The organism is Janthinobacterium sp. PSPC3-1, assembly GCF_049896105.1.
GTDB lineage: Bacteria > Pseudomonadota > Gammaproteobacteria > Burkholderiales > Burkholderiaceae_D > Janthinobacterium.
The window spans coordinates 55,208-112,878 of the sequence record NZ_JAFCTQ010000021.1 but is presented as its reverse complement, the minus strand read 5'-3'; the positions used below and the strand labels follow the sequence as shown (position 1 = coordinate 112,878).

General features: G+C 63.2%; 39 protein-coding genes and 2 tRNA genes (2 of these 41 running past the window's edge). 12 read left to right on the top strand and 29 right to left on the bottom strand.

The window, feature by feature from the left end; all coding sequences use genetic code 11:
- Nucleotides 1-1,509, top strand: partial view of a prolyl oligopeptidase family serine peptidase gene (locus ACP7B7_RS20580; RefSeq protein WP_426077900.1) — the 3' portion only. Its footprint begins 576 nt before the window's first position; the window shows 1,509 of its 2,085 coding nt (coding positions 577-2,085); its start codon lies beyond the left edge, outside the window; it ends in the stop codon at nucleotides 1,507-1,509.
- Nucleotides 1,510-1,611: 102 nt separating this feature from the next.
- Here ACP7B7_RS20580 and ACP7B7_RS20575 read toward each other — a convergent pair whose 3' ends face one another.
- The 8 genes from ACP7B7_RS20575 to ACP7B7_RS20540 all read right to left on the bottom strand — a co-directional run bounded on the left by ACP7B7_RS20575 (nucleotide 1,612) and on the right by ACP7B7_RS20540 (nucleotide 11,348).
- Entirely contained in the window at nucleotides 1,612-3,666 is a 2,055-nt protein-coding gene (locus ACP7B7_RS20575; RefSeq protein WP_426077899.1) for an esterase-like activity of phytase family protein, read from the bottom strand.
- 74 nt (nucleotides 3,667-3,740) lie between these two features.
- A complete protein-coding gene (locus ACP7B7_RS20570) occupies nucleotides 3,741-4,691 on the bottom strand; it encodes a helix-turn-helix domain-containing protein (RefSeq protein ID WP_426077898.1) in 951 nt (316 codons plus the stop codon).
- 67 nt (nucleotides 4,692-4,758) lie between these two features.
- Complete coding sequence (locus ACP7B7_RS20565; RefSeq protein WP_426077906.1) at nucleotides 4,759-5,649, bottom strand: helix-turn-helix domain-containing protein; 891 nt, start codon at nucleotides 5,647-5,649, stop codon at nucleotides 4,759-4,761.
- Between the two features lie 54 nt (nucleotides 5,650-5,703).
- On the bottom strand, nucleotides 5,704-7,179 hold the full coding sequence (locus tag ACP7B7_RS20560; protein WP_426077897.1) for a mannitol dehydrogenase family protein: 1,476 nt from the start codon (nucleotides 7,177-7,179) through the stop codon (nucleotides 5,704-5,706).
- Nucleotides 7,180-7,181: 2 nt separating this feature from the next.
- Nucleotides 7,182-8,228, bottom strand: coding sequence for an ABC transporter ATP-binding protein (locus ACP7B7_RS20555; RefSeq protein WP_308922170.1), 1,047 nt, complete (start codon nucleotides 8,226-8,228; stop codon nucleotides 7,182-7,184).
- Nucleotides 8,229-8,250: 22 nt separating this feature from the next.
- Nucleotides 8,251-9,069 (bottom strand): carbohydrate ABC transporter permease, encoded by an 819-nt coding sequence (locus tag ACP7B7_RS20550; RefSeq protein WP_308922171.1) that lies wholly within the window; start codon nucleotides 9,067-9,069, stop codon nucleotides 8,251-8,253.
- Nucleotides 9,070-9,079: 10 nt separating this feature from the next.
- A complete protein-coding gene (locus ACP7B7_RS20545) occupies nucleotides 9,080-9,940 on the bottom strand; it encodes a carbohydrate ABC transporter permease (protein ID WP_308922172.1) in 861 nt (286 codons plus the stop codon).
- 97 nt (nucleotides 9,941-10,037) lie between these two features.
- Nucleotides 10,038-11,348 (bottom strand): ABC transporter substrate-binding protein, encoded by a 1,311-nt coding sequence (locus tag ACP7B7_RS20540; protein WP_426077896.1) that lies wholly within the window; start codon nucleotides 11,346-11,348, stop codon nucleotides 10,038-10,040.
- Between the two features lie 313 nt (nucleotides 11,349-11,661).
- Between ACP7B7_RS20540 and ACP7B7_RS20535 the strand changes: the two genes are divergently transcribed.
- On the top strand, nucleotides 11,662-12,951 hold the full coding sequence (locus ACP7B7_RS20535) for a maltoporin (protein WP_426077895.1): 1,290 nt from the start codon (nucleotides 11,662-11,664) through the stop codon (nucleotides 12,949-12,951).
- 55 nt (nucleotides 12,952-13,006) lie between these two features.
- Here the strand turns inward: ACP7B7_RS20535 and ACP7B7_RS20530 are convergent, their stop codons facing one another.
- The 12 genes from ACP7B7_RS20530 to ACP7B7_RS20475 all read right to left on the bottom strand — a co-directional run bounded on the left by ACP7B7_RS20530 (nucleotide 13,007) and on the right by ACP7B7_RS20475 (nucleotide 37,514).
- Nucleotides 13,007-13,837: a sulfotransferase family protein gene (locus tag ACP7B7_RS20530; RefSeq protein WP_308922175.1), complete on the bottom strand. Its 831-nt coding sequence runs from the start codon at nucleotides 13,835-13,837 to the stop codon at nucleotides 13,007-13,009.
- A gap of 133 nt (nucleotides 13,838-13,970) precedes the next feature.
- Nucleotides 13,971-26,645 (bottom strand): YDG domain-containing protein, encoded by a 12,675-nt coding sequence (locus ACP7B7_RS20525; RefSeq protein WP_426077894.1) that lies wholly within the window; start codon nucleotides 26,643-26,645, stop codon nucleotides 13,971-13,973.
- 35 nt (nucleotides 26,646-26,680) lie between these two features.
- On the bottom strand, nucleotides 26,681-28,336 hold the full coding sequence (locus tag ACP7B7_RS20520; protein ID WP_426077893.1) for a ShlB/FhaC/HecB family hemolysin secretion/activation protein: 1,656 nt from the start codon (nucleotides 28,334-28,336) through the stop codon (nucleotides 26,681-26,683).
- Nucleotides 28,337-28,942: 606 nt separating this feature from the next.
- Nucleotides 28,943-30,082: an AAA family ATPase gene (locus tag ACP7B7_RS20515; protein ID WP_426077892.1), complete on the bottom strand. Its 1,140-nt coding sequence runs from the start codon at nucleotides 30,080-30,082 to the stop codon at nucleotides 28,943-28,945.
- A complete protein-coding gene (locus ACP7B7_RS20510; protein WP_426077905.1) occupies nucleotides 30,079-30,966 on the bottom strand; it encodes an RNA ligase family protein in 888 nt (295 codons plus the stop codon). The genes ACP7B7_RS20515 and ACP7B7_RS20510 overlap by 4 nt, the downstream gene beginning before the upstream one ends.
- Nucleotides 30,967-31,256: 290 nt before the next feature.
- Nucleotides 31,257-32,126: an NAD(P)-dependent oxidoreductase gene (locus ACP7B7_RS20505; RefSeq protein WP_426077891.1), complete on the bottom strand. Its 870-nt coding sequence runs from the start codon at nucleotides 32,124-32,126 to the stop codon at nucleotides 31,257-31,259.
- Nucleotides 32,127-32,204: 78 nt separating this feature from the next.
- Entirely contained in the window at nucleotides 32,205-33,260 is a 1,056-nt protein-coding gene (gene hisC / locus ACP7B7_RS20500) for a histidinol-phosphate transaminase (RefSeq protein WP_426077890.1), read from the bottom strand.
- A gap of 287 nt (nucleotides 33,261-33,547) precedes the next feature.
- Nucleotides 33,548-33,637, bottom strand: a tRNA-Ser gene (locus ACP7B7_RS20495).
- Nucleotides 33,638-34,177: 540 nt separating this feature from the next.
- Nucleotides 34,178-34,267, bottom strand: a tRNA-Ser gene (locus ACP7B7_RS20490).
- An 87-nt stretch (nucleotides 34,268-34,354) separates the two neighbouring features.
- A complete protein-coding gene (serS, locus tag ACP7B7_RS20485) occupies nucleotides 34,355-35,644 on the bottom strand; it encodes a serine--tRNA ligase (RefSeq protein WP_426077889.1) in 1,290 nt (429 codons plus the stop codon).
- Between the two features lie 99 nt (nucleotides 35,645-35,743).
- A complete protein-coding gene (locus tag ACP7B7_RS20480) occupies nucleotides 35,744-35,947 on the bottom strand; it encodes a hypothetical protein (RefSeq protein WP_426077888.1) in 204 nt (67 codons plus the stop codon).
- Nucleotides 35,948-36,098: 151 nt separating this feature from the next.
- Entirely contained in the window at nucleotides 36,099-37,514 is a 1,416-nt protein-coding gene (locus ACP7B7_RS20475) for a PLP-dependent aminotransferase family protein (protein ID WP_426077887.1), read from the bottom strand.
- A gap of 197 nt (nucleotides 37,515-37,711) precedes the next feature.
- Between ACP7B7_RS20475 and ACP7B7_RS20470 the strand changes: the two genes are divergently transcribed.
- Together ACP7B7_RS20470 and ACP7B7_RS20465 are read left to right on the top strand one after the other, a co-directional pair.
- Complete coding sequence (locus ACP7B7_RS20470) at nucleotides 37,712-37,990, top strand: DUF2917 domain-containing protein (RefSeq protein ID WP_308922186.1); 279 nt, start codon at nucleotides 37,712-37,714, stop codon at nucleotides 37,988-37,990.
- Complete coding sequence (locus tag ACP7B7_RS20465) at nucleotides 37,987-38,724, top strand: NAD-dependent epimerase/dehydratase family protein (RefSeq protein ID WP_308922187.1); 738 nt, start codon at nucleotides 37,987-37,989, stop codon at nucleotides 38,722-38,724. Before ACP7B7_RS20470 ends, ACP7B7_RS20465 begins: the two co-directional genes overlap by 4 nt.
- Nucleotides 38,725-38,727: 3 nt before the next feature.
- Here ACP7B7_RS20465 and ACP7B7_RS20460 read toward each other — a convergent pair whose 3' ends face one another.
- The 3 genes from ACP7B7_RS20460 to ACP7B7_RS20450 form a co-directional block, all read right to left on the bottom strand.
- Nucleotides 38,728-40,035, bottom strand: coding sequence for a replication-associated recombination protein A (locus ACP7B7_RS20460; RefSeq protein ID WP_308922188.1), 1,308 nt, complete (start codon nucleotides 40,033-40,035; stop codon nucleotides 38,728-38,730).
- Nucleotides 40,036-40,115: 80 nt separating this feature from the next.
- Nucleotides 40,116-40,772 carry an outer membrane lipoprotein chaperone LolA gene (gene lolA / locus ACP7B7_RS20455; protein ID WP_308922189.1) on the bottom strand — a complete coding sequence of 219 codons (657 nt, stop codon included), beginning with the start codon at nucleotides 40,770-40,772 and terminating at the stop codon, nucleotides 40,116-40,118.
- Nucleotides 40,773-40,777: 5 nt separating this feature from the next.
- Nucleotides 40,778-43,144, bottom strand: a complete 2,367-nt coding sequence (locus ACP7B7_RS20450) for a DNA translocase FtsK (protein ID WP_426077886.1) — start codon at nucleotides 43,142-43,144, stop codon at nucleotides 40,778-40,780.
- A 216-nt stretch (nucleotides 43,145-43,360) separates the two neighbouring features.
- Between ACP7B7_RS20450 and trxB the strand changes: the two genes are divergently transcribed.
- From trxB to ACP7B7_RS20435, 3 genes are all read left to right on the top strand, one after another.
- Nucleotides 43,361-44,314: a thioredoxin-disulfide reductase gene (trxB, locus tag ACP7B7_RS20445; protein ID WP_426077885.1), complete on the top strand. Its 954-nt coding sequence runs from the start codon at nucleotides 43,361-43,363 to the stop codon at nucleotides 44,312-44,314.
- 14 nt (nucleotides 44,315-44,328) lie between these two features.
- A complete protein-coding gene (locus ACP7B7_RS20440) occupies nucleotides 44,329-44,994 on the top strand; it encodes a Smr/MutS family protein (RefSeq protein WP_426077884.1) in 666 nt (221 codons plus the stop codon).
- 123 nt (nucleotides 44,995-45,117) lie between these two features.
- A complete protein-coding gene (locus ACP7B7_RS20435) occupies nucleotides 45,118-45,747 on the top strand; it encodes a trimeric intracellular cation channel family protein (protein WP_065307164.1) in 630 nt (209 codons plus the stop codon).
- 74 nt (nucleotides 45,748-45,821) lie between these two features.
- Here ACP7B7_RS20435 and ACP7B7_RS20430 read toward each other — a convergent pair whose 3' ends face one another.
- Both ACP7B7_RS20430 and ACP7B7_RS20425 read right to left on the bottom strand, forming a co-directional pair.
- Nucleotides 45,822-46,160: a P-II family nitrogen regulator gene (locus ACP7B7_RS20430; protein ID WP_308922192.1), complete on the bottom strand. Its 339-nt coding sequence runs from the start codon at nucleotides 46,158-46,160 to the stop codon at nucleotides 45,822-45,824.
- 43 nt (nucleotides 46,161-46,203) lie between these two features.
- Entirely contained in the window at nucleotides 46,204-47,823 is a 1,620-nt protein-coding gene (locus ACP7B7_RS20425) for an NAD+ synthase (protein ID WP_426077883.1), read from the bottom strand.
- Between the two features lie 99 nt (nucleotides 47,824-47,922).
- Between ACP7B7_RS20425 and ACP7B7_RS20420 the strand changes: the two genes are divergently transcribed.
- Nucleotides 47,923-49,056, top strand: coding sequence for a GNAT family N-acetyltransferase (locus tag ACP7B7_RS20420; protein WP_426077904.1), 1,134 nt, complete (start codon nucleotides 47,923-47,925; stop codon nucleotides 49,054-49,056).
- A gap of 181 nt (nucleotides 49,057-49,237) precedes the next feature.
- Nucleotides 49,238-50,089: an undecaprenyl-diphosphate phosphatase gene (locus tag ACP7B7_RS20415; RefSeq protein ID WP_426077882.1), complete on the top strand. Its 852-nt coding sequence runs from the start codon at nucleotides 49,238-49,240 to the stop codon at nucleotides 50,087-50,089.
- A 70-nt stretch (nucleotides 50,090-50,159) separates the two neighbouring features.
- Here the strand turns inward: ACP7B7_RS20415 and ppa are convergent, their stop codons facing one another.
- Complete coding sequence (gene ppa / locus ACP7B7_RS20410; protein ID WP_308922195.1) at nucleotides 50,160-50,708, bottom strand: inorganic diphosphatase; 549 nt, start codon at nucleotides 50,706-50,708, stop codon at nucleotides 50,160-50,162.
- Between the two features lie 179 nt (nucleotides 50,709-50,887).
- On the opposite strand from ppa, the gene ACP7B7_RS20405 reads away from it, so the two are divergent.
- From ACP7B7_RS20405 to ACP7B7_RS20395, 3 genes are all read left to right on the top strand, one after another.
- Nucleotides 50,888-51,406: a sigma-70 family RNA polymerase sigma factor gene (locus ACP7B7_RS20405; RefSeq protein ID WP_426077881.1), complete on the top strand. Its 519-nt coding sequence runs from the start codon at nucleotides 50,888-50,890 to the stop codon at nucleotides 51,404-51,406.
- Complete coding sequence (locus ACP7B7_RS20400; protein WP_426077880.1) at nucleotides 51,403-52,422, top strand: FecR domain-containing protein; 1,020 nt, start codon at nucleotides 51,403-51,405, stop codon at nucleotides 52,420-52,422. The genes ACP7B7_RS20405 and ACP7B7_RS20400 overlap by 4 nt, the downstream gene beginning before the upstream one ends.
- A gap of 151 nt (nucleotides 52,423-52,573) precedes the next feature.
- Nucleotides 52,574-54,955: a TonB-dependent siderophore receptor gene (locus tag ACP7B7_RS20395; protein WP_426077879.1), complete on the top strand. Its 2,382-nt coding sequence runs from the start codon at nucleotides 52,574-52,576 to the stop codon at nucleotides 54,953-54,955.
- 59 nt (nucleotides 54,956-55,014) lie between these two features.
- On the opposite strand, the gene ACP7B7_RS20390 is transcribed toward ACP7B7_RS20395, so the two are convergent.
- The 3 genes in view from ACP7B7_RS20390 to ACP7B7_RS20380 are tightly spaced (at most 4 nt apart) and all read right to left on the bottom strand, a layout consistent with a single transcriptional unit that may run on beyond the window.
- Entirely contained in the window at nucleotides 55,015-56,211 is a 1,197-nt protein-coding gene (locus ACP7B7_RS20390) for a heme biosynthesis protein HemY (protein ID WP_426077878.1), read from the bottom strand.
- A gap of 4 nt (nucleotides 56,212-56,215) precedes the next feature.
- Entirely contained in the window at nucleotides 56,216-57,376 is a 1,161-nt protein-coding gene (locus ACP7B7_RS20385; RefSeq protein ID WP_426077877.1) for a uroporphyrinogen-III C-methyltransferase, read from the bottom strand.
- Nucleotides 57,373-57,671 carry the 3' end of a uroporphyrinogen-III synthase gene (locus tag ACP7B7_RS20380; protein ID WP_426077876.1) on the bottom strand. The gene runs 511 nt beyond the window's last position, so 299 of the gene's 810 nt are visible here — the last part of the coding sequence; its start codon lies off the right edge, out of view — the gene reads right to left on this strand; it ends in the stop codon at nucleotides 57,373-57,375. The genes ACP7B7_RS20385 and ACP7B7_RS20380 overlap by 4 nt, the downstream gene beginning before the upstream one ends.

Here is a 57,671-nt window from a genome sequence, read left to right as displayed (position 1 = left end):
TGGGCCGATGGCCGCCGCAACGCGCTGTACTCGGCGCCGATCGACGCCACCGGCAAGGTCAGCGCCACGCCGGTCAGCCTGAGCGGCACGCTCGACGGCGACGCGCCATCGAAACCGTTCGGCGACAACGGCGAATACCACTTCAGCCCGGACGGCAAGACGGTGGCCTTCTCGGTACGCGTGGCAGGCCGCACCGAATCGTGGTCGACCAACTTCGACGTCTACACGATACCCGCCATCGGCGGCGAAGCGCCGCGCAACCTGACTGCCGACAATCCGGCCTGGGACGCGAAAGCCACGTACTCGCCGGACGGCCGCACGCTGGCCTATGTCGCCATGACCAAGCCCGGCTTCGAAGCGGACCGCTTCCACCTGGTGCTGATGGATGTCGCCACCGGCAAGAAGCGCACCGTGGCCGACGACTGGGACCGCTCGGTCGCCGATTTCCGCTGGACGCCGGACGGCAAGGCCTTCCTGGTCTCGGCCGATGACGTGGGCCAGCACCGCCTGTTCCATATCGACGCCGCCAGCGGCAAGGTGTCGGCCCTGACCGGCAAGGGCGCCGTCGGCGAGTTCGACGTGCGCGGCAATACCATCGTGCTGACGCAGGCCAACCTGGCCTCGGGCGCGCAGCTGTACCAGCGCAAGCTCGACGCCAAGTCCGAATCGGCACCGATGGTGCAGCTGACGAAGCAGAATGCTGCCGCGCTGGCCGACGTGCGTTTCGGCGAATACGAGCAGTTTTCGTTTGCCGGCGCGAATGGCGAAACTGTCTACGGTCACGTGATGAAGCCGTGGAACGCCAAGGCCGGCGAAAAGTATCCGATCGCCTTCCTCGTGCACGGCGGTCCGCAAGGCAGCTTCGGCAACAGCTGGAGCTACCGCTGGAATCCGCAGGTGTATGCGGGCGCCGGCTACGCCACCGTCTTTATCGACTTCCACGGTTCGACCGGCTACGGCCAACAGTTCACCGACTCGATCAGCGGCGACTGGGGCGGCAAGCCACTGGTCGACCTGCAAAAAGGGCTGGAAGCGGCCACGCAGAAGTTCGCATGGCTGGACCGCGAACGCAGCTGCGCGCTGGGCGCGTCGTATGGCGGCTACATGATGAACTGGATCGCCGGCAACTGGCCGGACGGTTTCAAATGCCTGGTCAACCACGACGGCGTGTTCGATAACCGCGCCATGTACTACTCGACCGAAGAACTGTGGTTCAACGAGTGGGAAAACGGCGGCACTTATTATGACGCGGCGGCCAGGCACGAGCAGTTCAACCCGGTCAACTACGTGAAGAACTGGAAAACGCCGATGCTGGTGGTCCAGGGCGACCTGGACTTCCGCATCCCGACCACGCAAGGCCTGGGCACCTTTACCGCGCTGCAGCGCCAGAACGTGCCAAGCAAGCTGCTGGTGTTCCCGGACGAGAATCACTGGGTACTGAAACCGGCGAACTCGCTGCTGTGGCATCACACCGTGTTGGACTGGTTGAATACCTATACCAGGAAGTAAGCGGTGATTGTCGGATTACGGCCTTTGGCCTAATCCGACCTACCATACGTCGTAGGTCGGATGAGCGCACAGCGCGTAATCCGACACCACCACCGCCAACGCTCAATACGTATTGAGCGCCTTGGCAAACTTCACGATCCACAACCGGGCTGGCCGTTCGCGGTCTTCGCCGCGCGCCACGCGGATGGTGTTGGCGGCGTTGCAGCCCACTGCGGTGCTGGTGACGATCACGCCATTCGCATCCACCACGCATTTGGTCACATCGGCGCCCGCCACTTCCACGCCGGCCGCGTCAAACACCTTGGTCTTCATGCCGAAGTCGTTGTCGTTGGCCAGCGCAATGGTCGAACCGTCGACCAGGGTCAGGCCTTCGGCTTTTTCCGCCGCCCAGCCGATCGCGTTCAGGTCCAGCAGCAGGGTTTTCTTCATCGGCTTGACCTGCGCCCAGTCGGCGCCGTTGACGGCGGCACCGGCCATGCTGCTCTTTTCCAGATCCGAGCTGGCGGCATTGTAGGCGGCGGCCGAAATATCGGTGGCCGCGTTCAGGTCGACCAGCATCAGTTTGTTGAACACCTTGCCCGAAGGCGCGGCGCCCTGCTCGATCACGAGGAACTTGCCGCCGCCCAGCGCCACCACGTCACCCAGCTTGGCGTTGCCGGTGCGTCCGTCCTGGTAGTCGGCCGCGTCGAGCGGATAGGCGAAACTCCTGCCGCTGGTCCCAAGCGCCGGGTCGAATTCGATCCAGCGCGTGAAGCGCGCATAACGCTCGATCAGTTCGGCTTTTTTAGTCACCGCATAGGTGGCGCTGCCGTCCGTCAGCGGGCTTTGCAAAAAGGCGTACAGCTTGTCGTTGGACGTGTCGAGGGTCATGCCTTCCATGCCGCGGTTGGCGCGGCGCTTTGCGAACAATGCCGGCAGGCCCTTGCCCGGTTCATACTTGGCCTGGATCACGCCGGTGGCCGCATCGAGCTTGATGATGAAGGGACCGTATTCGTCGGAGACCCACAGCGCGTTGCGCTTCTTGTCGACCACGATGGCTTCCGAATCGAGGCCGCCCGCATTGAACACGGCCTTGCCGCTGGCGTCATACTTCATCACGTCCATCACGGGAATTTCGGCCGAATTGCCGACCGCGCCCACCGGCACCGGCAGGCCCGAGGTGTTGATGCTGGCGCTGACCTTGATCGGCGTGGAAGACGCCAGCACGGCGCCGTTCTTGCCCACCGTGATCACGCCGAACGCGGGCGCAAAGCTGGGCGACGGGAAGATCTTGCTGCCGATGGTGGCGCCCTTGACGTTCGGGTCCGGCACCAGCGGGCCGTCGCCGTTCGGGCCGCGGTCGGTCAGGCCATAGAACTCCAGGTCGCCATTGGCCGCCGTGCCCTTGAAGGCCAGGCCGGAGCCGTACGATGGCAAAAAGCCGTTCGGGAACTCGCTTTTCACTTTCGCGTTGGCGCCCTCGTACGGCACATAGAAACTGTTGGCCGCCTGGATCTGGTAGCGCGTGACGGTGACCTTGACTTCACCCAGTGGCGTGGTCTGCATCAAGGCTTCGTTGAGGGGGGTGCCCACTTTCGACGCCAGCGTGTCTTCGAAATGCTCGCGCACCAGGGCCCGCCGTTCGGTGTCGACCGTGCGCGCGGCGAATGTGGCGCCCAGGGTGGCCAGCTGCGCGGACAGCGCCGTATTGAAGGCGGCGGGGGCGGCGGCAAAGTCCAGCGTCTTGCCGGCCAGCGCCTTCCTGACCTCGCTGGTGATCCTGATGCCGTTCGACGGATCGCTGTCGTCGTCCAGCAGCTGCAGCGCCAGCAGGCGGTTGACGACCTTGTCGTCGGCCACGCTGGTGCTGGCGGCCAGCGTCAGCGGCGTGACGACGGGGTTGCACAGGGTGGAGCCCAGCACCACGCCGCCGGCGCTGAAGGTGACGGTGTCGCCCGCATTGCAAACGAATTCGCCCTTGGCATTGGTGCTGGCCTTGGCGGCGCTGCCGGCCACATACTCCAGGCCCTCGACGGCGCCGTCGAGGAACACCCCGGTCATGGCAACCGGCTTGGCAGCTTCGTCATGACTGTCGCTGCCGCCGCAGGCGGCCAGGCACAGGCCGGCGGCAAGCGCCAGCAGGCTCAGTTTCGGGAGGGTGTTCAGGGGATGGTTCATCGGCTTCCTCAAGGTGGTTTGGATCAGAACCGGGAAGCCTACCGTGTCGAAATGACAAGCGTATGACAGCATTGTCACGAGAGATGCGCCGATGCGACAGATTGATCGGGTGGCCCGCCGATACCGCCAAAACGGCCATCGGCCTGGCGCCGGAACTCCTTCGGCGTGACGCCCTTGACCTGCAAAAAGCGGCGGTTGAAATTGGCCACGTTCTGGAAACCCACGTCATAGCAGACGTTGGAGACATATTGGTCGGTGTCCATCAGCAGCTGGCAGGCCTTGTTGATGCGCAGCCGGCTGATAAAGTCGGTAAAGCTGTTGCCGGTCGCCTTGCGGAAGAATCGCGAGAATTTACTGAGCGACATGCCCACCTGTTCGGCCAGCATTTCCGCCGAAATCGGCTCGCGGTAGTTTTCCGTGATGTAGTTGAGCACCGCGTTGACCTTGGCCAGGGTGGCGTCGTCGTCGTAGGAACGCAGCGAGGCGGTCGACAGCAGCCGGTAATTGGCGGTGCGCGCCAGCGCCACCATCAATTGCACGAAGTGGCCGAAGCGCTCGGCGCCGTGGGTGGCGCGGATGCAGGCCAGGTGCCGCTCGGCCTCGCTTCCCATGTCGAAGAATTCCACGCCATAGCTCGAGCGCTCCAGCAGCGGCAGCAGTTCGCGCAGCTCGGGAATCACGCGCGCGGCGCCGGCCAGCGGCGCATGCGAAAACTGCACGATCATGTCGCGCAGCGGCACCCCGCCTTCGGGCACCACGGTCGATATCCAGTTGTGCGGCAGGCGCGGCCCCGTCAGCACCAGGTGGCCGGGCGAGAATTCGCCGATATAGTCGCCGACGAACAGGCGCCCGCTGGTGGCGACGATCAGGTGCAGCTCGTATTCTTCATGGCAGTGCCAGCGCACGCGCGAGCTGGGATAGCCGTGTTCCAGGTAATTGATGATGCCGTCGTAGCTTTCGCGCTCCAGCTCGGGCGGCTTGCGCTCGATCTCGCGCTGCGCGTCCTTCAGCCATGTCTGTTCCATGCTCGTCTCGTTTTTTTATGGTCAGCTGCCAGTGCATGCAATGTACCGCAAAACGGTGGCAAAGTCGCTACCCCTGTTCACCGAAGCGGCCCAGTGCCTGCTGGCGGAATTCCTTCGGCGTCATGCCTTTCAGTTCCAGGAAGCGGCGGTTGAAATTGGCCACGTTGTTGAAGCCGGCCTCGTAGCAGATATTGCTGACGTAATGCTCGGTCTCCATCAGCAGCTGGCAGGCCTTGTTGATGCGCAGGCGGTTGACGAAATCGGTAAAGCTGTTGCCGGTGGCGCTGCGGAAGAAGCGCGAAAAGGTCCGCTCCGGCATATCGACCTGTTCGGCCAGCTGCTTGAGCGAAAACTGGCTGCTGTAATTGTGGACGATGAAGTTGATGGCCGAACTGATGCGCGCCAGCGCGGCATCGTCGTCGCTCGACTGCATCGGAACGGTCGACAGCAGCTGGTAGTCGCTGGTCTGCGCCAGTTCGCCCAGCAGGGTCAGGAATTCGATCAGGCGCGGCAGGCCGCTGCTGTCGCGGATGCGCTGGAAACGCCGCAGCGACAGCTCGCTGACATTGAAGAACTCGACACCGTGCAAGGCCCGCTGCAGCAGCGGAAACAGGTCCTTCAGCTCGGGCATCACGGACGCCATGGCGGCCAGCGGCGGATGGGCGAACTGGATCACCATGTCGCGTAGCCGCACCCCTTCGGGCGGCGTGTCGAGCGAGACCCAGTTGTGCGGCACGCGCGGGCCCGTCAGCACCAGGTGGCCAGGCGTGAACTGGCCGATATAATCGCCGACGAAGACCTTGCCCGAGCTTTCCACGATCAGGTGCAGCTCGTACTCGTCGTGGTAATGCCAGCGCACCAGCGAGTTCGGAAAGCCGTGCTCCAGGTAGCGGATGAAGCCATAGCTGCCCTTGGGTTCGAAGCCCGGCGTGGCATCGCGCTGCTGCTCGTGCTCCATCTGCGGCAGCGGATACTCGGCCTTTTTAGGCGTGGCGCGCACCGTGCGGCTGCCTCAGGCGACGGCCTGGTCGAGCGCCAGGCGCGCGCCGAGGTCGTACAGGCTGGCCAGCGACAGCCCGACCGCCTGGGTAAACGCCGGCGTGTCGGACAGGTCGCCGAACAGCTCGCGCATCGACAGCAGCGCGGTGGCGTCCGCGCCGCCATGCAGGGCCAGCTCGCGCAGGCGCACGCCATGCGGATCGTTGAGCGGCATGGCGAGACCATTGTCGTCATGGCCTTCCAGGTAGCGGAACCAGCAAGCCACCGTGAACGCCAGCAGCTTGATGCCGCCGCCCTGCGCCAGCGCTTCGCGCACGGAAGGCAGCACGAATTTCGGGATGCGCGCCGAGCCTTCGGTGCCGATGCGCGCCAGCTGGTCGCGCACGGCCGGATTCGAAAAGCGCTCGATCAGGGTGTCCTTGTAGCTGGCCAGGTCGATGCCCTCGACTTCTTCCAGCAGCGGCGTGACTTCACGATCCATCATGCGCCGCACCAGTTGACGGATGCCGGCGTCCGCCATCGCTTCATGCGCGTAGGTGTAGCCGAGCAGCATGCCGATATAGCACAGCGCCTGGTGGCTGGCGTTCAGCAGGCGCAGCTTCATTTTTTCATACGGCAGCACATCGTGCGTCATCTGCGCGCCGACCAGTTCCCAGGTCGGACGGCCGTGCGGAAATTCGTCCTCGATCACCCACTGGCGGAATGGTTCGCACACCACCGGCCAGGCGTCGATAATGCCGAACGATTCCCGCACCAGCGCGCGGTGCTCGTCGGTGGTGGCCGGCGTGATACGGTCGACCATGCTGTTCGGGAAAGCGCAGCCGGCCTCGATCCAGCTGGCCAGGCCGGCGTCGACCAGGCGCGCAAACGCCAGCAGCATGGTGCGCGTGACGTCGCCATTGTTTTGCAGGTTATCGCAGGACATGATGGTAAACGGCGCCAGGCCGCGCGCGCGGCGCAGGCCGAGTGCGGCCAGCAGGTAGCCGAACGAGCAGCGCGGCGCTTGCGGGTTGGCCAGCTCGTAGACGATATCGGGGTGGCCGGCGTCGAATTCGCCCGTGCCCTGGTTGACGTAGTAGCCGCCTTCGGTAATCGTCAGCGAGACGATGCGGGTGGCCGGGTCGGCCAGCTTTTCCAGCACCGCCTGCGGGTTTTCCGGCGCGTACAGATACTCGCCGATGCAGCCGATCACGCGCGCCGTGTCGCCCTGCGCGCTGCGTTCGACCACCGTGTACAGACAGTCCTGCGACTGCATGGCGTCGCGCATGGCGGCGTCGTGCGGCAGCAAGCCCACGCCGCAATAGCCCCACTGCTCATGGCCCGGCAGGGCCAGCAGGTCATCGAGGTAGACGGCCTGGTGGGCACGGTAAAAGCCGCCCACGCCGATATGCACGATGCTGGGGGTGAGCGTGCCGCGCGCGTAGGCCGGCACCTGGATGTCTGCCGGCAGCTGGGCCAGCGTCTCTTGTTTCAATGCGATGGCATTCATGGTCAAGCTCCCTTCGCGCCGGCATAGGTCTTGCCGTCGCGGTCAAAATAATGGACAAATCCCGGTTCGAACGTCAGCTGCGTCTGCTGGCCCGGATGCAGGCTGCTGCGCTCGGCGCCGCGCGACACCACCTGCACGTTGTTGGCCAGGCGTACATAAGTCAGGGTTTCCACGCCCAGCGACTCGACCAGCTCGACGGTGACGGGCACGCTGCCCGGCTGGGCCGCGCCCAGGTGCACGTGCTCGGGGCGGATGCCGACAAAGCCGTCGGCCTTGGCCGCGCTGCCCGCCTGCGCCAGCAATTGCGGCGCGGCGTCGGCCGGCACCACGTTCATGCTCGGCGTGCCGATAAACTGGGCCACGAAGCGGTTCGCCGGCCGGTCGTACAGCTCCAGGGGCGAGCCATGCTGTTCGATCTGGCCGTCGCGCAGCACCACCACGCGGTCGGCCAGGGTCATCGCCTCGACCTGGTCGTGCGTGACATAGATGGTGGTGGCGCCCAGTTCGCGGTGCAGCTTGGCGATCTCGATGCGGGTCTGCACGCGCAGCGCCGCGTCGAGGTTCGACAGCGGTTCGTCGAACAGGAACACTTTCGGATCGCGCACGATGGCGCGGCCGATCGCCACGCGCTGGCGCTGGCCGCCGGACAGCTCTTTCGGCGTGCGTTCCAGGTAGCGCCCCAGGTCGAGGATGGCGGCCGCCTTGTCGACTTTTTCGCGGATGATCTTCGGATCGACGCCGGCCAGTTTCAGCGCGAACGACATGTTCTGGAACACCGTCATGTGCGGGTACAGCGCATAAGACTGGAACACCATCGCCAGGTCGCGCTTCGATGATGGCAGGCCCGTGATGTCGCGCCCGTCGAGCGACAGCTTGCCGCCGTCGATCGGTTCCAGGCCGGCGATCAGGCGCAGCAGGGTCGACTTGCCACAGCCCGACGGGCCGACAAACACGACGAACTCGCCCTGCTTGATTTCCAGGTCGATGCCCTTGATGGCGCGGTGCTCGCCGAAGAATTTTTCGATATTGCTCAGTTGAAGATAAGCCATGATATGTGTCTCTATTCTGTAGTTATTTGACTGCGCCGAAGGTCATGCCTTGTACTAACTGCTTCTGGCAGAACCAGCCCAGCGCCATGATGGGCGCGATCGCCATCAGGGACGCGGCCGACAATTTGGCCCAGAACAGGCCTTCGGGGCTGGAGTACGAGGCGATCAGCCAGGCCAGGGTGCCGGCGTTCGAGGCGCCCAGGTTCAGCGACCAGAACGATTCATTCCACGACCACACCATGCACACCAGCGCGGTCGAGGCGATGCCGCCCACCGACAGCGGCAGCACCACATGGCGGAACTCGTCCCAGACGGTGGCGCCGTCCATGCGCGACGCTTCCAGGATTTCGCGCGGCAGTTCCTTCATGCTGGTGTACAGCAGCCAGATCATGATGGGCAGGTTCATCAGCATGAACATGATGGTGAGACCGACGCGGGTATCGAGCAGGCCGAAGTACTGGTAGCAGATATAGATCGGCATCAGCGCGCCCACGCCGGGCATGTAGCGCGAGCTGAGCATGAACTTCAGCAGGCCGATGGTGCCGCCGGTCGGGAAAAACGCCATCGAGTAGGCGGCGGGAATCGCGATCAGCAGGCCGATGGCGGTCGAGACGACGCTGGTAAACAGCGAGTTCCAGGCGTAGCCAAAGTAATTGTCGCGCGCCAGCACTTCGCGGAAGCTGTCCAGCGTGGGCCCGAAGAACAGCAGCGGCGGCGTGGAAATGGCCTGCCCTTCCGTCTTGAAGGCCATCAGTCCCAGCCAGAAGATGGGAAAGAACAGCAGCAGCGCGAACAGCCAGGCGGCCACCGTGCGGCCATACAAAGCAAATTTATTGTGCATGGTGGTCTCCTTATTTCGACAGATTCTTGCCGATGACGCGCATCAGGAAGAAGGCGGCAATGTTAGCGATCAGCACGGCGAACAGCGCGCCGGCGGAAGCCGCTCCGATGTCGTAGGACAGCAGCGCTTGCTGGTAGATCATGAAGGTGATGGTGGTCGTGTCGAAGCCCGGCCCGCCGCCCGTCGTGGTAAAGATTTCGGCAAACACCGACAACAGGAAGATCATTTCGATCATCAGCACCACCGACACCGCGCGTCCCAGGTGCGGGATGTACAGGTAGCGCAGCTGCTGCAGGTAGTTGGCGCCGTCCATGCGCGCCGCTTCCAGCTGTTCGCGGTCCATCGATTGCAGCGCCGTCATGAAGATCAGGCAGGCAAACGGCAGCCATTGCCACGACACCATCATGATGATCGACACCAGCGGATGGGCCGACAGCCAGTCGACCGGCGCGGCGCCGAAGAAGATGCTGATCTGCGCGAACAGGCCGTAGATCGGGTTGAGCAGCATGTTCTTCCACATCAGGGCATTGACCGCCGGCATTACCAGGAACGGCGAAATCAGCAGCACGCGCACGATGGCGCGGCCCGGGAACGCTTCATTGATCAGCAGGCCCAGCGCGGCGCCCAGCAGCACCGTGATCAGCATCACGGAAAACAGCAGGGTAAACGTATTCTGCAATGCCGGCAGGAAGGCGGCATCGGTAAAGAAGAAGTGGAAATTGTCCAGGCCATGGAAAGGATGGCCGCTCGGATCGAGCATGGAATAACGCACGAAGGCGTAATACAGCGTGATCAGCAGGGGAATGACGGAAATGACGGAGACGGCAACGACTGCCGGCGTCAGCAAGGTCCGGGGGATAATGCGTTTCATAGGAGTTCTCTTGGGGCGTGGGAGGTGATAGCACCGGCTTGCGCCAGAGCTATCACCTCGCCTGTTTTACAAAGCAAACTACAAGACCAGGACGGTCTTATTTGTAGTAGCCGCCCTTGCGCATCTCACGCTCGGCTGTCTGCTGCGACAGTTCCAGCGCCTGGTCCACCGTGACCTTGCCCAGCAGGGCGGCAGCCATCTGCTGGCCGGCCGCCACGCCGATCACCTGGAATTCGGGGATCGAGGCGAATTGCACGCCCACGTAAGGCGATGGCAGCAAGGTGCTTTGCACGTTGCGGGTGGTGGTCAGGGCCTTGCCTTCGGCGGCGGCAAATTTCGCCACTTTCTGGAACTCCGGATTGGCATAGGTGGATTTGCGCGTGCCGGTCGGCACGTTGGCCCAGCTGGTTTCCTTGGCGACCAGCTTGATGTAGTCAGGCGAGGTGGCCCAGTTGATGAAGCGCTGCGCTTCATTCACATGCTTGGTGCTTGCCGGAATTGCCAGCGACCAGATCCACAGCCAGTTGGCGCCGCGTTCGGTAGTGCCGACCGGCGACTGGGCAAACGCCACCTTGTCGGCGACCTTGCTCTGTTTCGGGTCGGTAATGAACGACGCGGCGATGGTGGCGTCGATCCAGATGCCGCACTTGCCCTGGTTGAACAGCGCCAGGTTTTCATTGAAGCTGTTGGCGGCGGCGCCCGGCGGACCGTATTTTTTCATCAGGTCGACATACATGGTGACCGCGTCTTTCCATGGCTTGCTGGTAAATTGCGGCTTCCATTTCATGTCGAACAGCTGGCCGCCGAACGAATTGGCCATGGTGGTGATCAGGGCCATGTTGTCGCCCCAGCCCGGTTTGCCGCGCAGGCAGATGCCATACACGCCGTTGGCCGGATCGTGGATCTTGGCGGCCACGTCGCGCAACTGGTTCCAGCTTGGACGGTCTTCGATCGTCATGCCGGCTTTTTTCACCAGGTCGCTGCGGTACATGATCATCGAGCTTTCGCCGTAGAACGGCGACGCGTACAGCTTGCCGTCGCCGGACAGGCCTTCGCGGATCGATGGCAGCAGGTCGTCGATGTCGTATTTGGCGTCAGGCTTGATCGGGATCAGCCAGTTTTTCTTGCCCCAGATCGGCGTTTCATACAGGCCGATGGTCATCACGTCGAACTGGCCGCCCTTGGTGGCGATATCGGTCGTCATGCGCTGGCGCAGGATGCCCTCTTCCAGGGTCACCCATTTCAGTTTGATATCGGGATTGGCCTGCTCGAAGAACTTGCTGAGCTTTTGCATTTCGATCATGTGACCGTTGTTGACGGTAGCGATGACGAGGTCGGTGGCGGCAGCGGCGGACGTGCTGATGGCGAAGGCGCCGGCGCACAGCGCGGCAATGGCGATACGTTTCATGTTTGTCTCCAGTGTTTTTTGTCGTTGGTCATGCCAGGAAATCGACTGCATTGGCACCACGACCACAATGTATCACCGTACTTTGATACTTTCTGATACTCCGAAACCGCAATTCAATACTCTTTTGCAGCTTGTCAATGCGCGAGAGTATCGACATTTTCAAAAAACAACACTTTGAAAGAAAGTATCAACACTTGTAGCTTTTGTATCAGGGTCGCAAAAAAAGCGCTGCTAGACTTTGTTTGCGGCATGAGACCGCGCAACGTACCGGGGACACCCCTGTCGCGTTCAACATAGTGACCTTGGAGACAGCATGAATCGCACTGCAATGAAATCCCTGCCGGCCGCCCTGACCCTCGCCCTGCTGGCCATCGCCAGCGGCTCGGCCATGGCCGACCCGATGTACCCATCCGATTCCGAAGGCTTCCACGGCTACCTGCGCGCTGGCGCCGGCAGCAACACTTCCAGTGACGGCGGCTCACAAGGCTGCTTCGGCCTGGGTGGCAACACCATGAAATATCGTCTGGGCAATGAGTGCGACGCCTATACCGAATTCGGCTACACCAAAGCCATCGCCAAATCCGGCGACGTGACCTACATGGCCACCGTCTGGGTCAACGCCTACGCACCGAACTCCGATTTCGGCGACAACAAGGTCGGCATCGTCAAAGCCTACGTCGAAGCACAGGGACTTGACTTCCTGAACGGCGGCACGGCCTGGGTCGGCAAACGTTTCTACTACCGTCCTGACATCCACATGCTGGATCTGCAGTACATCAACATGAACGGTACCGGCGCCGGCCTGGACCGCATTCCAGTGGGCCCGGGTAAATTCTCGTACGCCTTCTTCAAGGACAACGACATCAACGCCCGCACCGTGACCGGCGCGATCGCCGGCACCCGTTCGGCCGTGCGCCAGAACTTCATCTACGGTGAAATTCCTGTCAACACCAACGGTACCCTGGACATCGCCGCGACCATCATCACGGCCGAAGGCAAGGACACCGATATCTACGGCCCGAAACACAACGGCTGGCAGCTGTCGGCATTCCACCGTCAAGGTAAAGTCTTCGGCGGCGGCAATACCTTCGGCGTGCAGTACGGCACCGGTCCTGGTATCGGCGGCGACGGCAACGGCCAGTTCGGCGCCTCGGGCAACACCGGCTACGGTTCGGACCGCAAGCGTACCCGCGTGTTCAATGACATGGCCATCCAGCCGATGGAAAACTTCGGCATGGAACTGGTCGCCCTGTGGCAAAAAGACGAGTCGAACGCCACCGGTTCCTCGACCTGGACTTCGGTCGGCGTGCGTCCTGTGTACGCATTCACCAACAACTTCAAGCTGATTGGCGAACTGGGCACGGACCGCGTGACGCAATCGGGTGGCCCGGCCAAGCGCCTGACCAAGCTGACCATCGCTCCGGCGATTTCGGCAGGTCCTGGCCTGTGGTCGCGTCCTGAACTGCGCGCTTTTGTCACCTACGGCAAATGGAACGATGCGGCCACCGCGTCGGTCAACGCGTCGAACAACGGCGGCCCGATCTACAACAACAACAACACCAGCGGCACCTCGTACGGCTTCCAGGTTGAAGCCTGGTTCTAAGCGCTGGCTGATATAAAAAGGCGGAACTTCGGTTCCGCCTTTTTTTTGCCTGGTGTCAGCCCTTTGCGGCGACGCGCGGATAATACATCTCGTAAAACCAGCCGTAGGCGCTCTCGATCTGCTGCTGGATGCGCGGCGGTATCGCATGCGGCTGCGGCGCACGGATGCTGGCAAATTGCCGGTGCGTATATTTCATGCGGTAGTGACTGTCGCTTTCGCGCAAGCCCACGCGCAGATTGTCCGGATCGATCTGGAACGGCGCCAGACCCAGCCAGGCATACAGATGCGACATGCATTCGCCTGGCCGCGCCATCAAATCCTCGAAACGCACCACATACAGTTTTTGCTGCACCGCCAAAGGCAAGTCCAGCACCGCCTGCAGGGCGTTCAAGGGGGAGCCGATGGTGCGGTCCTTGGCGAACAGCATGTCGGCCCGGCCCAGCCGGTCGTAGTCGCCCAGGTGATCGATAAAGTCGAGCAGGATGGTGCGCTGGTGCTGGGCTTCGACCGAACCATACACCTGCCCCAGTTCACGCACGCAGACGATCAGCTTCGCTTCCGGCGCCAGCTGCAACAGCATTTCCACCGCGTGCAGCCAGGCGCGGTTCTTGTCGACCACGGCCAGCTTGCCGCAATCCTGGTACCAGCCCCGCAGAAAGCCTTGCATCGCCGTCTTCAGGTGGGCATAACTGGCGTCGAAAGCGGTATCGAGCTGGGACAGGAAAAACGGATCGTCGCTGATCGTGCGCCGCATGTTCTGCAGGGCACTGCATACGGGGGAACTGTTGCCTTCGCTGTGGACGTCCGGATGCTGCGCCAGCAACTGGCACATCAGGGTGGAACCCGCACGCGGCAAGCCGCTCACGCCGATAAAATTGGGGGTCATTGCATTCCTGTCAGATTGAAGATGTCCATGGGCTGATTATAGATGGCCGGCAGATGGCGGGACGGCAAAAAAAATGCCGCTTCGCATGGTTCGCGAAGCGGCACTTCAACCGGCAAGCCCGGCTAGCCCATGCTTACTGGCTTTCGATGCTGGTGCTGCCAGTCTCCACCGGCAAGCGCAGGCCCGTATCGATCACATTCAGGCGCAAGCCCGGCAACACATTGCTGTTCACCGAGGCCGTCGTCTGCACCACCGGCGCGCTGCCCTGCTGCTGCGGCTGGCTGCCCTCCACCGCCACTTGCACCGCGTCCTCCTTGCTGGCGACGGTTTCCCCTTTCGCCACCACCTCGGCCTGCACCATATTGCCTTGCGATGGCGCCACATTGACCGCCGCGATCACGCTGGCCACCGCGCTTTGCAGCGCTTCGGTCGGATTGACCGTCAGCACGCCCGGCGTGTAGGTCAGCGCATAGTTGGTCGATGCCTGGCCGGCCGCCGACACCACATAGCTGCCCGATGGCGAGCCGGTGGTGGCTGGCGTGGTGAAGGCCAGATTGCCGCTGACCTCGTTCGCCAGTGTATCGCCACCCAGCAAGCCCGTGTAGCTGGCCGTGAAGGCAGGATTGGCGCGGCCCTGGTCTTTCTCGGCGTTGTCCACCTTGACCCCCAGCGCCGCCTGCGTGATGCTGGCCGTGGTGGTCGCCGTCGTGTTGACAATATAGTTGCCCGCATCCGCGCCGCCGAGCGCAATGCCGTTCACCGTCACCGTCTTGTTGGCGCCGGCGTTCTTGTCGGCAAAGCTGGCGCCGCTGTTGCTGATGGTCAGCACGTCGCCGGCGATACGGTTGTCGCCCAGGGTCACGCTGGCGTTGGTGGTGGTGTCATACACGCGCGATGCGGCTCCCGTGGCGCGCACCAGCAGGCTGGCCGGCGTGATGCTGGCCGTCAAGCCGGTCGGATTGCTGACCGTATAGTTGCTGGCCAGGCCGGTGCTGGTATCGACCAGGGTCGTGCCGGTCACCGTCACCGCCTTGGCGGTGGCCGCGTTCTTGTCGGCAAACGTCGCCGTCTGGCCCGCCAGGCCCAGGCTTTCGCCCGCCACCAGGCCCGCCAGCACGCCGCCGGACAATTGCGCCGCCGTCGTGCCGTCATACACCTTGTTGGTGGCCAATTGACCGGCCACCGTCAGGGTTTTCGGCGTGATGCTGGCCGTCAGGCCGGTCGGATTGCTGACCGTATAGTTGCTGGCCAGGCCGGTGCTAGTGTCGACCAGGGTCGTGCCCGTCACCGTGACGGCCTTGGCGGTGCCGGCGTTCTTGTCGGCAAACGTTGCGTTCTGGCCACCGATCACCAGGGTTTCACCAGCGACCAGGCCGCTCAAGGTGCCGCCAGACAGGCTGGCTTGCGCCGTGCCGTCATAGACTTTATTGCCAGCCAGCTGGCCCGTCACCGTCAGGGCCTTGGCCGTAATGCTGGCCGTCAAGCCGGTCGGGTTGCTGACCGTATAGTTGCTGGCCAGGCCGTTGGCGGTATCGAGCAGGGTTGTGCCAGTGACCGTCACGGTCTTGCCATTGGCCGCGTTCTTGTCGCTGAAGACGGCGTTCTGGCCGCCAAAGCCCAGCGTTTCACCGGCCACCAGCCCGCTCAAGGCGCCGCCGGACAGGCTGGCTTGCGCATTGCCGTCATAGACTTTATTGCCCGCCAGTTGGCCCGTGACCGTCAAAGCCTTGGCCGTGATGCTGGCCGTCAAGCCGGTCGGGTTGCTGACCGTATAGTTGCTGGCCAGGCCGGTGGCGGTATCGACCAGGGTGGTGCCGGTGACCGTCACCGCTTTGCCATTGGCCGCGTTCTTGTCGCTGAACACGGCGGTCTGGCCGCCGAAGGCCAGCGTCTCGCCCGCCACCAGGCCGCTCAAGGCGCCGCCGGACAGGCTGGCTTGCGTATTGCCGTCATAGACTTTATTGCCAGCCAGTTGGCCGGTCACCGTCAGGGCCTTGGCCGTGATGCTGGCCGTCAGGCCGGTCGGGTTGCTGACCGTATAGTTGCTGGCCAGGCCGGTGGCGGTATCGACCAGGGTCGTGCCCGTCACCGTCACGGCCTTGGCGGTGCCGGCATTCTTGTCGGCAAACGTCGCGTTCTGGCCACCGATCACCAGGGTCTCGCCAGCGACCAGGCCACTCAGGGTGCCACCGGACAATTGCGCCGCGGTATTGCCGTCATAGACTTTATTGCCCGCCAGTTGGCCGGTCACCGTCAAGGCCTTGGCCGTAATGCTGGCCGTCAAGCCGGTCGGGTTGCTGACCGAGTAGTTCGATGCCAGGCCCGTGGCGGTATCGACCAGGGTCGTGCCGGTGACCGTCACGGTCTTGCCATTGGCCGCGTTCTTGTCGCTGAACACGGCGTTTTGACCACCAAAGCCCAGCGTTTCACCGGCAATCAGGCCGTTCAAGGCGCCGCCGGACAGGCTGGCGACCGTATTGCCGTCGTAGACTTTATTGCCCGCCAGTTGACCCGTCACCGTCAGCGCCTTGGCCGTAATGCTGGCCGTCAGGCCAGTCGGGTTGCTGACCGAGTAGTTCGATGCCAGGCCCGTGGCGGTATCGACCAGGGTCGTGCCGGTCACCGTCACCGTCTTGCCATTGGCCGCGTTCTTGTCGCTGAAGACGGCGCTCTGGCCGCCAAAGCCCAGGGTTTCACCGGCCACCAGCCCGCTCAAGGCGCCGCCGGACAGGCTGGCTTGCGCATTGCCGTCATAGACCTTGTTGCCGGCCAACTGGCCCGTCACCGTCAAGGCCTTGGCCGTAATGCTGGCCGTCAAGCCGGTCGGGTTGCTGACCGAGTAGTTCGATGCCAGGCCCGTGGAGGTATCGACCAGGGTCGTGCCGGTGACCGTCACGGTTTTGCCATTGGCCGCGTTCTTGTCGCTGAACTCGGCAGTTTGACCTGCAATGCCTAATGTCTCACCGTCCACCAGGCCGCTCAGCGCGCCGCCGGACAGGCTGGCAACGGTATTGCCGTCATAGACCTTGTTGCCCGCCAGTTGGCCCGTCACCGTCAGCGCCTTGGCCGTAATGTCAGCCTTGGCGGTGGCCGTGGTGCTGTCGAGCGTGTAGTTACCCGCGTCCACGCCACCGAGCACGATGCCGCTGATATTGACGGTCTTGCCGGCCGCCGCGTTTTTGTCGCTGAAGGCGCCACTGGCCGAGGCATTCAAGCTGTCGCCCGTGACCAGGCCGCCGAATGTCGCGCTGCCGGTATCGAGCGCCGCAGCGGTGCCGCCATCGTAGACCTTGTTGCCTGCGGTAATACCACCGACCGTCAGCTGTTTCTGCGCGATATCGGCTTTGACGCCGGTCGCATTGCCGACCGTGTAGTTGCTGGCCAGGCCCGCCGTGGCGCCCGAGCCCGCATTGCCCAGGGTGGCGCCGCTGACCGTCACATCCTTGCCTATGCCGGCATTCTTGTCACTGAACACGCCACTCTGGCCAGACAGGCTCAGGGTTTCCGTGCCGACCAGGCCATTCAAGGTACCACCCGACAACGAGGCCGCCCGCGTGCCATCGTAGGTCTTGTTGCCTGCCGTCACGCCGCTCACCGTCAGCGCCTTGGGCGTGATGGCCGCCGTCAGGCCGGTCGGATTGTTCAGCACATAGTTGCCGGCCAGACCGCTGCCATCGTTGAGAGCAACCGTCACGGCCTTGCCGGCCGCCGCGTTCTTATCGGCAAATGCCGCCGACAAGGCCAGGGTTTCGCCGTCCACCAGGCCATTCAGGGCGCCGCCCGCCAGCGCTGCCACCGTGTTGCCGTCATAGATCTTGTCGAGCGCTGTGGCACCGCTGACCGTCACTGCTTTCTGTGCGATATCGGCTTTGACGCCGGTCGCATTGTCGACCTTGTAATTGCTGGCCAGGCCAGCCGTGGCGCCAGAACCCGCATTGCCCAAGGTGGCGCCGTTGACCGTCACATCCTTGCCGATGCCCACATTCTTGTCACTGAACACGCCACTCTGGCCGGACAGGCTCAAGGTTTCCGTGCCCACCAGGCCATTCAACACGCCACCGGTCAACGTCGCCTTGTCGTTACCGTCATAGGTCTTGTTGCCTGCCGTGACACCCGTTATCGTCAACACTTTTTGGCTGATGCTGGCGCTCAGGCCGGCACTGCTGGCGACGATATAGTTACTGGCCAGTCCGCCATTGGCACCATCGCTCAGGGTACCGCCGGTGATACTCACGTCCTTGCCGCTGCCTGCATTCTGGTCGGCAAACTTGCCGGCCAGGCTAGCCAGGCCGACCGTTTCATCCTTGACAAAGCCAGACAGGGTACCGCCCGTAAAACTGGCGCCCACCGTACCATCATAGATTTTGTCGAGTGCCGTTACGTTACCGACCGCCAGTTCTTTCTGCGCAATGTTGGCCTTCATATCCATCGGCACGCTGACGGAATAATTGCTGGCCAATCCAGTACCGTTGGTCAATTCCAGGGTTTGCACGCGCACGTCTTTGCCCAAGCCGGCGTTCTTGTCGGTAAATACGCCGGTCTTGCCGGTGATGGTGATGGTTTCGTCATTCACCAGACCCTGCAAGGTACCACCCGACAAGACCGCATCGAACGTTCCGTCGTACACCTTGCCGCTGGCGCTCATGCCGCTGATCGTCAGCGCTTTTTGCGTGATATTGGCTGCCACGTTGCCCGGATTACTGACCGTGTAATTACTGACCGTGTAATTACTGGCCAGGCCGTTGGCGCCATCGGCCAACTGCGCGCCGCTGACTGTCACCACGATATTATTGCCGGCATTTTGAGTGGCAAAACTGCCGCTCAGGCCCGACAGCGTCAGGCTTTCGCCCGTCACGACGCCACTCAGGCTGCCGCCACTCAGGGCAGCGGCCTTGGTGCCATCGTAGTCGCGGCTGGCCGCCGTCACACCCGTCACCGTCAGGGCTTTCGGCGTGATATTGGCAAGCAGGCCGGTCGGGTTGCTGATCGTGTAGTTGGCGGCCAGGCCGCCGTTGACGCCGTTGACCAGGGACGCGCCGGTGGCCGTCGCCGTCTTGCCGGTGCCGGCGTTCTTGTCGTCAAACGTCGCCGACAAGCCGGTCACGCCGATGTTTTCCGAACCGACCAGGCCGACGACCGAGCCGCCCGCCAGGGTGGCCTTGGTGGTGCCGTCATAGACTTTGTTGATCACCGACATGCCGCTGATCGTCAGTGCCTTCGGCGTGATGGTGCCGGTGCCGGTCGCCGTGCTGCTGGCCAGCAGGTAGTTGCCCGCATCGGTGCCGCCCAGGGTCAGGAAGGAGATGGTGACCGCCTTGCCGGTGCCCGCGTTCTTGTCGCTGAACGAGGCCTTGGTGGCGCCGATCGCCAGGCTGTCACCGCTGAGCATGCCGTTGAAGGTGGCCGTGGCCGAGCCGAAGGTGACAGCGGTGCCGCCATCGTAGGCCTTGCTGTCGGCCACCACATTGGTCACCGAGCTGATGGTGGCCTGGTTGATATTGGCCGTCACGCCGGTCGGGTTGCTGACCGTGTAGTTGCTGGCCAGACCAGTGCCGTCGGCCAGCGTCGCACCACTGATGGTGACCGCCTTGGCGGTGCCGGCGTTCTTGTTGACAAACGTACCGCTCAGGCCGGACAGGCTCAGCGTTTCGCCGCCGACCAGGCCGCTCAGGGTGCCGCCGGTGACGGTGGCCTTGGTGGTGGCGTCATACACCTTGTTGGCGGCCACCAGGCCGCTGACCGTCAGGGCTTTTTGCGCGATGCTGGCCGTCAGGCCCGTGACAGGGCCGACCGAGTAGTTGCTGGCCAGGCCGCCGTTGGTGCCGTTGGACAAGGTGCCGCCGGTGACGCTGACGGCCTTGCCGCTGCCGGCATTCTTGTCGGCGAACGCGCCGGTGAGGCTGGCCAGGTTGACTGTTTCACCGCCGACAAAGCCGCTGCTGTCGAGCGTGCCGCCCGTCAAACCGGCGGCGACACTGCCGTCATAGGTTTTGTCGGCCGCCAGCGCGCCGGTGACCGTCAGGGCCTTCTGCGTAATGGTGCCGGTGACGCCGGTCGGATTGCTGACCGTGTAATTGCTGGCCAGGCCCGTGCCGTCGGCAATGCCGACGCCCGTGACCGTCACCGCCTTGCCCGTGCCCGCGTTCTTGTCGGCGTACGCGCCGGTGCCGCCCGACACCACCAGCGTTTCACCGCTGACCAGGCCGCTCAGGCTGCCACCCGACAGCGTGGCCGCCAGGGTGCCGTCATAAGCGCGCGTGGTGGCCGTCACGCCCGTCACCGTCAACGCTTTCGGCGTGATATTGGCAAGCAGGCCGGTCGGATTGCTGATCGTGTAGTTGGCCGCCAGGCCGCCGTTGACGCCGTCGACCAGGGTGGCGCCGGTGGCCGTCGCCGTCTTGCCGGTACCGGCGTTCTTGTCGTCAAACGTCGCCGACAAGCCCGTCACGCCGATGTTTTCCGAACCGACTAGGCCGACGACCGAGCCGCCCGCCAGGGTGGCCTTGGTGGTGCCGTCATAGACTTTGTTGGTTACCGACATGCCGCTGATCGTCAGCGCCTTCGGCGTGATGGTGCCGGTACCGGTCGCGGTGCTGCTGGCCAGCAGGTAGTTGCCCGCATCGGTACCGCCCAGGGTCAGGAAGGAGATGGTAACCGCCTTGCCAGTGCCCGCGTTCTTGTCGCTGAACGAGGCCTTGGTGGCGCCGATCGCCAGGCTGTCGCCGCTGAGCATGCCGTTGAAGGTGGCCGTGGCCGAGCCGAAGGTGACACTGGTGCCGCCATCGTAGACCTTGCTGTCGGCCACCACATTGGTGACCGAGCTGATGGTGGCCTGGTTGATATTGGCCGTCACGCCGGTCGGGTTGCTGACCGTGTAGTTGCTGGCCAGGCCAGTGCCGTCGGCCAGCGTCGCGCCGCTGATGGTGACCGCCTTGGCGGTGCCGGCGTTCTTGTTGACAAATGTACCGCTCAGGCCGGACAGGCCCAGGGTTTCCCCGCCGACCAGGCCACTCAGGGTGCCACCGGTGACGGTGGCCTTGGTGGTGGCGTCATACACCTTGTTGGCGGCCACCAGGCCGCTGACTGTCAAGGCTTTGGGCGTGATGTCGCCCGTCACGCCGGTCGGATTGCTGACCGAATAATTGCTGGCCAGGCCAGTGCCATCGACCAGCGTGGTGCCGGTGACCGTCACGGCCTTGCCGGTGCCGGCGTTCTTGTCGGCAAATACACCGGTCAGGCCGGACACGCTCAGGCTTTCGCCGCCCACCAGGCCGTTCAACGTGCCGCCCGTCAGGCTGGCCTTGGTATTGCCGTCATACACCTTGGCGCTGGCCAAGACGCCGCTCAGCGTCAGCGCCTTGGGCGTGATGCTGGCGAGCAGGCCCGTCACCGCGCCGACCGTGTAGTTGCTGGCCAGGCCAGTGCCGTCGGACAGCGCGCCGCCGGTGACCGTCACGGTCTTGCCGCTACCCACATTCTTGTCGCCGAATACGCCGGAGAGGCTGGACAGACCCAGCGTTTCCGAGCCGACCAGGCCGGACAGGGTGCCGCCGTTGACGGTGGCCGCCGTGCCGCCATCGTAGACCTTGTCGGCCGCCGTCACGCCGCCCACCGTCAGCGCTTTTTGCGTGATATTGCCGGTCACGCCGGTGGCATTGCTGACCGTATAGTTGCTGGCCAGGCCGCTGCCATCGGACAGCGTGGCGCCGCTGACCGTCACGGCCTTGCCATTGCCCGCATTCTGATCGACAAACACGCCCGTCTGGCCGGACAGGCCCAGCGTTTCGCCGCCGACCAGGCCGTTCAACGTGCCGCCCGACACCGTCGCGCTTGTGTTGCCGTCATAGGTTTTGCTGCCAACGGTGACGCCGGTGACCGTCAGCGCTTTTTGCGTGATATCGGCCGACAGGCCCGTGATGCTGCCGACCGTATAGTTGCTGGCCAGGCCGCCGTTGCTGCCGTTGCTCAAGGTGCCGCCGGTGACCGTCACGGCCTTGCCGGTGCCGGCATTCTTGTTGCCGAAGCTGCCCGCCAGCGCGCCCAGGCTGACCGTTTCCGTACCGACCATGCCGCTCAGGGCGCCGCCGCTGATGGTGGCCGCCGTAGTGCCGTCATAGACCTTGTTGCCAGCCGTCGCGCCGGTCACCGTCAGGACTTTGGGGGTGATGCTGGCCGTCACGCCAAAACTGGCGACCGTATAGTTCGAGGCCAGGCCGCCGAAGTTGCCGTTGCTCAGGGTCGTGGTGACCGTGACGACCTTGCCATTGGCGACGTTCTTGTCGGAAAATACACCGCTGTTGACCGCGGTCAGCGTTTCCTTGTCGACCAGGCCACTGAGGGTGCCGCCGCCGAGGATGGCGCTTGTGAGGCCGTCATAGACTTTATCACCCGCCGTCACGCCGCCCACGGTCAGGACCTTGGGCGTGACCGTGCCCGTGATGCCGGTCGGTGCGGCGAGCGTGTAATTGCTGGCCAGGCCGGTGTCGTTGCCCAGCGCGCCAAGCGTGACGGTCACCGCCTTGCCGGTGCCGGCATTCGCGTTGTCGTAGGTACCGCTGGACGCGCCGAGCGTCAGCGTTTCGCTGCCGACCAGGCCGCTCAGCGTGCCGCCCGTCAGGCTGGCCAGCAAGCTGCCATCGTAGGCCCGGCTGGTGACGGCCAAGCCGGACAGGGAAAGCGCTTTCGGCGTGATCGTGCCGGTCAGGCCTGCTCCGCTGCCCGTGATCGTGTAATTGCCGCCGGCGGTGCCGCTACCGACCAGCGTCACGGTCTTGCCGGTGCCAGCGTTACTGGTGTCAAAGTTGCCGCCGGTGGCCGTGACCTTGCCTTTGTCCACCGTCAGGATGCCGCTCAGGGTACCGCCCTGGATAGTGGCCGTGGTGGTGCCGTCATACGCGCGATCCTGGACCACCGCGCCGGTCAGCGTCGCGGCCCGCTTGTTAATGGTCAGCGTCGCCGCGCTGCTGTTGATGGCATAGCCGCGCTGGCCCGAATACAGGCCGCCGGCCGTAATGGCGTAGGTGCCGGCGTTGACGGCGGTGCCCGCGGCGCCATAGTTCAGGGTGCCTTGCAGCGCCGCATAGACCACCGAGTTTGAACTGGTCACGCCCGGCGCCGTCCAGCCGGTGGTGGTGGCGTTATAGGTTTTGCTGGCGTTCGCGGCAAACGTCACCTGCAGCGGCGTCATGAAGGCGCGCAGCAAGGGATAGGTATTGGTGTCGTAGACGATCCACGTGCTGGTCAGATCCCAGCCCGCGCCGGTGTAGACGGACAGCAATTTCATTTGCGCGGTGCTCAAGCCGGTGCCGATGCCGCTGGCATTGGCGTTGGTCGCCAGGTTGCTGGTGGTGGTATCCCAGAAATTGCCGCTGGCGGTGCCGTTGTTGGAGCCCGTCACACCACCCAGGGTAATGCCGCCGGTGACAGTGCCGCTGGCATAGTTGTTGGTCAGCGTGCCGTTGTTCGTGCCGACCAGGCCGCCGAGAGTGCCGGTGCCGGTGACGGCGCCGCTGGCGTAGCTGTTGGTGACGGTACCTCCCGTGAGGTTCGAGCCGACCAGGCCGCCGACCTGGGTGCCGCCCGTCACGCTGGCGGTGCTGTAGCTGCCGCTGACGCGACCCAGATTGCTGCCGACCAGGGCGCCGGTGGCATCCATGCCGGTAATGCTGCCGCCTTCCAGGCCGACATTGCGCACGATCGCGGTGCTGGACGTGGCGCCGAACAGGCCGGCGGAATTCGTGCCGGGACGGTTGATGACCAGGCCGGAAATGACATGGCCGGTGCCGTCGAAGGTGCCGGTAAACGGGGTGCTGGTGCTGGCGCCGACCGGTACAAAGGTGGCGCCGTTCCACACATCGCCGGTGGTGCCGGTGCTGGCGGCGTTGATATCCTGCTTTAGCGTGTAGTTGCCGGCCAGGTTCATCGCCATCAGCTGCAACTGGTGCGAGGAGTAGATATTGGTGCTGTACTCGGCCGACAGCATCGGCCCGGTGGCGCCGGTCTTGTTGCCCGCGCCGTTGAGCGTGCCGTCGGTATTGACCATCACCCAGTTGTTGCCGGTTGCGCCAGCCTTGGTCGTGAAATTGAAGCCCTCGAAATTCGATCCGGTCTGCATTTCTGACGACGTCAGTCCCCTGGTCACCGAGACTGTCCCGCCGATGGTATTGGTGCCGACCTCCGCGATGGCCGGATTCACGGTCGTATTGTAAAAGCCGTTGGCGAGCGTACCCGTAGTCGCGCTGATCAAGCCGACCACGCCGCCCATCGTGCCGGTGGCGCCAGATTTCAGGCTCACTGTGCCGGACGAATACACCCTGGCGACATTGCCCGCTACGCCGAGCAAGCCGACCACCCCGCCCACCCCGCTATTGGTGCCCACCGTCGAGCCGCTGGCGCCTATCACTGCGCCGGTCGCGTAACTGTCGGAGAGCACGCCCTTGTTGGCGCCGATCAGGCCACCGGTGGCGGTGTTGGCCGAAGAGGCGACACCCAGGCCCTGGGCGGTAACGGTACCGGTGGAATAACTGTTGCTGGTCACGGAAGCGGCGAACCCGCTACCGTTGGTATACGTCTGCGACACCAGCCCCCCCACAAAGGCGCCGCCGGAGACGGCGCCGGTATTGTAGCTGTTGGTAATGACGCCGCCGGCCCGATTGTGGACAACCAGTCCACCGACATCGTTTCTGCCTGTTATCACGCCTGAATTGAAACTGTTGCTGATACTGCCCTTGTTGTTGCCGACCAGCCCGCCTGTTGCGATCAGGCCGGTTACGCTGCCGCTGTTATAACTGTTGGTGATATTGCTGGTGGCTTCGGCCTCGCCCACCAGGCCACCCAGCCAGCCACCAGTATTACTGGTTCCGGTCAGGGACACTGCGGCATTATTGTAGCTGTCGGTAATGGTGCCTTGATTGAGTGCCACCAGGCCACCGGTATGTGTCCTTTCTATGCCCGATACCGTGCCGCTGCCGACAAACGCGTTGCTGATGATGCCGCTATTGATACCCACCAGGGCCGCCGTCTGGCCATATGCGCCGCTGGCGATATTGCCGGTAATGGCAACGTTCGCCAAGCCGACGTTGCGCACGCTGGCCGTGGAGCTGGTCGCGCCGAACAGCGCGGCAAGGCCGCCCGCCGTGGTATTGGTAATGCTCAGACCATGGATGGTATGGCCCAGGCCGTCGAACTGGCCGGTGAATGGCGTGGCGGCGGAGCCGATCGGCGCAAAGCCGTTGGCGCCCCAGATTCCCGTGTTCGCCGTGATGCTGGCATCGATATTCGCGCCCAGCACGATATTTTCGCCGAGTACGTTACGCAAGCCTTGCAGATCGGTGCCGGTCATGCTGCCGGCGGCGCCCAGGCTGTTGACCACCGTATACACCGTCGTCGCGCCATCGATGCCCAGCAAGGTGCTGAAGTTCTTGCCGGACGGCAGGTCGATCTCGGCCTTCACGTTATAGGTCGCCAGGTTGCCGGCAGCCGGCGCGCTCTGGCCATAGCGCAGCGCCAGGGTGGCCGTGCCCGAACCGCGCAGCGGCGCATTGATATTGATATTATTGTGCGCCGTCAGCTTGAGCTGGTTGGCCGACCACAAAATCGTGTCGTTGACATTGATATTGCCCAGGCCTGTGTCACTGGCGACCGTCTCGATATGCACGTCGGTGGTCTTCAGCGCATTCGTGTAGAACGCGCCGGTCTGGTCGCCGCCGGAAGCGGCAATCGTGAAGTCGGTCGGATCGATCAGCCAGGTGCCGGTCAGGCCCTTGCCTGCCACCGCCGAGGTGCTGATCTTCAGCGCATCGGCCATCTTGACCTTGGCGGCCGAGGTTTCGATAAAGCCGCCATTGCCGCCGTCCGGCGCGCTGGCGTCCAGCGTGCCGGCCGCGTTGACGGTGCCGGTCTGCATATCGCCCAGCAATTTGATGCTGCCGCCGCGCGTGTCGATGGTGTGCGCCTCGATCACGCCGGTGTTGTTGACCACGGTTCTCAAGAGATCGCCGGCGGCCTGGGCCGTGAGCAGCACGCTGCCGCCATCGGCCTGGATCAGGCCGCCATTTTGCACCAGCGCGCCCACCGCCCCCTGGTCCACCGCCACGTTCAGCAAACCATCGCCGGCCACGTCCAGCGTGATGGCGCGGCCCGCCGCCAGCGCCACCGAACCCAAGCGGGCATTGATCGTGCCCTCGTTCGACACATTCGCGCCCAGCAAGGCCACATAGCCGCCCGGCGCGCTGATCGACCCCTGGTTCAGCACACGGCCAGCACCATTGCCGGAAAATTTGTAATTGCCCGCCATGAAGTCGGCGTTATTGATATCGAGCGTGGAGGCCACCAGGCCGGCCGTATTCACGGACGCGCCCTGGCCAAACAGGATGCCGTTCGGGTTGACGATAAACACCTTGCCGTTGGCCGACAGGTTGCCCAGAATCGTGGTGCCATCATTGCCCAGCACCCGGTTCAAGGCCACCGCATGGCTGTTCGGCTGCACGAACTGTACCGACTCGCCCTGGTTGATATTGAAGTTGGCCCAGTTGATCACCGCATTCTGGCTGCCCTGCTTGATCACCGTCGAGCCCGGCGCGCCGGTAATGTTCGCCTGGCCCGCCACCACCGTGCCACCCGTCGGCCCCGCCAGCGCCAGACTGCCGTAGCCCAGCATCAGCGCCGCCGCCATGCTGGTCAAGGCCAAATGCGCGCCGCCGCCGGCACTGCCGGGCATCGAGCGCTTCCCGGCCGATTTGACGTTTTCGGAAACAGCTGCGTAGGCGCCAGTGGCCTGGTTCCAGATGGAGCGGTAGATGCGATTCATGGCGGGTCCTGAAGTGTGAACGTGTCGATGTTAGATCAGAAATACTTGACTGCTTGCAACCAGAAGCGGCCGGCGGAATCCGGTGCGGAGGTCGCCTTGGCATTGCCCAGCTTGTGCGCGTAATACGCCTTGACGATCAGCGCATTGGCGCCGGTCCAGGAGACGCCGACGCCGGCGCCGCTCAAGGTGCGGCGGTTTTCGCCCGCGCTCCAGGCATGGCGGTTGAGCTTGACCGTGCCCGTATCGGCAAAGCCGATCAGTTGCAGCTGGCCGGCCACGGCGGTGAAGGCCGGCAGGTTTTGCCGCAGTTCCAGGTTCAGCACATAACCCTGGTCGCCATATGCCTCGCCGCCCGGATAGGCGCGCACGCCACCGACGCCGCCCAGGCCCATTTTTTCCGAGGCGTCGAGGTTTTTCGACGCCGTTTGCGCGTTGACGATGCCGAAGAAGCTGGTCTCGCCACCCAGGCTTTGCAGGCGCGAGGCCGTCAGGCCCAGCTTGTGGAAGCTGCCGTGGGTGTCCACCGTCAGCATGTCGATCAGGCGCGCCACCGGCGTTTCGATGTCGATTTTGCCGGTGGTATAGGTCAGCGAATAATTGCTGATGCCGCCGCCACCGAAAGCATCCTTGCTGTCGCCATTCAGATTGAACAGCCAGATCTTGGCTTTCTTGTCATTCACGCTGCCGGTCGATTCGGTCTTGTCCTGCAAATCCTTGCTGTCGTAGTTCACTTGCGCGTACAGGCTACCGGCGCGCGCGCGGATCAAGGGGTAGCTGCCATACACGCTGGCAATTTTTGCCGTGCCCTTCGCTTCCAGCACGGCAAATTCCTTGCCCAGTTTGTAGTCCATATGGGTGTAGGCGGTGCCCAGGCGCAGCAGGCCGGCCTGGCCCTGGTAGGCGGCGCGCACATAGTTCAGGCCGTCGGTCGAGGTGAACGCGCGCACGGTGGCGACGTCGCCGATGCCGGCCAGCTCATTGATATTGACGGTGGCGCCGATGCGGTTGCGCCCCGTGTAGCGGTTGCCCTGGTTGTCGACATCGACGCTGCCGTTGAAGCGCGCGCCGGGCTGCACGTCGACGATCAGGTCGGAAGCGCCCAAGGAGGCGCCCGGCGCCAGGGTCGAGCTGACCTGCACGCCCGGCAGGTCCGACAGCAGCAGCAAACGGCGTTCCAGCGGCGCGGTGGCGACCACTTCGCCATCGAGGCCCGCCAGGATATTGCCGGCCAGGCCGTCGGACAGATTGCTCTTGTTACGCAGCTGCACTTGGCCGTACTGGCCCGGCATCACGGTGATCTGCACCACGCCATCCTTGATGTCCTGCGCCGGCAGATACGCCTGGGCCAGGAAATAGCCACGCGTCTGGTAATGACTGGCAATCTTGCTGGCCAAGCCGCGCAGTTCCGTCAGGGTCAGCTCGCTGCCCGGCACGAAGCCGCTGGCGGCGACCAGCTCGCTTTCGGCAAACACCGGCGGCGCGGCCACTTGCAGGCGCTCGACCTTGATGCGGGTGCTGTCGCCGACGGCGGCGGCCGGCACATCGCCGCGCTGCACGCGAATCGCGGGCGCCGCTTTCGGCAACTGCGGCGCGACGGGAATCTGCTGCAGCTGGCTGCCGGCGGTCGGTTGCTGGGCGTAAGCGCCCTGGATCAACAGCAGCAAGGTCAGGGGTAGGAGTTTGGAGCGCAAAAGTATCCTCTCGATCACATAAGCACAATAAGCGGCACGGCAATGAAGTTGCCATATAATAATTTAATAGTTTCTATACCTTAACATTGCTCATTTAAAACTTGACTATCTTTATTTACTTCAAGCCAAGATTTTTATACATGAATTACTTTCAGGCGCGTAGGAACTGGTGCAGTTAGCATACACATTTTCCATAGAGAATTAATCTCACATAATCACCGCCATCCCTTACGCAGGGCCACACAGTGGCCATCTGCCGGTCCCAGCATCAGAAAAGCTGCTCTTGGAATTTCCATAAAGAAACAATAAAACATTGTTTTATATTTTTCATTACGTATTCATTCTGATTTCCTGCATCTTCGACATATTAATCCGATCATCATTTAACAATTTACGGGGAAAACTGGGAGGAAAAGATACAATTACATCGCCTTGCAGCAAGAAAGTTAGCAAACCGGCCATGACTTCCAAGACTGTTATCGGCGCACGCAGAAAGTCAATTGCCATTACGGTCTGGCTTCGCCGGGCAAGAAAGATGTCGCTGAATGGTTCCAGAAAATCCTGAAAATGTTGTCCGCTTACAACGCCAACGCGCTCGACATGGCATCAAGCCACCTCATGGTGGACCAGGTGTGCCTCCTGCGGCAGAGGAATTTCCCAGTTCCACAACATTGCCTGCAGCTTCTTGTTACTCAGGGAGGTATCGCGCTGGCCATTGCGGCGCAGCAGTTCCTTGCGCGATTGCTCCAGGTAAACAATCTCTACCTGAGCGTGGTATTTGTAGAGCAGATTGAGCGTTTTTTCGCGCATCAGCGCCGACAAATGGGTCGCGTTCCACACAAAGGGCAGGCCCTTGCGCAGCAGTTCGCGCGCGCGCTCTTCCGCATAATCGCCCACCTGCCCTTCATTCTTGCCATGGCGCAGGCCCAGCGCCTGGCGCGCATCGTCGAACGACACCACCGGCAGTTGCGGATGGTGTTTCGCCACCCAGGTATTCTTGCCCGACGCCGGCAGGCCCGACATGACGATCACCCGCGAGCCCGGCTGCTGGAACAAGGGATAGTCGGGATGCGCCTCGGCGCCGCGAAAATACCTGACGCGCGTATGATCGTCGACAAAGGCGCGCGGCCGGTCGTAACAGCCCTCCTCGCGCGCCAGTTCGCGAAACAGTTCGATCGCGTCCAGCACGCGCTGCGGATCGGGACAGATGCGGCCGCGGATATCGGCCTCGGCCAGCATGGCGAGCAGGCCGATATCGACCTGCCACGACAGTTCGCGCACCGTAAATTCCGGCGTCACGCCACGACGCGAGGTCTCCAGCGCAAAAAACGGCACCTGGTGCACCTGGACCAGGCGGCAGATGGCTTCGCGCGCGGCAAACGGCACCGCGTAATCCCATAGCGCGATGCGGGCGTCGAGCGCCCCCTTGCGCGAGTGGCCGGGCTGGCCGATGGCGCCCGAGACAGGATCGATCACGGTGGTGCTGCACTTGGCCACGTCGTGCAGCAGCGCGGCCAGGAAGACGATTTCCTGCTGCGCGCGCGCGGCTTGCGCATAGGCAGGCATGGCCAGCAGCGCCTCGATGACCATCATGGTATGCGTCCAGACGTCGCCTTCGGCGTGATACACCGGATGTTGCGGCGTGGTCTTGGCCAGTTCCAGTTGCGGAAAGGCGGCCAGACAGGCGGCGAAATCGGGCTGCCGTCCTGGCAGCGGCGCCAACTGGCGCAGTGTGTCCCAGTTCATCGGGTACTCCTTGTCAGCGCGGCCAGCTCGTCGAGCGAGCGGCAGGTGCGCAGTCCCAGGCTTTCCCAGGTAAGCAGCGCTTGCGGTGCATACAGGTCGACGCCGGGCGCCAGCCGGTTCGGCATTAAGGGCCGCGTCGCGTGGTGCGAACCGCTGTCGAGAATGGTTTGCGTAAAATCGGGGCGCACCAGCTTGTAGCGCGCCAGCACCTGTTCGTCGTCCTCGACTTTCAGGTACAGGCCTTCGGCCAGGTCGGATTTGTCGGTCTGCCGCCAGCACAGGTCCAGTGGCAGCCGTTCGCGCGCCACCACGGTCTCGAAAGCATCGCGCCACAGCTGCGACTTGGCCAGCGAATGGCGCAGCAACTGCCACAGCTGCTGCGGCGTGGCCGGCATGGCGCCCGCATACAGCACCGGCACGGACAGCACGGGCGACCCCGCCAGCAGCGCATGCCGGCGCGCCGTCGACAGGAATGTCCGGGTGCGGCGGCAATACATGTCGAACTCGTTGAAGTAATGCGGCAGGCAGTCGTAGAACACGGAATGCTTGCTGTAGGCCCATTCACCGAACAGCACGTACCGGTCTTCCAGCAGCGCCAGCAAGGCGTGTTCATGGGCATGCGCCCACGGTTTCAACAAGTTGAACTGGCGCTCGCTGCCGCCGCCCATCAGGTAGTGGCCGCGCGACTGCAGCAGCAATTCGCCGGCCTCGCTGAACGAAACGGCGGCGTTGGCGCCATCGATTTTTTCTTCGATAACGACGTAACGATTGGCCAGCCGCTTGAGAGGCATTTGATCGGAAGCATCGTCGCCGGGCTGCAGGCGCGAGCCTTCCAGGTGCGGCGTGCGCGGGTATTTGAATAACGGTAAAGATTGCAGGTACATGGCGTCACACGCCGCGTTCACCGGGGCGTGTCCTTTGCAGGGTCAGGGGTGCTGACGACAGGGTCGGGCGTGGACTATTTTCAGCGCACAAAGTGTCGCGGCAATCGGGAGCGTCAACGCGCCGGCCGATACCGCACAGGGCAGTTCGTCAGCGTTAGCAGGTGATGGCGAATTGACGAGGCACTTTTGGCTCCAATGAGGAAGATGTTTGGGAAAGAAGCTGCAATATAACGGCAGTGCCGCTGTATTGCAAGCTTTAGGATTGCAAGCAGCTGAGGGAAAGCGTGTCCCTACTTCTTGCCCAGGCGCGTGATCAGGCTGGAGGTGTCGTAACGGTTGCCGCCGGCCTGCTGCACTTCGCCATAGAACTGGTCGGTCAGCGTGGTGACAGGCAGCTCGCTGCCGTTGCGCTGCGCTTCGGCCAGGCAGATGCCCAGGTCCTTGCGCATCAGGTCGACGGCAAAGCCGAAGTCGAACTTGCGCTCGATCATGGTCTTGCCGCGGTTTTCCATCTGCCACGATTGCGCCGCGCCCTTGGAAATCACGTCCACCACCAGCGCCGCGTCCAAGCCCGCATTCTCGGCAAAGGCGATGCCTTCGCTGAGCGCCTGCACCAGGCCGGCGATGCAGATCTGGTTCACCATCTTGGTCAGCTGGCCCGAGCCCGATGGCCCCATGTAGGTCACGGCGCGCGCGAACAGCGCGATCACGGCTTCGGCCCGCGCATACGCTTCCGCATCGCCACCGGCCATCACCGTCAGCTTGCCGTTTTCGGCGCCCGCCTGGCCGCCGGAGACGGGCGCGTCGAGGAAGAACACGCCCTGCTCTTTCGCCGCCGCATGGATGGTGCGCGCCGCTTCGGCGGACGCCGTCGTATGGTCGACCAGGATGCTGCCCGGTGCCATGCCGGACAGCAAGCCGCCCTCTTCCAGGATCACCTGGTACAGATCGTTGTCGTTGCCGATGCAGGTGAAGACGAACTCGGCGCCCGCCGCCGCCGCGGCCGGCGTGGCGGCGCTGCTGCCCCGGTGCTGTTCCAGCCAGGCTTGCGCGCGTGCCGGATTGCGGTTGTACACTGTCACCTCATGCCCGCCCGCCGCCAGATGGCCCGCCATGGGAAAACCCATCACGCCCAGTCCGATGAATGCCACTTTTGCCATTTGTCCGTCCCCTTGTTATCGATTGTTATGGATGAAAGAATCCGCCGATTGTGGCACAGCTTCGGCTTGCTGAAGCCGTCATACCAGCGACCGCAAGCCTTCCACCAGCGCCGCGCACTCCTGCGGATTGCCGATGCTGATGCGCAAATACTGGCTGATGCGCGGCGCATTGAAATGGCGCACAATCACCGAGCGCGCGCGCAGGCCGGCCGCCAGCTGCGCCGCGTCATGCTGCGGATGGCGCGCAAACACGAAGTTGGCCACCGATGGCAGCACCTCGAAACCGAGCTGCGTCAGCTGCGCCGTCAGCTGCGTGCGGCTGGCGATCACCGCCTGCCGCGTCTGCTGGAAATACGCTTCGTCGCGGAACGAGGCAACGGCGCCGGCCAGCGCCAGGCGATCGAGCGGATAGGAATTGAAGCTGTTCTTGACCCGTTCCAGCGCTTCGATCAGGTCAGGGTGGCCGATGGCAAAACCGACGCGCAGGCCGGCCAGCGAACGCGATTTCGACAGCGTTTGTACCACCAGCAGATTCGGATACTGCTTCACCAGAGCGATGGCGCTCTCGCCGCCGAAATCGACATACGCCTCATCGACCACCACCACCGCATCGGGATGCGCGCGCAGCATCGCCTCCACGCCGGCCAGCGGCAGGTCGACGCCGGTCGGCGCATTCGGATTCGGGAAGATGATGGCGCCGCACGGGCCCGTGTAATCGTCCGGGCGGATGCGCATCGCATCGTCGAGCGGCACGGTGCGGTAGTCGATGCCGTACAGCTTGCAATACACGGGATAAAAACTGTAGCTGATGTCCGGGAACAGCAGCGGCGCGTCGTGCTTGAGCAGTGCCATGAAGGCCAGCGCCAGCACTTCGTCGGAGCCATTGCCGACAAACACTTCGGCGCTGCTCACGCCGTGATAATCGGCCAGCGTTTGCTTCAGCTCGCTGGCGGTGGGATCGGGGTACAGGCGCAGCGCATCGCCGGCGGTTTCCTTCAAGGCGGCGATGACCTGTGGCGACGGGCCGTACGGGTTTTCATTGGTGTTCAGTTTGATCAGACCGGGCAGTTTAGGCTGCTCGCCGGGGACGTAAGGGGTCAGCTGGGTGACGATGGAACTCCAGAATTGGCTCATTGCTTGTGCTTGTGGTATGGGTCAGGGATGGGAAGGGGAAACTGATGGTAGATTACCATAGTGCGTAGGTCGGATTGGCGCACAGCGCGTAATCCGACATGCTGAATTAAACCGCCTTGCGCTGCGCGCTTTGGGCGGGTTTTGAAACCTTCAATGGGCGATTCGGAGAGGGCTGGGCGAATACGCCCAGCCCTTCGAATCCCACGCGCACGCCCCATTGGGGGCGTGCTCCTCTCCACCGCCACAAATAAAAAAAGCTCCCTTGCGGGAGCTTCTTTTATTTGTTCTGGCGGAGAGGGTGGGATTCGAACCCACGGTACGATTTAACGTACGCTTGATTTCGAGTCAAGTACATTCGACCACTCTGCCACCTCTCCAGGTCCTGCTTTGCTGTTGCGGTCTGCTCAAACTGCCGGGGCCGTTTGAGCGAGGCGCTATTCTAGCATGGGGGGCAAGAGTTTGGGGAGAGGTTTTTCACAGTTTTCATTCTTGCAAACCTGAATGGACGATTCGGGGAGCCTCGCGCGAAGTACGCGCTCGTCTTCGAATCACACGCGCCTGCCCCGCAGGGGGCAGGCTCCTCTCCGCCGCCACAAATAAAAAAAGCTCCCTTGCGGGAGCTTCTTTTTCTTGAAAACCTGAATGGACGATTCGGGGAGCCTCGCGCAAGTACGCGCTCGTCTTCGAATCCCACGCGCCTGCCCCGCAGGGGGCAGGCTCCTCTCCGCCGCCACAAATAAAAAAAGCTCCCTTGCGGGAGCTCCTTTTTCTTGAAAACCTGAATGGACGATTCGGGGAGCCTCGCGCGAAGTACGCGCTCGTCTTCGAATCCCACGCGCCTGCCCCGCAGGGGGCAGGCTCCTCTCCGCCGGCACAAATAAAAAAAGCTCCCTTACGGGAGCTTCTTTTATTTGTTCTGGCGGAGAGGGTGGGATTCGAACCCACGGTACGATTTAACGTACGCTTGATTTCGAGTCAAGTACATTCGACCACTCTGCCACCTCTCCAGGTACTGCGCATTGCTTGCGGTCTCTCTCGCATTGCTGCGAGAAGGCAAGATTATAGCAGCCCGCAGGAAAAAGAAAAGGACTTTTTTATGCCTTCAGATGCGTCAGGCCGCCCATGTACGGGCGCAGCACTGGCGGGATCTCGACGCTGCCGTCGGCTTGCTGGTAATTTTCCAGCACCGCCACCAAAGTGCGGCCGACCGCCAGGCCGGAGCCGTTCAGGGTGTGGGCCAGTTCCGGCTTGCCGGCGGCGTTACGGAAACGCGCCTGCATGCGGCGGGCCTGGAAGGCTTCCGTGTTCGACAGGGACGAGATTTCGCGGTAGGTGTTCTGCGCCGGCAGCCACACTTCCAGGTCAAACGTCTTGGCGGCGGTAAAACCCATGTCGCCGGTGCACAGCGACATCACGCGGTATGGCAAGCCCAGGCGCTGCAGGATGGTTTCGGCATGGCCGACCATTTCGTCAAGCACCGCATACGAGGTATCGGGATGGACCACCTGCACCATCTCGACCTTGTCGAACTGGTGCTGGCGGATCATGCCGCGCGTGTCGCGGCCGTAGCTGCCCGCTTCCGAGCGGAAGCATGGCGTGTGCGCCGTCATTTTCAATGGCAGCTGGTCCAGCGGCAGGATTTCGTCGCGCGCGATATTGGTCAGCGTGACTTCCGAGGTCGGGATCAGGTAGAAGGTCTCGCCCTCGCCTTCCACGCCGCCTTTTTTCACCGAGAACAGGTCCGCTTCGAATTTCGGCAGCTGGCCCGTGCCGCGCAGGGAATCGGCGTTGACCATGTAGGGGGTGTAGCATTCCGTGTAGCCATGCTCGTCGACGTGCGTGTTGAGCATGAACTGCGCCAGCGCGCGGTGCAAACGGGCGATGCCGCCTTTCATGACCGAGAAGCGCGAGCCGGTCAGCTTGGTCGCCACTTCAAAGTCGAGGCCCAGCGCGGCGCCGACGTCGACATGGTCCTTGACTTCGAAATCGAAACTGCGCGGCGTGCCGACCTTGCGCACTTCCACGTTGCCCGCCTCATCTTCGCCGACCGGCGCCGATTCGTGCGGCAGGTTGGGCACGGCCATAATGAAGTCGCTCAGCCTGGCTTGCACCAGCGCCAGCGCCGTTTCATCGGCTTTCAGTTCGTCGCCCAGGCCAGCCACTTGCGCCATCACGGCCGAGGTGTCTTCGCCCTTGCCTTTCAACATGCCGATCTGCTTGGACAGCGCATTGCGCTTGCCCTGCAATTCTTCGGTGCGCGTCTGTATCGCCTTGCGTTCGGCTTCGAGGGCGGTGAAACCTGCCACGTCGAGCTGGAACTTGCGCGTCGCCAGGCGGGCGGCAACGGTGGCGATGTCTTTACGGAGTAATTGGATATCTATCATGGGGTGCGTGGCGGTGCCGATGTATCGAAAGCACTCATTGTACCAAGACCCGTTCACTTCATTATGAGTTTTGCGCTGGCCGGCCTGGCGGCGCCAGCATCAGATGAAAGCGGCTTTTTCGGCGGCGCTCAGGCGGCGCGCGCTGACGGTCACGACCGGGATCGAGGTGTCCACTGCCTGGGCGACCAGGACCGAGTCGGCGCTGACGGTAACGGCGCGGCTGTCGGCGGTGGCAAAGCTGGAACCGATGGCCAGGACGGCGGCGGCGACAAAGGCGATTTCCATGTTTTTCAGTGCGTTCATGATGTGGCTCCTGGTGGTGTTGTGTGTCGTTAAGTGCTGCTGGTATGGTGGTACTTTAGCCAGCAAACACCTGCAACACCACCGGATTGCGACCAGCGGCGAAAAACGCGGCGCGAACGGTAAAAAACAGGAACTGAAGCGAAAATGGACGCTACAGCGCGTCCTTGACCAGGCCGCCCAGCCGGGCAATCGCCTGCTCGATGCGCGGCGTCCAGGCATTGCCGCAATTGAGGCGCAGATAATTGCCGAACTTGCCCGAGGCCGAAAACAGCTGGCCCGGCATATACGCCACGCCCTGTGCGATGGCGGTGCCATGCAGCGCCAGCGCATCGATCCGGGCCGGCATCTCGACCCACAGCACGAAGCCGCCCTGCGGCTCGGACAGCCGGCAATCGGACGGAAAACTGGCCGCCACCGCATCGGACATGCGCGCGATGCGCTGTACCAGGGTGCGCCGCATCTTGCGCAATTGCTGGTCGTAGCTGCTGCCTTCCAAAAAGTCGGCCAGCACGGCCTGGAAGAAATGGCTGGTGGCGCCGCTGGACACGGTTTTCAGCAAGGCCACCTCCTGCGCAAAGCGTCCGGCCAGCACATAGCCGACGCGCGAGGCGGGCGTGATGGCCTTGGAAAACGACGAGCACAGCAATACGTTGCCGCTGCTGTCCCAGGCTTTCACGGGCCAGGGCCGCTGCTGGGCAAAGCACAGGTCGCCATAGACATCGTCTTCCACCAGCGGAATATTAAATTGCGACAGCAGGCCCGCCAGGCGCCGCTTGTTCGCATCCGGCATCACGCAACCCAGTGGATTGTTGGCGTTCGGCACGAACAGACACGCTTGCACCAGGCCCGCGCGCAGGGCCAGTTCCAGCGCATCGAGCGACGGCCCCGTCTTCGGATCGGTGGGAATTTCCAGCGCCTTCATGCCCAGGCTTTCGATCATCTGCAGCAGCACGAAATAAGTGGCCGACTCGATGGCGATGGTGTCGCCCGGTTTCGCCACGGCGCGCAGGCACAGGCTGATCGCCTCGGTGCAGGAATTGGTGACGACGATCTCACCCGGGTCCAGCTTGCCCCAGTCCAGCGCGCGGCGCGTTACCTGGCGCAAGAAATTGCCTTCGCTGATGTCGTAGCAGCTGACCTTGCTGAGCAAGGCCGGCTCACGCCGCGCCACCGCGCTGATGGTACGCTGCATGCGCTTGATGGGCAGGATTTCATCGGGCGGCCAGGCCGTGCCCAGCTGCACGATATTGGCCGTTTCATTGTCCTTCAGCACCCGCATCAGCAGGTTGTTGATGCCGACAAACGCAGGCTCCTTCAGGTGCTGGGCCTGCGCGCTGCACGGCCGGCGCGGCGCGCGGTGGCGCACGAAATAGCCGGACTGCGGCCGCGCATCGACCTGGCCGCGGTCTTCCATCAGGCGCAGGGCCTGCATCACGGTACTGATGGACAGCCGCTTTTGCTGCGCCAGATGGCGGATCGACGGCAGCCGCTCGCCGGGCGCGAACACGCGCGTGTCGATCAGCGCCCCCAGTTCGTTGGCCAGGTGTTCGTACAGATTGGTGTGCATGGTGTCCTTGCTTTCCTCATTCCCTGCGCCAGTATGCGGTGGGCCGGCCAGGCTGGCACAGATACAGTTGCCGCATTTTTTGACAAGCACAGTGTAGCCGCGAGCGCACTGTATGCATGACAATTTCGATTGAGTGCATCTGTTCCGGCTCATGCTGGCCGCTTAAGCTGTTCCTGTCCGCACACCAGGAGCACGCCATGGCCACCGAGCACGTTTTGCACAGCAACCGACCCTTGCGGCTGGAGCACGCCAGCGCCGGCGTGATCGAATGCCTGGAAGGCCGCGCCTGGATCACCGCCTACGATCAATTCGACGACACCGTGCTGCAGCCGGGCCAGCGCTACACCATACCGAACGACGGCCTGGTGCTGGCCGAAGCGGTGGGCAGCGGGCGCATCCGTTTTCATGCGGCTGCGCCACAACGTGCCTGGTGGGCGTTACATATCCCGACATTATTGAGCACAAGGACGACATGACTTTATCTTTACCACGCGTGCTCGTCACGGGCGCGGCCGGCGTGATCGGCACCGTTTTCTGGAACAGCCGGCACGGGGAATTCTCCCTGCGCCTGGCCGACCTGCACACAAGCAGCCTGGCGCAAGCGCCCTGCCCTGTGCTCCGGCTCGATGTCAGCGACTACCAGGCCTGCCTGGCCGCCTGCGCCAATATTGACGTGGTACTGCACCTGGCCGGTGTGCCGCATGCGGGCGCCGATTTCGATACCCAGTTGCTGCAGCCAAATATCATCGGCACGCACAATATCTTTCGCGCGGCGCAGGCGCAGGGTGTCAAGCGCGTGATATTCGCCAGCAGCGCGCAAGCGGTGGAAGGCTATCCGCTCGACATGCAGGTGTACGAACACATGCCGGCGCGGCCCGCCAATATGTACGGCGCCAGCAAGGCGTTCGGCGAAGGGGTGGCGTCGGCATTCGCGCATCAGCACGGCATGACGGCGATCGCCGTGCGCATCGCCAATCTGGCGACATTTACACCAGGGCAACAGCACAGCGCACGCGATATCGCCGCCTTTGTCAGCGAGCACGACGTGGTGCAGCTGCTGGCCTGCTGCATTACGGCCGATGTACTGCCCGGTTATCACGTGGTGCATGGCGTGTCGGACAACCGTTACAAGCGGTTGTCGATAGATGCGACGCGCAAGCTGGTGGGATATGCGCCGCAGGATGATGGTTTTACCCTGCTGGGGCTGTAGGCGTCAGCCCTTGCCGACTTTCCGGTCCAGCTCGCGCAGCCAGGCCAGCTTGTCGGCAATCTTGCTTTCCAGCCCACGCGGCACGGGTTTGTACCAGCCCGGTTCGGCCATGCCGTCCGGGAAATACGTTTCACCGGCCGCATAGGCGTCGGGCTCGTCATGCGCGTAACGATAAGCATGGCCGTAGCCCAGCTCCTTCATCAGCTTGGTCGGCGCATTGCGCAGGTGCACCGGCACTTCCTTGGACTTGTCCTTTTTCACGAACGCCATCGCCGTATTGAAGGCGTTGTAGCCGGCATTGCTTTTCGCGGCGATCGCCAGGTAGATCACGGCCTGGCCCAGTGCCAGCTCGCCCTCTGGCGAGCCGAGCCGTTCATAGGTTTCGGCCGCGTCGTTGACCATGGTCAGCGCGCGCGGGTCGGCCAGGCCGATATCTTCCCAGGCCATGCGCACGATGCGGCGCGACAGATAACGCGGATCGGCGCCGCCGTCGATCATGCGGCAGAACCAGTACAGGGCCGCATCGGGGTTCGAGCCACGCACGGACTTGTGCAGGGCCGAGATCTGGTCATAGAAATTGTCGCCGCCCTTGTCGAAACGGCGCGAATTCAACGTCAATGCATTGTCGACAAAGGCCGCATCGATGTTCGTGGTGCCGGTCGAGCTGGCGGCCGTGTCGGCCTGTTCCAGCAAATTCAAAAAGCGCCGCGCGTCGCCGTCGGCATAGCCGATCAGGGTATCGACGGCAGCGTCCTCGAATACCAGGTGCGACAAGGCGGTGGCCTGCGCCTTGGCCAGCAATTGCTTCAGCTCGTCTTCCGTCAGCGATTTCAACACATACACTTGCGCACGCGACAGCAGCGCCGAGTTCACTTCAAAACTGGGATTTTCCGTGGTCGCGCCGATAAAGGTGACCAGGCCCGATTCCACGAAGGGCAGCAAGGCATCCTGCTGCGACTTGTTGAAGCGGTGAATCTCGTCGACAAACAGCAAGGTATGCTTGCCGAACTGGTCCAAGCTGTTGCGAGCCTGGTCCATGGCCGCGCGGATATCCTTGACGCCGGCAAACACGGCCGACAGCGCGATGAATTCGCTGTCAAAGGCATTCGCCATCAGCCGCGCCAGCGTTGTCTTGCCCACGCCGGGCGGACCCCACAAGATCATCGAATGGGCCTTGCCCGCTTCGAAGGCCAGGCGCAGCGGCTTGCCCACGCCCAACAGATGGGTCTGGCCAATGACTTCGGTCAGGATTTTCGGGCGCAGCGCCTCGGCCAGCGGCTGGCGTGGTTCGGTGGAAAAAAGGTCCGCCATAGTATTTACCAGGTAAGAATGCAAAAGCCCCGCATCGCTGCGAGGCCGGTCGACAAGGAAGCGCGACTAAAGCAATGACGTCAATTATTGATCACGTCCGCGCCCTTGGGCATGACAAATTTAAAGTGATTGGCCGCCAGGGACGGATTCTTCTGGAAGTTCTTGAACGACAGGATCGAGGTCTGGCCGAACGAGTCGCGCAGCTCCATCGCTTCGGGCACGCCGTTGCGCAGGCCGATAGTGATTTCGTCGAAGGTCGTGTCCTTGGCTTTCGGCGTCGCCTTCAGCCATTCCAGGCCGTCGCGCGTGCCCGCTTCGGCCAGGGTGAAATTCTTTTCCAGGTCGTTGCTTCCGAACAGGATGGCGGCTGGCGAGGAACCGAGCGCGTCGCCCAGTTTCTTGATGGTGACCTGGCTCAGGTCCTTGTCATAGATATACAGCTGCTCGCCATCGGCCTGCAGCAGTTGTTCATATGGTTTCAGATAGGTCCAGATGAACTTGCCCGGGCGGGCGAATTCAAAGGTGCCGCTGGCCGGGGTCGAGACTTTCGCCTTGCCGCCCGCCTCCGCCTTTTTCACTTGCCGCTGCACGAATTCGCCCTTGGCCGACTTGGTGCCGGCGGCGAAGCTCTTGAATTGTTCCAGCGCGCTGGCCGAGGCGCTGGCCGCGAACAGCAGGCCGCAGGCAAGGCTGGTGGCGCCGATCATGAATTTTGTTGCGATAGTCTGTTTGCTCATTCTTCTTATCCTGGTTCGGCACTGGCCGCCGGCACCAGGATTTCCCGGTTGCCATTGGACTGCATGGTTGAGACGACACCGCTTTGCTCCATCTGCTCCAGCAAACGGGCCGCGCGATTGTAGCCGATGCGCAAATGGCGCTGCACCAGCGAAATCGAGGCGCGGCGGTTTTTCAAGACGACTTGCACGGCCTGGTCGTACAGGGCATCGGCCTCGCCGCCGCCCTCGCCCGGCGCGCCACCGGCTTCGCCGCCCTCGCCTTCCAGGGTGCCGCCTTCGAGGATGCCCTCGATATAGTTCGGCTCGCCCTGCAGCTTCAGGTGGCTGACCACGCGGTGTACTTCCTCGTCGGACACGAACGCGCCGTGCACCCGCATCGGCAAACCGGTGCCGGGCGGCATGTACAACATGTCGCCCATGCCGAGCAGGGTTTCCGCGCCCATCTGGTCGAGAATCGTGCGCGAGTCGATTTTGGACGACACCTGGAACGCGATACGGGTCGGGATATTCGCCTTGATCAGGCCCGTGATCACGTCTACAGATGGGCGCTGCGTGGCCAATATCAAGTGCAGGCCGGCCGCGCGCGCCTTTTGCGCGATACGGGCGATCAATTCCTCGACTTTTTTACCCACCACCATCATCAGGTCGGCCAGCTCGTCGATGATGATGACGATGGTCGGCAATTTTTCCAGCGGTTCCGGCGAATCCGGCGTCAGGCTGAACGGATTCGGGATATGTTCTTCCCGCTTGGCCGCGTCGGCGATCTTCGTGTTGTAGCCGGCCAGGTTGCGCACGCCCATCTTGCTCATCAGCTTGTAGCGGCGTTCCATCTCGTTCACGGCCCAGTTCAGCGCATGGCCGGCCTGGCGCATGTCGGTCACCACCGGCGCCAGCAAATGCGGAATGCCTTCGTAGACCGACATTTCCAGCATCTTCGGGTCGATCAAAATTAAACGCACGTCGAGCGGGTCGGACTTGTACAGCAGGGAGAGGATGGTGGCGTTGATGCCCACCGACTTGCCGGAGCCGGTGGTACCGGCCACCAGCAAGTGCGGCATCTTGGCCAGGTCGGCCACCACCGGCTTGCCGGCGATATCCTTGCCCAGCGCAATCGTCAGGCTCGACACGCCATCGTTATACACCTTGGATCCGAGAATTTCCGTCAGGCGCACGATCTGGCGCTTGCTGTTCGGCAGTTCCAGCGCCATGTAGTTCTTGCCGGGAATGGTTTCCACTACCCGGATCGACGTCAACGACAGCGAACGGGCCAGGTCGCGCGCGAGACCCACGATCTGGCTGCCCTTCACGCCGGTGGCCGGTTCAATCTCGTAGCGCGTGACGACCGGGCCCGGGTAAGCGGCCACGACCTTGGCGTCGACGCCAAAGTCCGACAATTTCTTTTCAATCAGGCGGCTGGTAAATTCCAGCGTTTCCACCGACACGGTTTCCACCACGGCCGGCGCTTCATCGAGCAGCGACAGGGGCGGCAGCTTGCCGTCGCCCAGGCCTTCGAACAGATAGGCCTGGCGTTCCTTTTCCACCCGCTCGGATTTCACCACGGCCACCACCTGCGGCTCGATTTTCACCGGCGGCGCGGCCACGTGTTTTTCCACGTGCTTGGCGCGTTCGATCACCACCACCTCGTCGCGGCGCACGGCGGCCACTTCGCCCTGGCGGCGGTCTTCGCGGTCGCGGTAGCGCAGCACGAACCAGTTGAAACTGTCTTCGATGGCGGCGCCGATGCGCTCGGCCACCTGCAGCCAGGAAACGTGGAAGAACAGGCTGAAACCGAGCGCGAACAGCAGCAGCAGCAGCAAGGTCGCGCCGGTGAACCCAAACGCCACGTGGCCGGAATGGCCGACCAGCTGGCCCAACACGCCACCGGGTTCGCGCGGCAGCTGCACGTGCAGGCTTTTCGCCATGCGCAGGTATTCCAGGCCCATGCTGCCGATCAGCATGATGGAAAATCCGACGATGCGGATCAGCATCTCGACATGGTGTTCGCGCTCGGCCTCGTCTTCCTGCTCCAGCAGGAAGCGCCGGCTGAGCCGGCGATAGCCGTTCCACACCGTGCGCAGCAGCCACACGCACCACCACCAGGCGGAAAAGCCGAAGATATACAACAGCAGGTCGGACAGGGTCGCGCCCAGCTTGCCGCCCAGGTTCGCCACCTTGTCGACCGAGGTGGCGTGCGACCAGCCCGGATCGAGCTTGTTGAAGCTGGCCAGGATCAGCACGAAATACAGGGCGAAGGCGGCAAACGCGAACCAGCGCGCCTCGGACAACAGCCGTACCAGCCGGTTGGGCAGCGGGCGGCGCACGACCGGCTTGCGGGTGTAACTGTTCTGGTTGGCCTGGGCTGGTTTAGTCATTCTGGGAAGCGCTGCAAGGTGAAAAATGTTTCTGTAAGGGAATTTCCCATCATAAGCTGTATTCTAAGCCATATGTGTCTGGGACGACCCCACGATTCGTCTGTGTGGACGGCTTGGTCTATAATCCGGGCATAGCTTGCGCAAGCACAACACTCCCTTGTTCTTGACGTGATTGCCCCCAATTCGGATAGACCCCATACATAGAGAAGCCCCATCATGACCACTACCAAACACGCCCGCGTTCTGATCCTTGGCTCCGGCCCTGCCGGCTACAGCGCCGCCGTCTATGCCGCGCGCGCCAACCTGAAACCGATGCTGGTGACCGGCGTGGAACAGGGCGGCCAGCTGATGACCACCACCGACGTGGAAAACTGGCCTGGTGACCCGATGGGCGTGCAAGGCCCGGACCTGATGCAGCGCCTGCTGCAGCACGCCGAGCGTTTCAATACGGAAATCGTGTTTGACCATATCCACACCACTTTCCTGAACGAAAAGCCGATCCGCTTGAAAGGCGACAGCCACGAATATACCTGCGACACCCTGATTATCGCCACCGGTGCTTCCGCGCAATACCTGGGCCTGCCTTCGGAATCGGCCTTCATGGGCAAGGGCGTGTCGGCCTGCGCCACCTGCGATGGTTTCTTCTACCGCAACCAGGAAGTGGCGGTCGTGGGCGGCGGCAATACGGCCGTCGAAGAAGCGCTGTACCTGTCGAATATCGCCGACAAGGTCACCCTGATCCACCGCCGCGACAAGTTCCGCGCCGAAGCGATCCTGATCGACCGCCTGAACGCCAAGGTTGCCGAAGGCAAGATCGTGCTGAAGTACAACCACACGCTGGACGAAGTGACGGGCAACGAAGGCGGCGTGACGGGCCTGAACATCAAGTCCACCATCGACGGCAAGGTCGAAGCCCTGAGCGTGCACGGCGTGTTCATCGCCATCGGCCACAAGCCGAACACCAGCATCTTCGAAGGCCAGCTCGACATGCACAACGGCTATATCAAGACCAGGACCGGCCTGGAAGGCATGGCCACCGCCACCAGCGCACCGGGCGTGTTTGCCGCCGGCGACGTGCAGGACCATATCTACCGCCAGGCCATCACCAGCGCCGGCACGGGTTGCATGGCAGCACTGGACGCCCAGCGCTACCTGGAAGGCCAGGAGTAATCCAGGTGGCGTCGATGAAAGACTTTGCCGACCTGAAAGCCGTGAGCAAGCAGCTCAAGGAACAGGCCGAGGCGCGCGCGGTGGAACAGGCCGAGCGCGCCAAGAAGGCGCAAGTGCAGGCGGTGGAAGGCAATCTGTTCAAGGCCAGCATCGGTGGTGTCAAGCGCCTGCCCGAATCGGACCGCTACGTGCCGGCGCTGCCGAAGACGCCCGCCATGACGTCGACCCAGCCGGCGCGCAAGCTGTCGCGCGAGGAAGACGATGCGGCCGTGCTGCGCGAGTCGCTGTCGGACCTGTTCGAAGTCGATCATTACCTGGAAAACGATCCGGCCCTCAATTATGCGGCGCCCGGCGTCGGTCCCGACGTGGTGAAAAAAATGCGCAAGGGCCATTGGCCGATCCAGGATGAGCTGGACTTGCACGGCCTGCGCCGCGACGAGGCGCGCGACGGCATCGGCGCTTTCCTGGCCCATGCGACACGGCGCAAGCTGCGCTGCGTACGCGTGATCCACGGCAAGGGTTTCGGTTCGAAAGGACAGGAACCGGTACTGAAATCGATGGTGCACAGCTGGCTGGTGCAAAAGCCGGAAGTGATCGCCTTTTGCCAGTCGCGCCGCTCGGAAGGCGGCGATGGCGCCTTGACGGTGCTGCTGGCGGCGGCGCTGCAGGTGGTGCGCTAGCGCTACTGCAACACTGTTAAAAGTTACTCTCATGCACGGCCCCGTTTGTCACCATTCGGGGCCGTGTCATGTTAACCTGTGGCTATTATTTTTTGCTGAGTAATAGCTCAGGCGCCGCCTCCCATGATGCCACCCCAATTGCCGCCCGGCTCGCTGATCAAACTGATCGAAGTGATCGCCATCCTGGTGGGCGCGTTTTCCGGCTTTATCGAAGCGCGCAGGAAGCGCATGGACCTGGTGGGCGTGTTCGTGGTGGCCTTTATCACGGCCTTTGGCGGGGGGACTTTGCGCGACATCCTGCTCGACAAGCGGCCCCTGTTCTGGGTCTCGCACCAGGAATACGCCATTTTGATCTTCGTGCTGGCGCTGACAGCCGCGCCGCTGATCCAGCACCTGCGCCAAATCGTCTCCGAACGCCTGATCGTGGTGGCCGACGCGATCGGCCTGGGCATGTTCGCGATTGCGGGCGTGGCCGAAGCGATGCGCGCGGGCATGCCGCTGTTTATCGCTTCAATGATGGGCGTGATTACGGGAATCTTTGGCGGCGTGATGCGCGACATCGTCTGCAACGAGGTGCCGATGGTGTTTCGTGATGGCAAGCCCTACGCCATCTGCGCCTTTATCGGCTGCTGGGCCTATCTGCTGCAGAAGCACTTCGGCGTCGAGCACGACTTTGCGCTGTGGACCAGCGCCAGCGGCATTACCATCATGCGGCTGATCAGCTGGAAATTCGACATGCGGCTGGGACGGTGAGTTGCCCCGTCCTGCCAACAATGGTGTCGGATTACGCGCGGGGCGCTAATCCGACCTACCCGACCTACGATTGATCAGACTGCTTCCGGGCCGGTTTCGCCCGTGCGGATACGGATCACCTGCTCGATATTACGGACGAAAATCTTGCCGTCGCCGATCTTGCCGGTGCGCGCGGCCTTGATGATGGCGTCCACCACCTGCTCGGACACGCTGTCGTCGACCACCACTTCAACCTTGACCTTCGGCAGGAAGTCGACCACGTACTCGGCGCCACGGTAGAGTTCGGTGTGGCCTTTCTGGCGGCCGAAACCTTTTACTTCCGTCACGGTCAAACCCGTTACATTCACATCGGCCAGGGCTTCGCGTACTTCGTCGAGCTTGAATGGTTTGATGATGGCGGTAATCTGTTTCATGGCTACTCCTTAAAAATTAATGGCTGTTCGGACAGATGGCTGCTTATTCGGTGAACCTGGACGTGATCGGGTAGCGCCAGTCGCGGCCAAAGCCACGGTGCGTGACACGGATGCCGACCGGCGACTGGCGCCGCTTGTATTCATTGATCTTGATCAGGCGCGTGATGCGGGCCACGTCGGCCGGTGGGTAACCGGCTGCGATAATCTCGGCGATCGGCCGGTTTTCTTCCATGTACAGTTGCATGATGCCGTCGAGAATGTCGTACGGCGGCAGCGAGTCCTGGTCCAGCTGGTCGGCGCGCAGTTCGGCCGACGGTCCGCGCGTCAGGATGCGCTGCGGAATCACGTCGGACACGCTGTTACGCCAAGCACACAGGCGGTAGACCAGAGTCTTGGCGATATCCTTGATCACCGCGAAGCCGCCCGCCATGTCGCCGTACAGGGTGCAATAACCGACCGCCATCTCGCTCTTGTTACCGGTCGTCAATACGATACTGCCATGCTTGTTCGACAGGGCCATCAGCAGGGTGCCGCGGATGCGTGCCTGGATATTCTCTTCCGTCGCATCTTCGGCCAGGCCGGCGAATTCTTCAGCCAGGGTGGCGCGGAAGGCGTCGAAGGTTTGCTTGATCGGAATTTCATCGTAGCGCACATTGAGGCGTTTTACCATGTCGCGCGAGTCTATCCATGAAATATCGGCGGTAAACTGCGACGGCATCATGACGGCGCGTACCTTGTCGGCGCCCAGGGCATCGACGGCGATGGCCAGGGTCAGGGCCGAATCGACGCCGCCCGACATGCCGATCAGCACGCCCGGAAAGCCGTTCTTGCCTATATAGTCGCGCACGCCCAGCACCAGCGCCTGGTAGACCTGGGCCTCGACTGGCAAGGGCAGGGGCAGCGGCTGCGCCACGGGCGCCGCGCCATCGAACTCGACGATCTGCAAGTCTTCCTCGAAATGGTGCAATTGCGCGCAAATGGTGCCTTCCGCATCCATCACAAACGAATCGCCGTCGAAAATCAGCTCATCCTGGCCGCCGACCAGGTTGGCGTACACCAGCGACATGCCTTGCGCGCACACATTCTGGCGCATGGTCTCGTAGCGCAGATGCTGCTTGTTCATATGATACGGCGAGCCGTTCGGCACCAGCAGCACCTGGGCGCCGGCCGCGCGCGCGCGTTCGGGGGCGTGGGCGAACCACGTGTCTTCGCAGATATTGATACCGAAGCGCACGCCCTTGACGGCAAACACGAAGGCCTGGTCGCTGGATGAAAAATAGCGCTTTTCATCGAACACGGTGGTGTTCGGCAAATCGTGCTTGCGGTAGGTGCCCAGCACCTGGCCGTTGACCAGCACCGAGGCGGCGTTATGGCGAACCAGGCCGGCATCGTCCTGCAGCGGCAGGCCCACCACCACGTGCAAATCGGCGAACTGCGCCAGGTCTTGCGCCAGCGCCGCAAACGTTTGTTGGGTTTTTGCGTAGAATGCATTGCGCAGCAACAGGTCTTCCGGTGGATAGCCGACCAGCGACAGTTCCGGCGTCAGGACGATATCGGCGCCGGCGGCATGCGCGCGGCGGGCCAGGTCGACGATCTTGGCGCGGTTGCCGGCCAGATCGCCGACCGTACTATTCATTTGAGCAATTGCGACTTTGACTGTCATGATATTGGATATTTCGTTTTATTAACAAAGACGGGGCCAGCCCCGAGGGGTTGCAGGTCGATGCCGGCAACCCGAGAGTGATGAATGCAAACCACAACAATGAATTATCGCACGGCTATCGTCTCCACCCTGGCTGAAATTGGCGAGCCGGCATGGTCCGCGCTGCTGGCCTTGCAAGCCGAAGCCAATCCTTTCCTGTCCTATGCCTTTTTGCATGCGATGCATGAATCGGGCTGTGCAAGTGCCGACTCCGGCTGGCAGCCGCAGTTCCTGGCGCTGTGGCAAGGTGACACGCTGGCCGCCGCCCTGCCCCTGTATGTCAAGCTGCATTCCTACGGTGAGTATGTGTTCGACTGGGCCTGGGCCGACGCCTATCAGCAACACGGCCTGGAATACTATCCGAAACTGCTGTCGGCCATTCCATTTACGCCCGTCAGCGGCAGCCGCTTGCTGGCTCGCGACGGCGAGGCGCGCGCGGCCCTGCTGGCCTTCCTGCAGGCGCAGCAGCAGGCCAGCCAGGTGTCGTCCACGCATATCCTGTTTCCGCCGGAGACCGAGGCGCGCCAGCTCGAAGAGGCCGGCTTTCTGCTGCGCAGCGGCGTGCAGTTTCACTGGCTGAACCCGGGCTATGCCGATTTCGAGCAATTCCTGGCCACCCTGGAACACAAGAAACGCAAGAATATCCGCGCCGAACGGCGCAAGGTGGCAGAGGCCGGCGTGACCATGCGCCAGGTGCGCGGTACCGACGTCACGCCGGCGCTGTGGCAATTCTTTCACCGCTGCTACAGCAATACCTATGCCGAACACCGCTCCTCGCCCTATCTGAACCTGGAATTCTTCGAGCGCATCGGCGCCAGCATGCCCGACAATATATTGCTGGTGGTGGCCGAACGCGAGGGCCGGGCGATTGCCGCCTCGCTGGTGATCCACACACACGATACTTTATATGGCCGCTACTGGGGCGCGCTCGAGCACGTGCCCTGCCTGCATTTCGAGACGGCGTATTATCAGCCGCTGGAGTTCTGCATCGCGCAGGGCATCGCCACCTTCGAAGGCGGCGCCCAGGGCGAACACAAGATGGCGCGCGGCTTCCTGCCGCAAAAGACCTGGTCGGCCCACTGGCTTGCCCACCCGTCGTTCGCCGACGCGGTGCAGCGCTTCCTGGAGCGCGAGCGGGGCGGCATCGACGCCTATCTGGACGAATTGAACGAGCACAGCCCGTTCCGGGAATAAAACTGCCTGTTTTATAAGTAATACGGCTGTGGTAAGCTGGAAAAAGTCACGCCTGCAACAGACGTGCACTGTCCGCCCTGCCGGTCCTTGCTGGCCGCTCCGCTCAACTTTCTTTTTGGTGAATGCAATTGCAAGTATTTAATTTGACCGGCCGCCGCAACGCGCGCCGTGGAGTGTCCGCATGAGCGGCGTGATCGGCTGGTGGGAAGCCGCCCTGCTGGGCCTGATCCAGGGCCTGACCGAGTTCCTGCCTGTTTCCTCCAGCGCCCATCTGCGCATTATCGGCCCGTTCTTGCCGTCCGGCGCCGACCCCGGCGCGGCGTTTACCGCGATTACCCAGATCGGCACCGAACTGGCCGTGCTGATTTACTTCCGCAAGGATATCCTGCGCATCGCCCTGGCCTGGTTTGCCGCCCTGCCCGGCAGCGGCGCGAGTGCGGCAGCGAAAAGCAATCCCGACGTGCGCCTGGGCTGGCTGGTGATCATCGGCTCGCTGCCGATCGCCATCCTGGGACTGGCCTTCCAGCATGCCATCGAAACCTATCTGCGCAACCTCTACCTGACGGCCATCATGCTGATCGTCTTCGGCCTGATACTGGGCGCGGCCGACCGCTACGGCCGCCATGAACTGCCGCTGTCGCGCATGCGCTGGCGCGACGGCATCATCTTCGGCTTTGCGCAGGCGATGGCGCTGATTCCCGGCGTATCGCGCTCGGGCGGCACCATCACGGCCGGCCTGATGATGGGCTACACGCGCGAAGCGGCGGCCCGCTATTCCTTTTTGCTGGCGATTCCGGCCGTGCTGGCATCGGGCTTCTACCAGCTGTACAAAAGCTGGGGCGTGGCCGGCCCGGTCGCGCCCGGCCCGACCCTGCTGGCCACCGTGATTGCCTTCTTTATCGGCTATGGCGTGATCGTGGTGTTCCTGCGCATCGTCAGCAGCCGCGGCTACTGGCCATTCGTGGCCTACCGCATCGTGCTGGGCGTGTTTGTGCTGGCATTGCTGCAAATGGGCGTGATCGCCGCCCACTGATCGCCTTGCGCCAATAAAAATGCCCCCGTGCCAGAGCTGGCACGGGGGCTTTTTTATGGCACGGCGACGATTACGAAGCGCTGTCTTCCGCGTCTTTCTTGTAAGCGGCAACGCCGTTCAGGATTTCAGCGCGGGCTTCGTCGGCGCCGTACCAGCCGTCGATCTTGACCCATTTGCCTTTTTCCAGGTCTTTGTAGTGCTCGAAGAAATGCTGGATCTGGCGCAGGCGCAGTTCGTTCAGGTCTTCCGGCTTCTGCCAGTGGCTGTAGATCGACAGGACCTTGTCGACTGGCACGGCCAGCACTTTGGCGTCTTCGCCCGACTCGTCGGTCATCTTCAGCACGCCGATAGGACGGCAGCGCACGACCACGCCAGGGAACAGCGGGAACGGGGTGATGACCAGCACGTCGACCGGATCGCCGTCCGGCGACAGGGTGTTCGGCACATAGCCGTAGTTGCACGGGTAGTGCATCGCGGTGCCCATGAAACGGTCGACGAAAATCGCGCCCGATTCCTTGTCCACTTCATATTTGATCGGATCGGCGTTCATCGGGATTTCGATGATCACGTTGAAGTCGTTCGGCAAATCGCGGCCCGAAGGCACTTTATTCAAGCTCATGGGGGTTTCCTCGTGTGTGCTGACAGTGTTTTAACCGCGCAATTATAGCGAAGTACACGCTCCTTGTGCGATGCAGCAGCCCAGATGTGGCTATTTTGTCAAGCGACTTTGCAACAGTGGCGCCGATGGCCCGGCAATGCTATGATTTGTAAATGAGAACCATTATTATTTAATGCGCCGTGTCTTCCGCCCCTCTCCTTTCCGCCCCCGACGTCAGCGCCCTGTACAGCGACCATCACGGCTGGCTGCAGGGCTGGCTGCGCCGCAAGATGGGCAATGCCTGTGACGCCGCCGACCTGGCGCACGACACGTTCCTGCGCGTGCTGGCGCGCCGCGACATGCCCAGGCTGCTGGCGCCGCGCGCCTACCTGGGCGCCATCGCGCGCGGCCTGGTGGCCGACTTCTTCCGCCACAAGGATATCGAGCGCGCTTATCTCGACGCCCTGGCCGCCTTGCCGGAAGCGCATGCGCCGTCGCCGGAAACGCGCGCCATCGTGCTCGAGGCGCTGGTCGCCATCGACACCATGCTCGATGGCCTGAAGCCGGCCGTGCGGCAAGCATTCCTGCTGTCGCAGCTCGACGGCCTGACCTACGAGCAGATCGCGCAGCAATTGGGTGTAACCAAACGCACGGTCAGCAACTACATGTGCACGGCCATCGAGCACTGCGTCGAACACTGCGACCCGCTGGCGCCATGAGTGAGCCGAGTGAGCTGATGACGGCGCCGCCGCGCGATGACGCGGCCGTGCGCAAGGAAGCCGTGGCCTGGTATGCGCGCCTGTGTTCGGGTAGCGCGGGCGACGCCGAGCGCAAGGCATGGCTGCGCTGGCATGCGGCGCACCCGGATCACCAGCGCGCCTGGCAGCGCATCGAGGCGATGCGCGCCACCTTGCAGCAGGCGCCGGCCGGCATCGCTTCACCGGTGCTGCGCGCCAGGTTCGCTTCCGGCGGCCAGGCACGCCGGCAAGTGCTGCGCAGCGTGCTGCTGCTGGCAGGCACCGGCACCGTCGGCTATCTGTCCTGGCAGACGGCGCAGCAGCATGGCCTGGTCCAGCCCTTGCTAGCCGATTACAGCACCGCCATCGGGCACCAAAGGCGGGTGCAACTGCCCGATGGCTCGCTGCTGATCATGAATACCGGCAGCGCGGTCGATGTGCGCTTCGATGCCCACACGCGGCGCGTGCGGCTGCTGGCCGGCGAAATCCTGGTCGAGACGGCCCGCCACCGGCAGGCTCCCGCCGCGCCAGTCGACATGCGCCCCTTCATCATCGAGACCAGGCACGGAGCGGCGCGCGCGCTGGGCACGCGCTTCACCGTGCGCCAGCTCGGCGAACACACGCAAGTGGCTGTGCTGGACGACGCCGTCGAACTGCACGCCTCGCAGTTGCCAGGCAAGACCGTGATCCTGCGCGCCGGACAGCAGGCGCGCCTGATGGCCGGCGCCATCGAGGCGCCGGAACAGGCCGACGAGAGCGCCGGCCTGTGGCATACCGGCAATCTGCTGGTCAACGACCGCAGCCTGGGCGAGGTGGTGGCCGAACTGGCCCGCTACCGCCGTGGCCGCCTGGTATGCGACGCCAGGGTCGCGCAGCTGCGCATCTCCGGCGTGTTTCCGCTGGCGGACACCGACCGCGCGCTGCTGTTGCTGGTGCAATCGTTCCCGCTGCGCCTGCGCAGCGTGACGCGCTATTGGGTGACCCTGGAAGCGGCCTGAAAAAAAATTCAGAAAAATTTTCATCTTTTTGTGTTTCGCACGGCCTGCAAGACAGAAGCAACACCAACCACCTGTCTATCATCTCACTGGGCCCATCATGCTTGATCACCGCTGCACGCTACTTCCCCTCGCCATCGCCACCCGCGGCGCGATGCTAACCATGACCATGGCGCTGTCGCTGCCGGCCGTCGCCATCGCCGCCCCGGCCGCCGCCACGGCGAAACCCTACCAGATCGCCGCCGGCCCGCTGGTCTCGGCCCTGAACCTGTTCGCCGCCTCGGCCGGCGTGGCATTGACGTATGACCCGGCGCTGGCCAGCGGGCGCACCTCGCCCGGCCTGCAGGGCACGCATACGCCGGGCTCCGGCTTTGCCGCACTGCTGGCCGGCAGCGGCCTGGAAGTGGTCGACCAGGGCAATGGCGGCTATACCTTGCGCAAAACGGCGGGCGGCGAACAGACCCTGGCGCCCGTCAGCGTCACGGCCCGCGCCGAGGCGGCCAATGTCACCGAAAACAGCGGCAGCTACACCACCCCCGTGATGGGCACGGCCACCCGCATGGCCCTGTCGATGCGCGAGACGCCGCAGTCGGTCAGCATCGTCACGCGCCAGCAGATGGACGACCAGGCCCTGAACAGCGTGCCCGACATCCTGGAAAAAGTCGTCGGCGTGACCGTCGGGCGCAACGACAGCGAACGCGCCACCTTTTATGCGCGCGGCTACACCATCGAAAACTTCCAGTTCGACGGCATGCCCAATACCCTCGACAGCTCGAACCAGTACACCACCGCGATTGGCGACAGCGCCGTCTACGACCGGGTCGAAGTGGTGAAAGGCGCGACCGGCCTGCTGACCGGCGCCGGCAATCCGTCGGCCACCATCAACCTGGTGCGCAAGCGCCCGACCCGTGAATTTGCCGCGTCGGTGAATGGCAGCCTCGGTTCGTGGAACAAATACCGCGGCGTGGCCGATGTCTCCGGGTCCCTGAACGCCAGCGGCAGCGTGCGTGGCCGCGTGGTGGCCGCCGCGCAAAATGCCGACTCGTATATCGACTATTACAAGCGCGACACGCGCAGCCTGTACGCCATCGTCGAAGCCGACCTGGGGCCGCGCACCACCTTGAGTCTGGGCGTCGATTACATGCAGAGCCGCGCCGACGGCGCCACCTTCGGCCATTTGCCGCTGTTCTACAGCGACGGCTCGCAGACGCATTTTCGCCGCTCGCTGAACCCGGCCGCGCGCTGGTCGTACTGGGACAACGACAGCACCAACACCTTCGCCACCGTCAAGCACGCGTTCGACAACGGCTGGAAGCTGGACGCCGCCGCCAGCCATCTGAAGCAGTCGAAAGACGTGCTGTACGGCTCGGCCTACAATGGCTACATGAACCAGCAAACCGGCGCCGGCATCCGCCTGCTCGGTGGGCCGCTGCCGACCCAGGCGAGCACCGACAGCGCCAACCTGGCCGCCACCGGCCCCTTCACCCTGTTCGGCCGCCAGCATGAGCTGATGCTGGGCGCCGGCTATTCGCGCCAGAACAAGGATGCCCAGATGTACACCAGCAGCCTGGTGACGGTGCCCGACTACCGGCTGTGGGATGGCAACCTGGTGCTGCCGACGCAGACAAAACGCGCCGACCGCGACACCACCATCACCGAAAAAGGCGTGTCGGGGGCCGTGCGCCTGCGCCCGCTTGACGATCTGTCGGTAATCCTCGGCGCGCGCGCCAGCTGGTACAAACTGTACGACTACCAGGTGTCGGTGGCCGGCGTGAAAACCGTGTCGGACAACCTCGATGAAAGCGCGAAAGTGGTGCCGTATGCGGGCGTGGTGTATGACCTCAACAATACCTGGTCGCTGTATGCCAGCTACACCGACATCTTCAAGCCGCAGACCTATTACAAGGACGCCAGTGACAGCTCGCTCGATCCGTTGACGGGCAAGAGCATGGAAGCGGGCGTGAAGGGCGAATGGCTCGATGGCAAAATCAACGCCAGCGCGGCCGTGTTCAAGATCGAACAAAACAATGCGCCGCAATACCAGGGCATCCACAGCGTGACGGGCGGCGAAATCTACCGGCCGATTGCCGGCGTCACCAGCAAGGGCGTGGAACTGGAAATGTCGGGCCAGGTCACGCCGGCATGGAACCTGGCCGGCGGCTATACCTTCCGCACCTCGCATATTCCGCCGCAGCCCAACCTGATCCTCAGCGCGGTCAACACCAACCAGCCCAAGCATCTTTTCAAGCTGAGCACCGCCTGGACCCTGCCTGCCGGCTGGACCGTCGGCGGCTCCATGACCTGGCAAAGCGAGACGTACTACCAGCTGTCAACGGCCGCCCGCTGGCGCGCCACCCAGCCCAGCTACGCGGTGGTGGGCCTGATGGCGCGCTACCAGGTGGGCCCGCGCCTGTCGCTGGCGCTGAACGTCAACAACGTGCTCGACAAAACGTATATGCCGGGCATGGGGTCGTATGGCACGGGCGTGTATGGCGATCCGCGCAATGCGCTGCTGACGGCCAATTTCAAGTTCTGATCCCTCGCGCCAGAGCAAAAAAACCCGTCGCAAGACGGGTTTTTTGTTGGCGGCCTGGCTTACAAAATCGTCGCCAGCGCGCACTGCCGGTAATGCGCCGCCGCCTGCTCCTGCTGCTGCAAGGCGTCGTGCATCTGCGCCAGTTTGAGGTGGGCGTCGCGCACCATGCGCGGGTCGCTGGCGTCGGACAGGGCCTGCTCCAGGTGGCGCTGGGCCTTGCCCCACAGTTTCTGTTTCAGGCACAGGGAACCTAAAGTGAGCGCCAGTTCGGCGTCCAGCGGACGCTGTTTCAGCCACTGTTCGCAATGCTCGATCTGCAGCAGCAGGGCCGGCGTGCCGGACGGCGCGGCCGCTTCGCGATAGACGCGCACGACGCGGTCGTCCCAGTCGGCGGCCAGCGACTCTTCGCACACCAGGCGCGCTTCATCGTGCAGGCCGCGCGCGTTCAGTGCGGTGGCGGCGCGGCAGGCGATATAGGGCTTGACCCTGTCGCTGGTCGGCACCGTCGACCAGACGCGCATCAGCGACTCGGCGTCATGCGTGCGGTCCGACAGCAGGTGTTCATACGCCAGTTCGCGCAGGCGCGACGACAGCGCCGGATGCAGCGCGCGGTGCTTGTCGAGCGAGCGCACCAGGCGCAGCACTTCGGGCCAGTTCTTCGCCTGCTGCTCGGCTTTCAAGGACCATTGCAGCGCGTGGATATGGCGCGTGCCGCTGGCGTTCAATTCGCGCACGGCGGCCAGCGCCGCTTCCGGCTGGTGGTCGTCGACCAGCAGTTCGGTGACCGTCATCAGGCGCGCGGTCTTCAGCGCCGCATCGCCTTCGACCCGGGCCAGCCAGCTGTCGCGGCGTTCGGCCTGGCGCATGCGGTGCGCGGCGCGCGCGCCGATCAAAGCGGCCAGGCCGGCGTTTTCTTCCAGTTCGGCGGCGCGCAGGGCGGCTTTTTCGGCGTGGCCGAAGCGGCCTTCGAACAGCGCCTTCAAGGCTTCGCGCAAGCCCTTGTTGCCGTCGCGTTCACGCTTGCGGCGGCGGTAAGCGGCCACTTCGGCCGGCATGCGCACGGTGGCGCGCAAAGCCCTCAGCAGGAAGTACAGCACCGCGAACAGGGTCACCTGCAGCAGCACGAAGAAGTTCAGCGACAGGTCGATCCGGTAAGGCGGGTAGAACAGCACCACGTTGCCGGGGTTGAAACGGGCCGTCACGGCGATACCGATCGCCGCGGCCATCAGGGCGAGTAACCAGAGAAATAGACGCATGGGCTCAGGACTTCGCTTTGTAGTTGCGCACAGCGGTCAGGCTGTCGGACAAGGTCGGCATTTCGATGGTCAGGTTGCTGGCCTGTACCTGGCGCAGCAAGCCTTGCGCCGTCTGCGTGGAACGCGCGCGCGTGTCAAAATACTTGGCCAGTCCATCCTGGGCGGCGATCAGGTCGTTCCTGAAGGCCGTCTCGTTGCGCGACAGCAGCGCCATGCGCGCGTTCAGCAGGCGCAGCTTGATGTTCTCGCGCAGGAAGTACGACTGCGTCGGCGACAGCATCAGCGCTTCCGGCGTATCGACGCGGCGGATGCGGATCAGCTGGCGCACGTCGTTCCACATGTCGCCGCTCCAGGTATCCCAGCCAGTGCGCACTTGCTGCAGCAGCGGTTCGGGCGCCGGCGGCCCCACCAGCTTGCCGGCCGCATTGCGTACCGCCACCGCCTTGCCCGGTTTTTCGGGCGCGGCCGGCAGCGCCGGCTTTTCGTCGGACAGCATCGGCAAGGCGTCGATCTGGGCGATCACGGCGTCCAGGCGCAGCGCCACGCCGGTCGAATCGACGCTCGGCAAGGCTTTCAGCTTTTCCATGTCGCGGCCGATGGCGCGGCGGATGGTGATGAATTGCGGCTTGTCCGAACGCGACAGGCTGCGGTCGGCGTTTTGCAGCGCGATCAGGGCGCCCGGCACGTTGCCGGCCAGTTGCAGCTGCTGGCTGGCGGTCGACAGCACTTGCTCGATTTCCGTCAGGGCCCATTCGTCGCGGTTCTTCGACAAATCGTTATACAGCTGCTCCAGCGCCAGTTGCTGGCTTTGCGTTTCGCTCTGGCGGTTTTCCAGCGCGCCCACCTTGATCTGCAGTTCTTTGTTGCTTTCCTGCACATTACGCGCGACCACGCCCGTTTCGGCGTTGCTGATGTCGCCCTTTTGCAGGCGCTTGGCCACTTCCTCGCGCAGGTTGCGGATCTGCTTGCTGCTCGACCAGCTTTGCGCCGCCAGCAGCACGGCCAGCACGATGACGGCGATGCTCATCGGCTTTTGCAGCTGCTCCAGCAGAGTCGGTGCGCGGCCATAGGGGACGCCGCCCGGTTGATCGGCCGCCTGCGGCGTCGTCAAGACGGCGCTGCCAGGCGTTGGAGTCGGTTCTGAGTGTGTAGGCATTTCGTTCATGGTCGTGATTGTAACGCGGCGAGCACGCCTGCGTCGCCAGATCCTGTCAAGGTCACATGGGCAAAGCCCAGCTCGGCCGCAGACTGTGCAATACGGGCATGCGGCACGATCAAATGCTGTTGTTTCATTTTTACAACAAACGCCGTTTCCTCCTCCGTTTCCCCGTCCATTTCAGTAAGCAGTGACAGCAAGCCGCGCAGCGCTTCCGAGCTGGTGATGATCCAGTCATGATTATGCTGCAACAGCTGTTCCAGGGTCGCCCGCAAGGCTGGCGTCAGCGGCGGCACGGCGCGCC

Bases quoted from the DNA above. Each gene is read 5' to 3' on its own strand.
- ACP7B7_RS20385 (WP_426077877.1), bottom strand. From the start codon at position 57,376: ATGAACGAAATGCCTACACACTCAGAACCGACTCCAACGCCTGGCAGC.
- ACP7B7_RS20480 (WP_426077888.1), bottom strand. From the start codon at position 35,947: ATGAACGCACTGAAAAACATGGAAATCGCCTTTGTCGCCGCCGCCGTC.
- ACP7B7_RS20510 (WP_426077905.1), bottom strand. From the start codon at position 30,966: ATGTACCTGCAATCTTTACCGTTATTCAAATACCCGCGCACGCCGCAC.
- ACP7B7_RS20515 (WP_426077892.1), bottom strand. From the start codon at position 30,082: ATGAACTGGGACACACTGCGCCAGTTGGCGCCGCTGCCAGGACGGCAG.
- hisC (WP_426077890.1), bottom strand. From the start codon at position 33,260: ATGAGCCAATTCTGGAGTTCCATCGTCACCCAGCTGACCCCTTACGTC.
- ACP7B7_RS20575 (WP_426077899.1), bottom strand. From the start codon at position 3,666: ATGAACCATCCCCTGAACACCCTCCCGAAACTGAGCCTGCTGGCGCTT.
- ACP7B7_RS20475 (WP_426077887.1), bottom strand. From the start codon at position 37,514: ATGCACACCAATCTGTACGAACACCTGGCCAACGAACTGGGGGCGCTG.
- ACP7B7_RS20530 (WP_308922175.1), bottom strand. From the start codon at position 13,837: ATGACCCCCAATTTTATCGGCGTGAGCGGCTTGCCGCGTGCGGGTTCC.
- serS (WP_426077889.1), bottom strand. From the start codon at position 35,644: ATGATAGATATCCAATTACTCCGTAAAGACATCGCCACCGTTGCCGCC.
- ACP7B7_RS20465 (WP_308922187.1), top strand. From the start codon at position 37,987: ATGACTTTATCTTTACCACGCGTGCTCGTCACGGGCGCGGCCGGCGTG.
- ppa (WP_308922195.1), bottom strand. From the start codon at position 50,708: ATGAGCTTGAATAAAGTGCCTTCGGGCCGCGATTTGCCGAACGACTTC.
- ACP7B7_RS20545 (WP_308922172.1), bottom strand. From the start codon at position 9,940: ATGAAACGCATTATCCCCCGGACCTTGCTGACGCCGGCAGTCGTTGCC.
- trxB (WP_426077885.1), top strand. From the start codon at position 43,361: ATGACCACTACCAAACACGCCCGCGTTCTGATCCTTGGCTCCGGCCCT.
- ACP7B7_RS20560 (WP_426077897.1), bottom strand. From the start codon at position 7,179: ATGAATGCCATCGCATTGAAACAAGAGACGCTGGCCCAGCTGCCGGCA.
- ACP7B7_RS20565 (WP_426077906.1), bottom strand. From the start codon at position 5,649: ATGGAGCACGAGCAGCAGCGCGATGCCACGCCGGGCTTCGAACCCAAG.
- ACP7B7_RS20420 (WP_426077904.1), top strand. From the start codon at position 47,923: ATGAATTATCGCACGGCTATCGTCTCCACCCTGGCTGAAATTGGCGAG.
- ACP7B7_RS20550 (WP_308922171.1), bottom strand. From the start codon at position 9,069: ATGCACAATAAATTTGCTTTGTATGGCCGCACGGTGGCCGCCTGGCTG.
- ACP7B7_RS20460 (WP_308922188.1), bottom strand. From the start codon at position 40,035: ATGGCGGACCTTTTTTCCACCGAACCACGCCAGCCGCTGGCCGAGGCG.
- ACP7B7_RS20390 (WP_426077878.1), bottom strand. From the start codon at position 56,211: ATGCGTCTATTTCTCTGGTTACTCGCCCTGATGGCCGCGGCGATCGGT.
- ACP7B7_RS20440 (WP_426077884.1), top strand. From the start codon at position 44,329: ATGAAAGACTTTGCCGACCTGAAAGCCGTGAGCAAGCAGCTCAAGGAA.
- ACP7B7_RS20395 (WP_426077879.1), top strand. From the start codon at position 52,574: ATGCTAACCATGACCATGGCGCTGTCGCTGCCGGCCGTCGCCATCGCC.
- ACP7B7_RS20450 (WP_426077886.1), bottom strand. From the start codon at position 43,144: ATGACTAAACCAGCCCAGGCCAACCAGAACAGTTACACCCGCAAGCCG.
- ACP7B7_RS20415 (WP_426077882.1), top strand. From the start codon at position 49,238: ATGAGCGGCGTGATCGGCTGGTGGGAAGCCGCCCTGCTGGGCCTGATC.
- lolA (WP_308922189.1), bottom strand. From the start codon at position 40,772: ATGAGCAAACAGACTATCGCAACAAAATTCATGATCGGCGCCACCAGC.
- ACP7B7_RS20435 (WP_065307164.1), top strand. From the start codon at position 45,118: ATGATGCCACCCCAATTGCCGCCCGGCTCGCTGATCAAACTGATCGAA.
- ACP7B7_RS20505 (WP_426077891.1), bottom strand. From the start codon at position 32,126: ATGGCAAAAGTGGCATTCATCGGACTGGGCGTGATGGGTTTTCCCATG.
- ACP7B7_RS20430 (WP_308922192.1), bottom strand. From the start codon at position 46,160: ATGAAACAGATTACCGCCATCATCAAACCATTCAAGCTCGACGAAGTA.
- ACP7B7_RS20525 (WP_426077894.1), bottom strand. From the start codon at position 26,645: ATGAATCGCATCTACCGCTCCATCTGGAACCAGGCCACTGGCGCCTAC.
- ACP7B7_RS20535 (WP_426077895.1), top strand. From the start codon at position 11,662: ATGAATCGCACTGCAATGAAATCCCTGCCGGCCGCCCTGACCCTCGCC.
- ACP7B7_RS20470 (WP_308922186.1), top strand. From the start codon at position 37,712: ATGGCCACCGAGCACGTTTTGCACAGCAACCGACCCTTGCGGCTGGAG.
- ACP7B7_RS20540 (WP_426077896.1), bottom strand. From the start codon at position 11,348: ATGAAACGTATCGCCATTGCCGCGCTGTGCGCCGGCGCCTTCGCCATC.
- ACP7B7_RS20400 (WP_426077880.1), top strand. From the start codon at position 51,403: ATGAGTGAGCCGAGTGAGCTGATGACGGCGCCGCCGCGCGATGACGCG.
- ACP7B7_RS20555 (WP_308922170.1), bottom strand. From the start codon at position 8,228: ATGGCTTATCTTCAACTGAGCAATATCGAAAAATTCTTCGGCGAGCAC.
- ACP7B7_RS20570 (WP_426077898.1), bottom strand. From the start codon at position 4,691: ATGGAACAGACATGGCTGAAGGACGCGCAGCGCGAGATCGAGCGCAAG.
- ACP7B7_RS20425 (WP_426077883.1), bottom strand. From the start codon at position 47,823: ATGACAGTCAAAGTCGCAATTGCTCAAATGAATAGTACGGTCGGCGAT.